Genomic DNA, 56446 nt, shown 5'->3' on the forward strand with positions numbered 1-56446 from the left:
GGGTATGGGCACCGACACGCGACCGCATCCGTCCCTACGCCGCGGGCTCGCCCTGCTCACCTCCGAGCGGGCCCGCCCCGAGGCGGTCCGCGCACGGCCGAACAGCTGGTGGCTGGCCGTGGCCGCGGTGTGCTTCGGCGCCTTCATGGGCCAGCTCGACGCCAGCATCGTCACGCTCACCTACGGCGGTCTGCGCACCGATTTCCACGCCTCGCTCGCGGCCGTCGAATGGGTTTCGCTGGCCTATCTGCTGGCCCTCGTGGCGCTGCTGGTGCCCGCGGGACGACTGGCCGACGCACACGGCCGAAAACTGCTCTACCTCTACGGCTTCGCCGTCTTCACCCTCGCCTCCGCGGCCTGCGGCTTCGCGCCCTCGCTGGCGGCCCTCGTGGCGTTCCGCGTGGTCCAGGCGGCCGGCGCGGCCATGATGCAGGCCAACAGCGTGGCGCTGGTGACCACCAGCGCGCCCCGCGAGCGGATGCGCGGCGCGCTCGGGGTGCAGGCCGCCGCGCAGGCCCTGGGGCTGGCCCTGGGACCGACGGTCGGGGGCGCCCTGGTGTCGACCCTGGGCTGGCGCTGGGTGTTCTGGGTGAACGTGCCCGTCGGCGTCGTCGCGCTCGTCGGCGGCCACTATCTGCTGCCCCGCACCCGCGCCCGCACCCAGGTCACCCGCTTCGACGGGCCGGGACTCCTGCTGCTCGCCACGGCCACCACCGGGACCCTGATGGGCGTCTCCGCCGCCTCCGGGCTGCCGGTGCCCGGCTGGGGAGTGGCCGCGCTGTTCGTGGTCGCGGCCGTCGCGGGATGGGCCTTCGTACGGCGCCAGCGGCAGGCCGCCGCGCCCCTGCTCGACCTCGCCCTGCTGCGGGTACGGGCGGTGGCGTACGGCCTGGTGGGCGCCCTGAGCGGCTACCTGGTGCTGTTCGGGCCGCTGGTGCTGGTGCCGGTCGTACTCACCGCGCGCGGCGCCTCCGAGCTGACCGCGGGGCTGGTGCTCACCGCGCTGCCGGCCGGGTTCGCGCTGGCCGCGACCGGGGGCGACCGGGTGCTGCCGCGCGGCCTTCCGGACCGGGGGCGGTGCCTGGCCGGGGCGGGAGTATTCACCGCCGCCATGGCCGCGCTGCTGGTCGTGCCGCCGGGGATCGGCGAGCTGGTGCCGCTGCTCGCGGTGACCGGGCTGGGGCTGGGGATGTTCACCCCGGCCAACAACGCGCTGATCATGGGCGCGATACCCGCGCGGTCCTCCGGGACGGGCGGCGGGCTGGTGAACATGACACGGGGGCTGGGCACGGCGCTCGGAGTCGCGCTGGTCACGCTCGCGGTGCAGGTGGGGGGCGGCGCGGCGGCGGCCGGGCGGGACGGGAGCCAGGAGGCCGCCGCGGTGGTCCTGGTGGCGGCGTCGGTGGTGGCGGTCGGGGCGGCTTGGTTCGGAGCGGGGGAGGGGGCGCGCCCCGAGAAGCCTCTCCCTGAATGACCCGGAGCGCCTTCACTCCAGGTGGCCCCGGAGACCTCCGATGAGAGGCCCCGTCTTACGCCCCCCGGTGAGCCCCCGCCCCCTGGTGAGCCCCCGTCCCCTGGTGAGCCCCGTCCCCTGGCGGCCGGCGTCGGGGGTGTCCGAGCCCCGGACGGACCGGCCGTCTCCGGATGCCGCCCGGCTAGGCTTTCCGCATGTCCGCGCAGCCACGCCCCGACGTCTCCGCGCCCGGTCCCGCCGCCCAGACGCGGACCGGCCCGGCCGGTGAGACGCGGCCCGGCCCGGCCACAGGGGCTCCCGAGGCCCGTCTGCTCACCGAGGCCGTCACCCGGCTGCGCCGCGCGCTGCGCTCCTCGATCCGCACCGACTACCCGTGGGAGACCCTCCCCATGGCGCAGGTCGAACTGCTCCAGGTGCTCGGGGAGCACTCCCCCGCACGGATCAGCGACCTCGCCGCGCGCCGACGGCTGGCGCCGAGCACGGTCAGCGGGCTGATCGGTCAGATGATCAGCGCGGGACTGGTGGCGCGGGACGTCGACGCCGCCGACCGCCGGGCCTCCGTCGTCACCCTCACCGACGCCGGCCGCGAAAAGCTCGCGGCCTGGACCACAGCGCACGAACGCCGCATCGACGCCGCACTCGGCGCCCTGGACGACGACGCCCGCGAAGCCATCGGGAACGCCCTGCCCGCGCTGTTCCAACTCGCGGAGAACCTGGGCGGGGAGACGGGAGAGGCACCGGCGGAACGGTGAACCGGCCGCCGGCGCACCGGACTTCTCGGACTTCTCGGACTTCTCCGTGACGGGCGGGCGCGGCCCGGCACGCGTGAGTTATCCACAGCCGCCGGGTTGTCCACAGGAGCTGACGCGGTTTCCCGCACCGGTTGTACGGTCGTGCCGAGTTGATGTTCGTCTCGATGCGTACGGGGGAGGCGGTCGCTGTGACCGGGAGCGGTGCGGGCGTGATGAGTGAGCCGCGGCAGGAGGAGCGCGGGGAGCTGGGGAAGCGGCCCGAGGACGGAGCGCGCAGGCTGCCACGGGTGCGCGGGTTCGCCGCGTGGCCCCGGCAGGGCTCGCCCAAGGAGGAGGGCAAGGCACTGCGGACAAGCGTCCCGCGCAGCGCCCATGCCACCTTCGAACCGGACGCCGCCCGCCCGGACGCGGTGCGTGCCGTCATCGAGTCCAACGCCGGCCGGATAGCGGAGCTGACCCCGATCCGCGTGGGCCGGATGGCGGCCACCCCCTTCGCCTTCCTGCGGGGTTCCGCCGGACTCATGGCGTACGACCTGGCCCGCACCCCCGTGACCGGGATAGGCGCACAGCTCTGCGGCGACGCGCACGCCGCCAACTTCGGGCTGTACGGCGACGCCCGCGGCGGCCTCGTCATCGACCTCAACGACTTCGACGAGACCGTGCACGGCCCCTGGGAGTGGGACCTGAAGCGGCTCGCCACCTCCCTGGTGCTGGCCGGCCGCGAGGCCGGTGCCGACGAGGACACCTGCCGTGCCGCGGCGCGCGACGCGGCCGGCGCCTACCGCCACACCATGCGGCTGCTGGCGAAGCTCCCGGCGCTGGACGCGTGGAACGCCATCGCGGACGAGGAGTTGGTCTCCCACGCCGACGCCCACGACCTGCTCGGCACCCTGCAACGGGTCTCGGAGAAGGCGCGGGCCAACACCAGTGGCCGGTTCGCGGCGAAGTCGACCGAACCGCACCCGGACGGCGGGCGGCGCTTCACCGACGCCCCGCCGGTGCTGCGCCGGATACCGGACGCCGAGGCCGCCGCGGTCGCCGCGTCCCTGGAGCAGTACCTGACGACCCTGCCCGAGGACCGCCATCCCCTGCTCGCCCGGTACACGGTGCACGACGTGGCCTTCCGCGTGGTCGGCACCGGCAGCGTCGGCACCCGCTCGTACGTGGTCCTGCTCCTCGACCACCGCGAGCATCCGCTGGTCCTCCAGGTGAAGGAGGCCCGCCCCTCCGCGCTGCTCCCGCACCTGGCCACCGCCGGCTTCGCGACCCCGCCGGTCGCGCACGAAGGACGCCGGGTCGTGCGCGGGCAGCAGCGGATGCAGGTGGTCAGCGACACCCTGCTCGGCTGGACCACGGTCAACGGACTGCCTTTCCAGGTACGGCAGTTCCGCAACCGCAAGGGCAGCGTCGACCCGGCCGCCCTCGCCGCCGACCAGCTCGACGACTACGCCCGCATGACCGGCGCCCTGCTGGCCCGCGCCCACTCCCACAGCGCGGACCCGCGCCTGATCGCCGGCTACTGCGGCAAGAACGAGGACCTGGACAACGCCATCGCCACCTTCGCCCTGACCTACGCGGACCTCACGGAGTCCGACCACGCGACCCTGCTCACGGCGATACGGGCGGGACGGATAGCGGCGGAGCTGGGCGTGTAGGGGGGGCGGGGGCAGGTGTGGGCAGGTGTGGGGAGGGGAGGGAGGGAGGGGGGAGGGGGAGGGGGGCGCCCCCGAGGTGTGGGGAAACGAGCGACTGGCCACCACGAACCCGCACCCGTCAACCGGCCCACCTCTCCCACGCCGTTCCGCCCCCGCACCCCGCCCACCCCACGAATCCGGCTCCGACCCGGCCGCCCCCCTCCGTCCCGGCTTCACGCCGAGCGCAGCGACTACGCTGGGCGGGTGAGCACCCCGGAAGCCGAACAACCCCACGCCCCCCGCCCCGAGGCGCGGCTCGAGAAGGCCGTGCGGGCCGCCGAGCAGGCGTTGATCGAGTACGAGATCGCCGTGGAGACCTTCCGCGTCGAGGTCGAGAACTTCTCCCGGCTGCACGAACAGCGTCTCGGCCCGCTCTACCTGCGCCTTGAGGAACTGGATGCCGAGATCGCCGAGGCGACGGCCGCCCGCACCGGTGACCCGGAGGATGTGCGCCGCGCCCAGGAGGCCCGCGCCAACGTTCTGCCGATCCCCGGCGTCGAGGAGCTGATGCACGGCTGGATGGACGGCCACGGCCTCTATCCCGAGGCCGCCGCCATGCTCACCGACCAGGCGGTACGCCCCCCGGAGCGGGTACGGCCCAGCGAGGAGGCCCGCAAGCTGTACCGCGACCTCGCCCGCAAGGCCCACCCCGACCTGGCGCAGGAGGAGGACGAGCGCACCCGGCGCGAGGAGTTCATCACCCGCGTCAATGCCGCCTACGCCCGCGGTGACGAGGCCCTGCTGAAGGAACTGGCCGAGGAATGGGCGGCGGGACCGGTACCGCCCGAGCGGCGCCCGAGCCCCGCCGAGGAGCTGTACGCCCGCCTCGAATGGCTCTCCCAGCGCAAGGAGCTGCTCAACCTGGTCGCCCGCGAACTGGAGGACGGCGCCATCGCCGGCATGCTCCGCCTCGCCCCGGACGACCCCGACGCGCTGCTGGACGAGATCGCCGACAAGCTCCGCGCCGACATCACCCGGCGTGAGGAGGAACTGACGGCCCTGCTGGCGCAGGACTGAACCGCGTCCGTCGTCGGGTAGCGTCGGAGGCATGAATTTCGGAGCTGGTGTGCCCACCGTCGGTGTCACGGACCTCAAGGACGACGACTTCCTGCTGGACGTCCGCGAGGACGACGAGTGGCAGGCGGGCCACGCCGAGGGAGCGCTGCACATCCCGACCAGTGAGTTCGTGGCCCGGTACGGAGAGCTGACCGAGGCCGCCCCGCAGGACGGCCGCGTTCACGTGATCTGCCGCTCCGGCGGCCGGTCCGCCCAGGTCACCATGTATCTGGTGCAGCAGGGCATCGACGCGGTGAACATCGACGGCGGCATGCAGTCCTGGGCCGCCGCGGGCCGCCCGGTGATCACCGACGACGGCCGTCCCGGCCACGTCCTCTAGCCCACTGGCTCCGCTCGTCCCCTTCGCCCGCGGACCGCTCGCGTGCGGCTGAGCGCCGGTTCCAGGCGCTTGGCCCTCGGCGTCGTAGCGATGCGGGGGTAGTCGGGTTGTCCGCGCCGAAGCCCCGGTGCGTTCCGTGGTGCGTCCTCAGCGGTCGAAGTCCAGCTCCACCTGTTCGGTCAGCGGATGGGACTGGCAGGCCAGTACGTACCCGGCGTCCGTCTCCTCCTCTTCCAGGGCGAAGTTGCGGTCCATGCGGACCTCGCCGGAGACGAGGAAGGCCCGGCAGGTGCCGCAGACGCCGCCCTTGCAGGCGTAGGGCGCGTCGGGTCGGTTGCGCAGGACGGTGTCGAGCAGGGACTCGCCCTCCTGCGCCGGCCAGGTGCCGCCGCGTCCGTCGAGCCGTGCGGTGACCGTGCTGTGCGCGGCCCCCGGCGCGGTGCCCGCCGCGGTAGGTCCCGAGTCCACGTGGAAGATCTCCTGGTGGATCCGGGCGCGGTCCACGCCCAGGCCGCGCAGCGCCCCCTCGGCGCCCTGTACCAGTCCGTAGGGTCCGCACAGGAACCATCCCGCCACCCGCTCCAACGGCAGCAGCGCGGGCAGGAGTTGGCTGAGACGCGGCTGGTCGAGCCGGCCGGAGGGCAGGCCCGCCTGCTGCTCCTCGCGGGAGAGCACGGTCACCAGCTGAAGCCGCTCGGGGTAGCGGTCCTTGAGGTCGGCGACCTCCTCCAGGAACATCGTGGACGCCGCCGTACGGTCACTCCTGATCAGACAGAACCGGGCCTCCGGCTCCCGCGCCAGCAGGGTGGAGACGATGGACAGCACCGGGGTGATGCCGCTGCCGCCGACGATCGCCGCGTACAGGCCCGGCGCGGGTTCCAGGGTGAAGCGGCCGGCGGGGGTCATCACCTCCAGTTCGTCCCCGAGGTTGATCTCCTTCAGCGCGTAGGTGGAGAAGGCGCCGCCCTCCACCAGCCGCACCCCTACGCGCAGGCTGCTCGGGCCCTCGCCGTCCGGGGCGGGCGCGGGGGAGCAGATCGAGTAGGTGCGCCGCACCTCCGTGCCGTCCACCCGGCGGCGCAGTGCGAGGTGCTGGCCGGGTGCGTGCCGGTACTCGGCGCGCAGCTCGGGGGGGACGGTGAGGGTGAGGGCGACGGAGTCGTCGGTGAGCCGGTCGACCGCGGCCACCTGGAGCGGGTGGAAGCGCGCCATCACAACTCCTTGAAGTGGTCGAACGGTTCGCGGCAGGACAGGCAGCGGCGCAGCGCCTTGCACGCGGTGGAGGAGAACCTGCTCAGCAGCTCGGTGTCGGCCGAGCCGCAGTGCGGGCAGTGGACGGGCTCGGCCTCGGTGGTGCCGACGGCCCCGGTGGTCGCGGTGTCGCCGGTGCGGGTCGGGCCCAGGGCCAGTGGTACAGGGCCAGAGGTCTTGCGGGTCCTCGGGGGAGCTATGCCGAACTCCCGCAGTTTGCGGCGGCCTTCGGGGGTGATGTCGTCGGTCGACCAGGCGGGCGTGAGTACCGTACGCACCGAGATTTCGCGCAGGCCGTGTTCCCGCAGGACCCGTTCGATGTCGAGGGACATCGCCTCGATGGCCGGGCAGCCGGTGTAGGTCGGGGTCAGGTCGACCTCGGCGGCCTCGGGGCCGTGCAGGCGCAGCGCGCGCACCACGCCCAGCTCATGGAGCGTCAGCACCGGAAGCTCGGGGTCGGGGACCGAACCGGCCAGCTCCAGGAGTTCCGCCTCCAGGGCGGTGGCGGTCACCATGACGCCCCCGGATGACTGCGGTGCAGATGCTGCATCTCGGCGAGCATCCGGCCGAAGGACTCGGTGTGGATGCCCTGGCGGCCGGCGCCCGCCGACCAGGCTCCGGTGCGGGGCCCCTCGGGGACGGTGAGGGTGGCCCGGCCGAGTACGCGCGTGACCGATTCCAGCCAGCGGGACTCCAGGTCCGCCCAGTCGACGTCCAGTCCCTCCACGGGCTGGAACATCTCCCCGGTGAACCGCCACAGCGCGTCACAGGCGCGGAGCATCCGCTCATGGCTGGTCCCGGTGCCGTCGCCGAGGCGCAGGGTCCACTGTTCGGCGTGGTCGCGGTGGTAGGCGACCTCCTTGACCGCCTTCGCGGCCAGCGGCGCGAACGGGCCGTCTCCGGTGGCGAGTTCGGCGTGCAGCAGGTGCTGGTAGGTGGAGAAGTACAGCTGGCGGGCGATGGTGTGGGCGAAGTCGCCGTTCGGCTGCTCGACCAGCTGGAGGTTGCGGAAGGACCGCTCCTCGCGCAGGAAGGCCAGTTCGTCCTCGTCGCCGGCCAGGGACAGCAGCACGCGGGCCTGGCCGAGCAGGTCGAGGGCGATGTTGGCGAGGGCGACCTCCTCCTCCAGGGCGGGGGCGTGCCCGGCCCACTCCCCCAGGCGGTGGGAGAGCACCAGGGCGTCGTCGCCGAGCGCGAGCGCGGCGGTCACCGGGACGGTGGCGGGGCCGGTGGCGGTCACAGGTGCTTCACCCCTTCCGGGATCTCGTAGAAGGTCGGGTGCCGGTACGGCTTGTCGGCGGCCGGCTCGAAGAAGGGGTCCTTCTCGTCCGGCGAGGACGCGGTGATCGCGGTGGCCGGGACGACCCAGATGGAGACGCCCTCGCCGCGGCGGGTGTACAGATCGCGGGCATTGCGCAGCGCCAGCTCGGCGTCGGGCGCGTGCAGGCTGCCGGCGTGGGTGTGGGAGAGGCCGCGCCGCGAGCGCACGAAGACCTCCCACAGGGGCCAGTCGGTGGTGCTCATGCTCGCTCCGCTCCCGTCGTCAGGTGTCCGGCGGCCTCGGTGCCGCCGCTGTGCTTGGCCGCGTGGGCGGCGGCCGCTTCGCGCACCCACGCGCCTTCGTCATGGGCGCGTTTGCGCTGGGTCAGGCGTTGTTCGTTGCACGGGCCGTTGCCCTTGAGGACTTCCCAGAACTCCGTCCAGTCGATCGGGCCGAAGTCGTAGTGCCCCCGCTTTTCGTTCCACTTCAGGTCGGGGTCGGGGAGGGTGAGGCCCAGGGATTCGGCCTGGGGGACGCAGATGTCGACGAAGCGCTGGCGCAGCTCGTCGTTCGAATGGCGCTTGATCTTCCAGGCCATCGATTGGGCGGAGTGCTGGGACTCGTCGTCGGGCGGGCCGAACATCATCAGCGAGGGCCACCACCAGCGGTCCACCGCGTCCTGGGCCATCGCGTGCTGCTCCGGGGTGCCCCGGCTCAGGGCGAGCAGCAGCTCGTACCCCTGGCGCTGGTGGAAGGACTCCTCCTTGCAGATCCGGACCATGGCGCGGGCGTACGGGCCATAGGAGCAGCGGCACAGCGGTACCTGGTTGGTGATCGCGGCGCCGTCCACCAGCCAGCCGATCGCGCCGACGTCGGCCCAGGTCAGCGTGGGGTAGTTGAAGATCGAGGAGTACTTCTGGCGGCCGCTGTGCAGCTTGTCGAGCAGTTCGTCCCGGCCGGTGCCGAGGGTTTCCGCCGCGCTGTACAGATACAGGCCGTGTCCCGCCTCGTCCTGGACCTTGGCCATCAGGATCGCCTTGCGGCGCAGGGAGGGCGCTCGGGTGATCCAGTTGGCCTCCGGCTGCATCCCGATGATTTCAGAGTGTGCGTGCTGGGCGATCTGGCGGACCAGGGTCGCGCGGTAGGCGTCGGGCATCCAGTCGCGTGGCTCGATGCGCTCGTCGGCGGCCACCGCCGCGTCGAAGACGCGCTGGTATTCCGCCTCGTCCCCGGCGGTGTTCCGGGCGCCGTCCGCCTCCGGGCGGGCCGTGCCCTGCGCGGCTGCTGTGGCCATGCGATCCCCCTGACCTCGGGCTCTGCGATGGGACTGTCCCGACCGATCGTTCGGTCCGTGCGAATCAATGGTGTGCCGGGCCGCCGGACAGTGTCAACCGCTGTGGAAAACTCCGCGCGGAACCTGTGGACAGCGGAACCTGTGGACAAGTGCGGCGACGCATGCGATGCGCGGACCGTCGGCGAAAGTGCGGACCGGTCCCGCGGAATGCGCGGACCGGTGGGATCCGCGGGCGAGGGGTTTCCGGGTGGGCGGTGTCTGTGGACGAAGCGTGCGGAGACGGGAGGGTCCGGCCCCCGGGGCTGCGCTCGGCGGCAGGGGCTGAGTACCGTTCCGTGCATGTGCCGCGATGGGCGCTCGTGCACCGTGCGGCGCCTGTGCCGGGCGGCCGTATCGGATGGGGCGGCTCCGCGGGGCCGTCCCGGTGGGCCGACCCACGACTGAGCCGGAATTGGGGAACGGGGCGGAATGGACGCGTACGACGAGGACTCGGGGGCCGCGCGCGGCCCGGACGGGCCGGCCGGGGCGCGTCCCCCGGAGAAACCAGAGGTACCGGACAACCCAGAGGTACCGGACAACCCAGAGGCCCCGGAAAATCCGGGAGGCCCTGAGAAACCGGAGCGCGAGGAGCACGCGGAGCGCCCGGAGCGCCCGGAGAACGAGAAGCGCGCGGAGCCCCCGGAGAACGAGGGGCACCCGGAGTGCCCGGAGCACGAGGAGCGTCCGCAGAGCGCGGTTCCGCGTCACGACCCGGTCCGCCGCGGTCTCGCCGCCCTCTCCCGCCGCTACCAGATCGTCGCCGCGCTGGCGGTCGCCGTCGTCGCCGTCGGCGTCGGGGTGCATCTGCTGATGGTGTTCCTGAGCCTCGCGCCGCAGAACACGGTGTCGAAGCAGCACGAGAAGGCCGTCGAGGCATGGGTGTTCCCGGAGTTCGAGCAGAACTGGAAGCTGTTCGCCCCCAATCCGCTGCAACAGAACATCGCCGTGCAGGTGCGCGCCGAGGTGCGGATGAAGGACGGCAGTGTGCGCACCACCGGCTGGACCGACCTGTCCGCCCAGGACGGCGCCGCCATCGAGCACAACCCGGCGCCCAGCCACACCCAGCAGAACGAACTGCGCCGCGCCTGGGACTTCCTCACCGCGACGCACACCGCGGACAACCGTCCCGTCGGCATGCGCGGTGCCCTGTCGGAGCAGTACCTGCGCCGGATCGCGGTGATGCGCCTGTACCGCACCGATCCGACCAGCCGGATCGGTGTCATACAGCGGGTGCAGATGCGCTCCTGCACCATCAATGTGCAGCCCCCCTCATGGAGCGGTGAACAGGTGTCCGACAAGCCCCTCTACCGCGTGCTGCCCTGGTGGACGGTGAGCGCCGCCGAGGCCGCCGGAGGTGTGCGGTGAACCAGTTCTCCAAGGCCCTGTCGCGCGGGCTCGCCCGTGTCACCGAGGCGGCGCTCGGGCCGTACCAGAGCGCCGTGATCCGGATCGGCTTCGCCGGTACCTGGCTGTTCTTCCTGCTGCGCGAGTTCCCCCACCGCCAGGAGCTGTACGGCCCGGACGGTCCCTGGGGCTGGAACATGGGCCGGCAGCTGATCATGGACAACCACGCCTTCACGGCCCTCATCTGGTCGAGCGGGCAGCTGTGGTTCGAGTGCTTCTACCTGCTCGCGATCCTTGCCAGCGCCGCGCTGCTGCTCGGCTGGCGCACCCGTACGGCCTCGGTGCTGTTCATGGTGGGCGTCCTGTCGCTCCAGAACCGCAGCGTCTTCGTCGGCGACGGCGGCGACAACGTGCTGCACCTGATGGCCATCTACCTCGTGTTCACGCGCTGCGGGCAGGTTTGGTCCCTCGACGCGCGGCGCAGGGCGAGCGCCGAGCGAATTCCCGCCGACCGGATTCCCGCCGACGGCCGGTCCACCCCCGATCCGGCCGCCGACGGCCGGTCCGCCCCCGATCCGGCCGTCACCGACCGATCCACCCCCGGCCTGGCCGTCCCCGACCGGACCCCCACCGACTGGACCGGCCTCATCCTGTGGACTCTCCTCGGGATCGCGCTGGTCACGGTGACCGCGGCCGGTCTGCTTTTCGACAACTCCTGGCTGATCCCCGTCCTGCTGTGGGCGGCGTGGGCGGGGCTCGGCCTGTGGTGGCTGGTCCAGCGTCTGGCGCGTACGGCCGAGCCGCGGATCCTGCTGGACGTGATCGCCAACGTCCTGCACAACGGCGCCCTCGTGGTGATCATGGCGGAGGCGTGCCTGATCTACGCCACGGCCGGCTGGTACAAGATCCAGGGCTCGCGCTGGCAGGACGGCACCGCCGTCTACTACCCGCTGCACCTCGACTACTTCTCGCCCTGGCCCGCCCTCGCCGATCTGCTGTCCGCCAGCGGCACCATGCTGATGATCGTGGCGTACGGCACCGTCATCGTGCAGGTCGCCTTCCCCTTCACCCTGCTCAACCGGCGGGCCAAGAACGTGCTGCTGGTGTTCCTGATGCTGGAGCACTTGGTGATCGCGGTCGTACTGGGCCTGCCGTTCTTCTCGCTGGCGATGATCACCGCGGACGCGGTCTTCCTGCCGACCTCCTTCCTGCGCCGGGTCGGGGCCCTCGCGGCTCGCGCGCGGGGACGGTTCGTCAAGGACGGCGGCGCGGACGGTACGGTGCCCGCGCCCCGCTCCCCGGAGGACAGCACGCCCGGACGCGTAGGGTTCACGGCATGACCGACCCGTTGATCCGCTGGCGTGAGCACGCCGGCGGTGCCGTACTGCTCGACGGTTTCCACGCCCTCAAGCACGCGCTGCGCTTCGGCGCCGAGGTGCCGGTGGCGGTCACCACCGACCGGAGGGCCGCGCTCGCCCTGGCCGGGGAACTGGCCGGGGACGTACGGGAGACCCTGGACGCGCTGCTCACCGAGGTGCCCGAACAGACGTACGCCGCGCTCGTGGCCCGCCCCCATCCGACGGGGGTCGCCGCGCTCGCCGTACGGCCCTCACGCGAGGCACAGCTGGCCGCGCTCGCCCGGATGCCGCGCACCGCCCCCGTGGTGGTCCTCGACAACCCGCGCAACCTCGGCAACGCGGGCGCCGTGATCCGGCTGGCCGCCGGTTTCGGGGCCACCGGCGTGGTCACCACCGGCACGCTCGACCCCTGGCATCCCACGGTGGTGCGCGGCGGCGCGGGCCTGCACTTCGCGACCGCCGTGGAGCGCCTCGGCGTCGGCGAGCTGCCGCCCGGCCCGCTGTTCGCCCTGGACCCGGAGGGCGAGGACATCCGGGGCACCGAGCTGCCCGACGACGCCGTCCTCGCGTTCGGTTCGGAGCGCACCGGTCTCTCGGCGGAGGTACGCGCGCGTGCCGACCATCTGCTGCGGCTGCCGATGCGCCCCCAGGTCTCCAGCTACAACCTCGCCACCAGCGTGGCGATGACGCTGTACCACTGGAGCGCCACCGCGGGCGCACCCGCCGACTAGCCTTCGCCGCCGTCGGGAAACGAAACCCGACGGGGAGAAACCCGAAAGGGAATCCCGCCGGGGAGAAGACGATGAGAGAGGCCGTCGGGGGACGCGCTCCCCCGACGGCCTCACCCCCTAGCCCTGCCGGCGCACCTCGACCACCCGGAACCGGTTGGCCACGAAGGCGCCGTCGCACAGGGCCGCGTTCGCCGCCGGGTTGCCGCCCGAGCCGTGGAAGTCGGAGAAGGCGGCCGTCTGGTTCACGAACACCCCGCCGGTGAGGTTGAAGGACAGCTGGGCGGCCTCCTCCAGGCACACCTCCTCGACGGCCCGCTCCACATCGCCGTCGGTGGTGTACGCGCCGACCGTCATCGCGCCCTTCTCGCGGACCGTGCGCCGCAGCAGCTCCACCGCGTCGGTCGCCGAGTCGACGGCGACCGCGAAGGAGACGGGGCCGAAGCACTCGCTCATGTACGCCGCCTCGGCGTCCGGCTTGGCGCCGTCCAGCTTGACGATCACGGGGGTGCGCACCACCGCGTCCGGGAACTCCGGGTTGGTGATCTCCCGCGAGGCGAGGGCGACCTCGCCGAGGCCCGCCGCGGCCTCCAGACGGGCCTTGACGTCCGGGTTGACGATGGCGCCCAGCAGCCCGTTGGCCCGCGCGTCGTCGCCGAGCAGGCCGTCGACCGCGCGGGCGAGGTCGGCGGTGACCTCGTCGAAGGTCTTCGGGCCCTGGTCGGTGTGGATGCCCTCCCGCGGGATCAGCAGGTTCTGCGGGGTGGTGCACATCTGGCCGCTGTACAGGGACAGCGAGAACGCCAGGTTGGAAAGCATGCCCTTGTAGTCGTCCGTGGAGTGCACGATCACCGTGTTGACGCCGGCCTTCTCGGTGTAGACCTGCGCCTGGCGGGCGTTGGCCTCCAGCCAGTCGCCGAAGGACGTCGAACCGGTGTAGTCGATGATCCGGATCTCCGGGCGGGTCGCGAGCGCCTTGGCGATGCCCTCACCGGGACGCTCGGCGGCCAGGGCGACCAGCTCGGCGTCGAAACCGGCCTCGGAGAGCACCTCGCGGGCGATCCGCACGGTCAGCGCGAGCGGCAGCACCGCGCGCGGGTGCGGCTTGACCAGGACCGCGTTGCCGGTCGCCAGGGAGGCGAACAGGCCCGGATAGCCGTTCCAGGTCGGGAAGGTGTTGCAGCCGATGACCAGGCCGATGCCGCGCGGCACCGGCGTGAAGTTCTTGGCCAGCACCAGCGGGTCGCGCTTGCCCTGCGGCTTGGTCCACTCGGCGGACTCGGGGGTGCGGACCTGCTCCGCGTATGCGTATGCCACCGCCTCCAGGCCGCGGTCCTGGGCGTGCGGGCCGCCCGCCTGGAACGCCATCATGAAGGCCTGGCCGCTGGTGTGCATGACCGCGTGCGCGAACTCGTGCGTCCGGTCGCTGATCCGCTTGAGGATCTCCAGGCAGACCACGGCGCGCACCTCGGGGCCCGCGTCCCGCCAGGCCGGCTGTCCGGCCTTCATCGCGGGCAGCAGTACGTCCAGGTCCGCGTGCGGGTAGCTCACGCCCAGCTCGATGCCGTACGGCGAGACCTCGCCGCCCACCCAGTCGTCCGTGCCCGCCTGGCCGAGGTCGAGGCGGGTGCCCAGCAGGGCGTCGAAGGCGGCCTTGCCCGCGGCCGCGTCCAGGCTGCCGTGTTCGCCGTACGCCTTGGGGTGCTCGGGGTGCGGGGACCAGTACGCGCGCGTGCGGATCGCTTCCAGGGCCTGGTCGAGAGTGGGCCGGTGCTTCGCGATCAGCTCGGGGACGGTCAGTTCGGCGGCCATGCGGGACCAACTCCTCGTCTGGAGAACTCGCCTTCGAGTTCAGGACCTGGCGGAAAGAGCAGCGGGATGGGACGGTCAGGGCTAGAGTAACCGAACGATCGGTCGGTTCAAGGGGGTCCGCCGCATCTGTGGAAAACCCCGTGCGGGAGGATCGCGCACATGACAGCACTCGACCTCAGCAGCCCCGTGGCAGTCGTCGGCACCGGCACCATGGGCCAGGGCATCGCCCAGGTCGCACTGGTCGCCGGCCACCCGGTGCGGCTCTACGACACCGCGCCCGGCCGGGCCGGTGAGGCGGCCGCGGCGATCGGCGCCCGCCTGGACCGGCTGGTGGAGAAGGGCCGGCTCGACGCCGCCGTCCGGGACGCGGCCCGTGCCCGGCTCGAACCCGCGGACGCGCTCGCGGAGCTGGCCGGCTGCGGCCTCGTCGTGGAGGCCGTGCTGGAGCGGCTGGACGTCAAGCAGCAGCTGTTCCGCGAGCTGGAGGACATCGTCGCCGAGGACTGCCTGCTCGCCACCAACACCTCCTCGCTGTCGGTGACGGCGATCGGCGGCGCCCTGCGCCATCCGGGCCGCTTCCTCGGCCTGCACTTCTTCAACCCGGCGCCGCTGCTGCCGCTGGTCGAGGTCGTCTCCGGGTTCGCCACCGACGTCACCTCGGCCACGCGCGCGTACGAGACCGCCCGCGCCTGGGGCAAGACCCCGGTGGCCTGCGCGGACACCCCCGGCTTCATCGTCAACCGCATCGCCAGGCCCTTCTACGCCGAGGCGTTCGCCGTCTACGAGGCCCAGGGCGCCGACCCGGCCACCATCGACGCGGTCCTGCGCGAGTCGGGCGGCTTCCGTATGGGCGCGTTCGAACTCACCGACCTGATCGGCCAGGACGTCAACGAGGCGGTGACGCACTCGGTGTGGCAGTCCTTCTTCCAGGACGTGCGGTTCACCCCCTCGCTGGCCCAGCGCCGCCTGGTGGAGTCCGGCCGCCTGGGCCGCAAGGCCGGCCACGGCTGGTACGACTACGGGGAGGGCGCCGAGAAGCCCGAACCGCAGACCGCCGACAAGGAGCAGCCGCCCGCCTATGTGCTCGCCGGGGGCGATCTCGGCCCCGCCGCCGAACTGCTCACGCTGATCCACGAGGCGGGCATCGAGATCCGCGAGGAGGACGGCGACGAGGACGGCCACCTGGAGCTGCCCGGCGGCGGCCAGCTGGTCCTCGCCGACGGCCAGACCTCGGTGGAGTTCCGCGACGTCGTCTACTTCGACCTCGCCCTCGACTACCGCAAGGCCACCCGTATCGCCCTGTCCGCCTCCCAGGACACCTCGCCGGCCACCCTCGCCGAGGCCGTCGGCCTGTTCCAGGCGCTCGGCAAGGACGTCAGCGTCATCGGCGACGTCCCCGGCATGATCGTGGCGCGCACGGTCGCCCGGATCATCGACCTCGCCCATGACGCGGTCGCCAAGGGCGTCGCCACCGAGGAGGACGTCGACACCGCGATGCGCCTGGGCGTCAACTACCCGCTCGGCCCCTTCGAATGGGACCGCAGGCTGGGCGACGAGTTCGCCTACGACGTCCTGGACGCGATGCACGAGCGCGACCCCTCCGGACGCTACGCGCCCTCCCTCGCGCTCTACCGCCACGCCTATGCCGACGACAAGCGGGAGGGCACCTCATGACCACGCCCAGGCGCGACACGTACACCCCCGAGACACTGCTCACCGTCGCCGTCCAGGTCTTCAACCAGCGCGGTTACGACGGTACCTCCATGGAGCACCTGTCCAGGGCGGCCGGCATCTCCAAGTCGTCGATCTACCACCATGTCAGCGGCAAGGAGGAGCTCCTGAAGCGGGCCGTCAGCCGCGCCCTGGACGGCCTTTTCGCCATCCTGGAGGAGCCGGCGGCGCGCGAGGGGCGGCCCGTGGAGCGCCTGGAGCACGTCGTGCGGCGCATGGTCGAGGTGCTCATAGCCGAACTGCCCTATGTGACGCTGCTGCTGCGGGTGCGCGGCAACACCGCCACCGAGCGCTGGGCGCTGGAGCGCCGCCGCGACTTCGACCACCGGGTCGCCGAGCTGCTCAAGGCGGCCGCCGCCGACGGGGACGTACGCCCCGACGTGGAGGTGCGGCTGGCCACCCGGCTGGTCTTCGGCATGATCAACTCCATTGTGGAGTGGTACCGGCCGGAGGCCCGCGGCGCCTCGGGCCGCGAGGTGGCCGACGCGGTCGTCCAGCTGGTCTTCTCCGGCCTGCGCAAGGCCTGACCGGGCTCCGGCCGCGCGGGGCGGCGCGATCTTGCGATGATCAGGGAAAACGGCCCGGCCAAGTCGGATGAACGGCCTGGCCGAGCCGGAATATCGGCCTGAAGAGTCGGAAAATCGGCCCGGCCGGTTCCGGAAAAGGGCGCCTATGCGTCCGGTTCCAGGTCCTCCTCCTCGAACACCAGCAGCGTGCGGGTGCTCAGCACCTCCGGGATCGCCTGGAGCCGGGTGAGCACCAGCTCGCGCAGCGCCCGGTTGTCGGGCGTGTGCACTAGCAGCAGGACGTCGAAGTCGCCGCCCACCAGCGCGATGTGCGAGGCACCGGGCAGCTGGCGCAGCTGCTCGCGGACCGTGCGCCAGGTGTTCTGGACGATCTTCAGCGTGATGTACGCCGAGGTGCTGTGCCCGGCCCGCTCATGGTCCACGCGGGCGCCGAAGCCCCGGATCACCCCGTCCTCGACCAGCCGGTTGATGCGCGCGTAGGCGTTGGCCCGCGAGACGTGGACGCGTTCGGCGACCGACCGTATCGAGGCGCGGCCGTCCGCCTGGAGGATGCGCAGGATGTCCTGATCGATGGCGTCCAGCGGCCGGGCCGGCGGCGGCAGCGCGTCCTGCGCCGTCTCGGCCATTTGTTCAGGTGCCATGTCCCCCCGCTTCATCGCCGTGGACGTCCTGCGTTCATTGCAGGCTGTGGAGAACCGTTTGTCCACAGCCTGGAGGCGCCTGTAGCCAAAATGTGCCGACGACCGAACAATCGGTAGGTGAGGCGGGTCACAGCCGACACGCCTCCCGTAGCCGCTCCCACGAGGAGGTGCCGTCATGACGGTTCTGGAGCAGCGGGGCGCGTACCGGCCATCGCCGCCGCCCGCCTGGCAGCCCCGTATGGACCCCGCGCCGCTGCTGCCCGACGCCGAGCCGTACCGCGTCCTCGGCACCGAGGCGGCCGCCAAGGCCGATCCCGATCTGCTCCGCAGGCTCCATGCCCAGCTGGTGCGCGGCCGCCGTTACAACACGCAGGCCACTGCGCTCACCAAGCAGGGCCGCCTCGCCGTCTACCCGTCCAGCACCGGCCAGGAGGCCTGCGAGGTCGCCGCCGCCCTGGCCCTCGAAGACCGCGACTGGCTCTTTCCGAGCTACCGCGACACCCTGGCCGTCGTCGCCCGCGGCGTGGACCCGGTCGAGGCCCTCACCCTGCTGCGCGGCGACTGGCACACCGGCTACGACCCGTACGCGCACCGGGTCGCCCCCCTCTCCACTCCGCTGGCCACCCAGCTGCCGCACGCCGTCGGCCTCGCCCACGCCGCCCGTCTCAAGGGCGACGACGTGGTCGCGCTCGCCATGGTCGGCGACGGCGGCACCAGCGAGGGCGACTTCCACGAGGCGCTGAACTTCGCCGCCGTCTGGCAGGCACCCGTCGTCTTCCTGGTGCAGAACAACGGCTTCGCCATCTCCGTCCCGCTCGCCAAGCAGACCGCCGCGCCCTCCCTGGCCCACAAGGCCGTCGGCTACGGCATGCCCGGCCGCCTGGTCGACGGAAACGACGCGGCCGCGGTGCACGAGGTGCTCACCGACGCCGTCCGGCACGCCCGCGCGGGCGGCGGACCCACGCTGATCGAGGCGGTCACCTACCGCATCGACGCGCACACCAACGCCGACGACGCCACCCGCTACCGGGGCGACGCCGAGGTCGAGGCCTGGCGCGCGCACGACCCGGTGCGCCTGCTGGAGACGGAGCTGACCGAACGCGGCCTGATCGACGAGGCCGGCCTGGAGGCCGTCCGAGAGGACGCCGAGGCGATGGCCGCCGACCTGCGCGAGCGGATGAACCAGGACCCCCAGCTCGACCCGATGGACCTCTTCGACCACGTCTACGCCGAGACCACCGCCCAACTGCGCGCACAGCGGGACCTGTTGCGGGCCGAGCTGGCGGCCGAGCAGGACGGGCCCGACCAGCAGGAAGGCGACCGCCGATGACCACCGTGGCCGTCAAGCCCGCCACCATGGCCCAGGCCCTCACCCGCGCGATGCGCGACGCGATGGCCGCCGACCCGTCCGTGCACGTGCTCGGCGAGGACGTCGGCACCCTCGGCGGCGTCTTCCGCGTCACCGACGGGCTCGCCAAGGAGTTCGGCGAGGACCGCTGCACCGACACCCCGCTCGCCGAGGCCGGCATCCTCGGCGCCGCCGTCGGCATGGCCATGTACGGCCTGCGTCCGGTCGTGGAGATGCAGTTCGACGCGTTCGCCTACCCGGCGTTCGAGCAACTGGTCAGCCATGTCTCCCGGATGCGCAACCGCACCCGCGGCCGGATGCCCCTGCCGATCACCGTCCGCATCCCCTACGGCGGCGGCATCGGCGGCGTCGAGCACCACAGCGACTCCTCCGAGGCGTACTACATGGCCACCCCCGGCCTGCGCGTGGTCACGCCTGCGACCGTCGCCGACGCCTACGGCCTGCTGCGCCAGGCCATCGCCTGCGACGACCCGGTCGTCTTCCTGGAGCCCAAGCGGCTCTACTGGTCCAAGGACACCTGGAACCCCGAGGAGCCGGCCGAGGTCGAGCCGATCGGGCGCGCGGTGGTCCGGCGCACCGGCCGCAGCGCCACGCTGATCACCTACGGCCCCTCCGTGCCCGTCTGCCTGGAGGCCGCCGAGGCCGCGCGGGCCGAGGGCTGGGACCTGGAGGTGGTCGACCTGCGCTCCCTGGTGCCGTTCGACGACGAGACGGTCTGCGCCTCCGTGCGGCGCACCGGCCGCGCGGTCGTGGTGCACGAGTCCACCGGATTCGGCGGGCCGGGCGGCGAGATCGCGGCCCGCGTCACCGAGCGCTGCTTCCACCACCTGGAGGCCCCCGTGCTGCGTGTGGCCGGGTTCGACATCCCCTACCCGCCGCCCATGCTGGAGCGGCACCATCTGCCCGGCGTGGACCGCGTCCTGGACGCCGTGGCCCGGCTCCAGTGGGAGGCCGAGGGCTGATGGCACAGGTGCTGGAGTTCAAGCTGCCCGACCTCGGCGAGGGACTGACCGAGGCGGAGATCGTGCGCTGGCTGGTCCAGGTCGGTGACGTGGTCGCCGTCGACCAGCCGGTGGTCGAGGTCGAGACGGCCAAGGCGTCGGTGGAGGTCCCCTGCCCCTACGGCGGCGTGGTCACCGCCCGCTACGGCGACGAGGGCACCGAACTCCCGGTCGGCGCCCCGCTCCTGACGGTCGCGGTCGGCGCGCCGGACGCGGAGCCCACGGCCGGATCGGGCAACGTCCTGGTCGGGTACGGCACCTCCGAGGCCCCCGGCCGGCGCCGCAGGGTGCGGCCCGCGGCCCTGACCGGCGGCGGCGCGCGCGGAAACGGAGCCACGGGCGCGAAGGCCGCGGCGAACGGCACCAGGGGCGCGAGCGCGGGCGTGAACGGCAGCGCCGCCGCGCCGGTGTCGAGCCTGCCTGTCGCAGCGGTGCCGCCCGGCGGGCCCGTGCCCGTGATCTCCCCGCTGGTCCGCAGGCTGGCCCGCGAGGGCGGACTGGATCTGCGGCAACTGGCGGGCTCGGGCCCGGACGGACTGATCCTGCGCGCCGACGTGGAGCGCGCCCTGCGGGCCGGCGCGGGCCAGGATGCCGGTCGTCAGGACGGCGGTCGTCACGGCGGCGGTCGTCAGGACGCCGGTCGTACGGCCGGGGTCCCCGCCGCGGCCGCGCCCGGCCGGGAGGAGACGACGGTCTCGGTGACGGTCCGCAGCGAGGAGCGCATCCCCCTCAGGGGCATCCGCGGTGCCGTCGCCGACAAGCTGTCCCGCAGCCGCCGGGAGATCCCGGACGCGACCTGCTGGGTGGACGCCGACGCCACGGAACTGATGCGCACGCGGGCCGCGATGAACGCGGCGGGAGGCCCGAAGATCTCGCTCGTCGCGCTGCTCGCCCGTATCTGCACCGCGGCCCTCGCGCGGTTCCCGGAGCTGAACTCCTCGGTCGACACCGAAGCCCGCGAGATCGTCCGGTACCCGTATGTCCACCTCGGCTTCGCGGCGCAGACCGAGCGCGGCCTGGTCGTGCCGGTCGTCCGGGACGCCCATGCCCGCGACGCGGAGTCGCTGACCGGCGAGTTCGCCCGGCTCACCGAGGCGGCCCGCGCCGGGACGCTGACCCCGGCGGAACTCACCGGCGGCACCTTCACGCTGAACAACTACGGCGTCTTCGGCGTCGACGGCTCCACGCCGATCGTCAACCACCCCGAGGCGGCCATGCTCGGCGTCGGCCGGATCGTCCCCAAGCCGTGGGTGCACGAGGGCGAGCTGGCGGTGCGCCAGGTCGTCCAGCTCTCGCTCACCTTCGACCACCGGGTGTGCGACGGCGGCACGGCGGGCGGCTTCCTGCGGTACGTGGCGGACTGCGTGGAACAGCCGGCGGTGCTGCTGCGCACCCTGTGACCCGCCGGGCTCCCGTGAGCCCTTGGTTCCCTGCGACCGGCCCGGCCCGCATACTCGGGAAGTGACCGACAACGCCGCCGCCGGGCCGACGGCCACCAGCACGGCCGGGCCGCCTGCCGCCGCCCAGGCCGCGGCCGTCTCCGGGAGCCGCGCGGCGCCCCCGCCGTACGACGCCGTCGTGCTGGCCGGCGGTGCCGCGCGGCGGCTCGGCGGGGCCGACAAACCCGGAGTGCGGGTCGGCGGCCGGGCCCTGCTCGACCGGGTGCTCACGGCGTGTGCGGGCGCTCGGACGACCGTCGTCGTGGCCGCGCCCCGGACCACCGCCCGCCCAGTGTGCTGGGCACGCGAGGAGCCGCCCGGCGCCGGACCGGTCGCCGCGCTGGCCGCCGGGCTGCGGGACACCACGGCCGAGCGCGCCGTCGTCCTCTCCGCCGACCTGCCCTTCCTGCGGGCCGACACGCTGCACCGCCTGCTGACCGCCCTGGACGACAGCGGGGCCGACGGCGCGCTGCTCACCGACGCGGACGGCCGCGACCAGCCCCTCGTCGCCGCGTACCGCACCACCGCGCTGCGCCGCGAACTGGCCTCCCTCACCGCCGCGCACGACGGCCTCGCCGGGCTGCCGCTGCGCCGGCTCACCGGCGCCCTCAACCTCACCCGCGTCCCGGACCCGCACGCGTCCTTCGACTGCGACACCTGGGACGACATCGTCAACGCCAGGGCACGCATCAGGGAGCATGGGCACGTGTTGGATGAATGGATCTCCGCAGTCAAGGACGAGCTGGGCATCGACCTGGACGTCGACACGAACGTCCTGCTCGACCTGGCCCGTGACGCCGCGCACGGCGTCGCCCGGCCCGCCGCCCCGCTGACCACCTTCCTCGTCGGCTACGCCGCGGCTCGGGGCGAGGGCGGCCCCGAGGCCGTTGCCGAGGCCGCCCGCAAGGCCGCCGCACTGGCCCTGCGCTGGGAGGAAGAGGCGGCGGAGGCCGGGAAAGGCGGGGGCCCGAGCGCCCCGGACGCCGGATGACCGCGCCCGGAATCCGGAACGGGGCACCCGTGGAGGACAGCGACGACCTCGACGTCGAGGAGGCCCTGGCCCTCGTGAGGGAGCCCAAGGACGACGGCACCGGCCCCGCACGGGACCCGCGGCACGCCGAGCCGCACCCGCACGCCGCGGCGGAACGGCACCGCGCCACCCCCTGGCCCCAGGCCCGCGAGACCGCCGCCCGAGCCGCCCGGACCGCCCGGTCCAGCCGCGCGGCCCGGCCCGCCGGAACGACCTCCGCGACCGGCCCCGCCCCCCGCCACACCCCCGTCTCCGTCCCCCTCGGCGACGCCCTCGGCCTCGTCCTCGCCGCGCCCCTCGACGCGCTCACCGACCTGCCCTCCTTCGACACCTCCGCGATGGACGGCTGGGCGGTCGCCGGACCCGGACCCTGGACGGTGCGCGAGGAGGGCGTGCTCGCCGGGCACTCCCAGCCCGCGCCGCTCACCGACGGCGAGGCCGTCCGCATCGCGACCGGCGCCCGCGTCCCCGCCGACACCACCGCCGTGCTGCGCACCGAGCACGGCCGCACGGACGCCCAGGGCCGACTGCACGCCACCCGCGAGATGGTCCACGGCCAGGACATCCGCCCGCGCGGCCAGGAGTGCCGCAGTGGCGACCAGTTGCTGCCCGTCGGCACCCAGATCACCCCGGCCGTCCTCGGCCTGGCCGCAGCCGCGGGCTACGACACCGTCACCGTCGTCCCGCGCCCCCGCGCCGAAGTCCTCGTCCTCGGGGACGAATTGCTGACCGAGGGGCTGCCGAGCGAGGGGCTGATCCGGGACGCGCTCGGCCCCATGCTGCCGCCCTGGCTGCGGGCACTCGGCGCCGAGGTCGTCGCGGTGCGCCGGGTCCGTGACGACGCCAGGGCCCTGCACAAGGCGATCACCGCCTCCACCGCCGACCTGGTCGTCACCACCGGAGGCACCGCCGCCGGGCCGCACGACCACGTCCACCCCACCCTGGAACGCATCGGCGCCGAACTCCTCGTCGACGGCGTGAAGGTGCGCCCCGGTCACCCCATGCTGCTGGCCCGCACCAGGGACGACCAGCACCTCGTCGGCCTCCCCGGCAACCCCCTCGCGGCCGTCTCCGGCCTCATCACGCTCGCCGAGCCGCTGCTGCGCACCCTCGCCGCGCGCCCCGCCCCGGAGCCGTACACGCTGCCGCTGACGGAGGCGGTACACGGGCACCCGTACGACACCCGGCTCGTCCCCGTGGTGCTGCGCGGCGACCGCGCCGTACCGCTGCACTACAACGGCCCGGCCATGCTGCGCGGCATCGCCGCCGCCGACGCGCTGGCCGTCGTACCGCCGGGCGGGGCCCGGCAGGGCGAGGAAACGGAGCTGCTGGACCTGCCCTGGGCGACCGGGGGAATCGGGGTATGTTTCACGTGAAACGTGCGGACGGGGACACACCCGACCACGCCGGGATTCCGCAGGATGCCACCCGAACGGCGGACGAACGCCCGGTCATCCACCGGGTGAAACTGCCGGTGGGCTATTTCGTCAACCAGGCGGACCGTTGAGCGCAGTCGACTGCATGGGGGACTGAATGGTGATCAAGCGGTCCCCGGCCTGGAGGATTTCGGTTCGGGGATCCGTGTAGTCCAGCAGCTCCTTGCGCCGCATGACGGCTACGACGAGATCAGAACTCTGGCGCGGAGAGCGTCCTACCTCGTCCGTGGACACCGGGCGCTCCACAAGATCCAGTCCACTCCCGTACGTCATCAGGTCTTCCAGGACATCCGCGCTGCGCGTACTGGACGTGGCCACGCCTAGCAGTCGGCCCGCCGAACTGGAACTGGTGATCACGGCGTTGGCGCCACTCTGCTTCAGTAGCGGAATGTTCTCGTCTTCCCGTACGGCAACGACGATCGAGGCTCTCGTATTGAGCTGCCGAGCGGTGAGAGTGACCAAGGTTGCTGTGTCGTCGCGCTGGGCAGCCACGATGATGTGCGCCGCCCGGTGCAGTTCTGCGCTGCTCAAAGTCTCTGTGCGAGTGGCGTCGCCGTGGACTGCGACAAGCCCATCACTGGTGGCAAGGTCCACCGCCTTCTTCTGTGGATCCACCACGACGATTTGGTCTCGCGATTTCCCCTGCCCCAGAAGAGTCTCGACGGCGTGACGGCCCTTTGTGCCATAGCCGACCACAACGACGTGATCACGGATACGTACGCGCCAACGCTCGATCCGGACCTGATTCCGCGTGCGTTCGGTGAGGACCTCCAGCGTGGTGCCGACGAGGATGATCAGGAAGAGGACGCGCAGGGGCGTGATGACCAAGATGTTGGTGAGCCGGGCGCCGTGGCTGACCGGGGTGATGTCACCGTATCCGGTGGTGGAGAGCGTGACGGTCGCGTAGTACGCCGAGTCGAGCAAGTCCACAGTGCTGTCTGCGCTGTCTCGATAGCCGGTACGGTCCACCCAGACGAGCAGCGTCGTGAGGACGAGCAGAAGCAGAGCCAGAGCCAGACGCCGCAGTACCTGTTGCAGGGGTGGCAGCGTCGCTCCGACCGGCAAACGGACTGATTGACCGTCCTCGGTTCTCGACCAGTACCGGAGGGAGCGTAGGAGCGGGAGACGAGTCTTGCCCGACCCTGGTCGATGCGGGGCGCTCATCGTGCGTTTCCTCTGCTGTCGGTGTCGTGATGCTGGATTCTGCTCCGGCATCGCCCGGTGTTGAACGACGCGGCAGCCGGCCTTAGGCTCCAGCGCCTAAGGCCCGAGCGACTTGCTCGGGCCTTGTCTATGCCCGAACCCGTGAATCATCCCTGTCTGCGAGGCATGAGAGGAACCAGGCTTCGTCCCCACATCTTCGTTCGATTGGCGCGACCAGCTCAGTCGGCGCGGCGGCGAGTCCGGCCCATGGTGGCTCATCGCCGTGCTCGCGGAAGTGGGGCTGCTGCCCTTTATGCCCAGCGGTCCCTGGCTCTGTCATGGTGTGGGACGAATCTGAGGCGGTTCATGATTTCCTCGAACCAGGCGGCAGCGATCCGGGCGCAATGGTCCGGGAGCCGGCACCCGACTGCTGTCCACGCAGCGCACCAGCCGACAGAGCAGCGGTGAAGCGGGGCCAAGCCAGCAGGACGATCGGGTAGATGGCGTAGCCGACGCGGGTGGCGGGAGACAGCACGATCGCGAGGATCAGCCCGAGTGCCAGCCTGTCGGCGCCGGCCACGGCGGTCCGTGGTGGGCGGATCAGGAGCGAGAGACCCACAGCCATCGCGCTCAGCGCGATGAGGCCCATCGTGAGGGTTTTGCCGTGGGGGACCAGTACGGCGATCAGATGTCCCAGCAAGGGGCTCTGTGCGGACGATGCCGTGGGGCTGAGTCCCAACGGGTAGAGGACGACATTGCGGTAGAAGGCGCCACTGTCCACCAAGGCCACCGGCAGGACGGTGAACAGGGCGATTCCCATTGCACCCGCCGCACTCTTGACCGCAGCACGCCACCCTCCGCGCACCGCCTCCACGGTGACGAGCACCGGGATGGCCGGCCAGGCGGTCCACTTCAGCGCGGCCGCCGCGCCCAGAGCCAGCCCGGCACGTCCAGCATCGCCCCGCTGCGTGAACGCCAGGGCCAGGCATATCAATCCGATGACCGGTGGGTCCACACCACCGAAGGTGAGCGGCAGCGCGACAACAGGACAGGCGATCAGCCACAACACGCCTGTCCTGGCCGTGACTCCCTGCGGAGTGCTGATCCGGGTGGCGCCCGCGCCCAGGCCGCTGGTGAGCACCCGTAGCGCGCCCGCCACGGCTGCGAGGAAGCCGACGAGGAACCACAACCGGGCGCTGGAGAACGGAAGGCCGCCGCACAGCATGTGCGGTATGCCGAAGACCGCCATGCCGGGAAGGTAGGGATTGAAGTCCCGCACCGCGTGCGGTGTGGGGTGGTACGGGCTACCGGAGGCGAACAGTAAGTCGGCCGCCCGCTCCACGACGCCGACCTCCATCTGTTCCCTGCCGATCACGGTCAGGTACAGCAGGGGTACGACGACCCCACCGACGACCGCGACCACGGCGGGAGCCGGTGCCCACGGCGCGGACGACCTCGCTGCGACCAGTGCGGAGCAGCCGTACCCCAACGCGGCGGCCAGGCCCCATGCCTCCTGCGTGGTGCCGGCGGGTGACAGCAGGCCCACCGCGAGGGCGGACACGGCGCAGACCACCAACAGCGGCCAGTCCCACTCCTGTGCGCGAACCGCAGTTGTCATCAGGCACCGCGCTTTCGCGGTATCCAGACACCGGTGCCGACCATGCAACTATCCATTCAGTGTATACACGGTGCGTATACATCGGCGCACGACTGGAGACCGATCGGAAAGAGTTCACCGGCTTTTATGTACCGCGGTGAACCGCATGGTGACCATGAAAGACGCTCAGCGGTGCCCCAGTTGACATATCAAACTGAGGCACCAGGAGACCGATAACGGCCGATCTCAGACCGGACGACGCCCCAACTTGGCGATCTTGAAACACTCGACGTCGCTGCGTCCCGCCGGGCTGGTGTCCGTGACCTTCTGTATGACAGTGAGCGCAATGGTCACAGAGGAAACAAGGCCAGCGGAAATGGCCGTACGTATACGCATAAGGAAAATCCCCCGCGGTCGTTGGCGCCGAACGGCATTCATCGCCCTGCAGTGGCGTTTACCGTCGTGCAGTCGGGCCCAACGGTGCCCGGTACCGGGTCCCCCTCCCGCCTTGGGGTACTTTCGAGGAAACGCTGGAGGTCCGCCTTGCGCGAGCACACCGTCGTCGTCGGCTTCGGCACGAAGGGGCGCTCGGCCGTGCAGACGGTCTGTGCGACCGGGCTGAGGAAGGAACAGGTGGTCGTGGTCGACCCCAGCGCCAAGGTGATCGACGCGGCGACCGCCGACGGCTACGCCGGGGTCATGGGCGACGCCACCCGCAGCGACGTCCTCAAGCGGGCCGAGGTGCACAAGGCCCGGCAGATCATCGTGGCCCCGCAGCGCGACGACACCGCCGTGCTGGTCACCCTGACCGCCCGTCAGCTCAACCGCGGCGCGAAGATCGTGGCCGCGGTGCGCGAGGAGGAGAACGCCCCGCTGCTGCGGCAGTCCGGCGCCGACGCCGTCATCACCAGCGCCAGCGCCGCCGGACGGCTGCTCGGCCTGTCCGTCCTCAGCCCCGCCGCCGGCATGGTCATGGAGGACCTCATCCAGCAGGGCAGCGGCCTGGACCTCGTGGAGCGGCCGGTGGTGCGCGCCGAGGCGGGCAAGGGTCCGCGCGAGATCGACGACCTCGTGGTGAGCGTCGTACGCGGGCACCGGGTGCTCGGTTACGACGACCGGTCCATCGGCACCCTCCAGCTGACCGACCGGCTCATCACCATCGTGCGGGTCAGCCCCGGCAGCCAGATCACCCCGCGTCCCCGCCGACTGCCCGGAGACTGAGGGGAACCGTCGAGCGCCGCGAATGGCCCGGCCTGTCAGGGGGAGTAGCGTCGCGCACATGCATGCGATCACGATTCCCGAACCTGGTGGTCCCGAGGCGCTGGTGTGGGACGAGGTCCCCGATCCGGTGCCCGGCGAGGGCGAGGTGCTGGTCGAGGTGGTGGCCAGCGCCGTCAACCGTGCCGACATCCTGCAGCGGCAGGGTTTCTACAACCCGCCGCCCGGCGCCTCCCCCTACCCCGGCCTGGAGTGCTCCGGCCGGATCGCCGCGATCGGCACCGGAGTGTCCGGCTGGGCCGTCGGCGACGAGGTGTGCGCGCTGCTCGCGGGCGGTGGCTACGCCCAGAAGGTCGTCGTACCGGCCGGACAGTTGCTGCCCGTGCCGGAGGGCGTCGACCTCGTACAGGCCGCCGCGCTGCCCGAGGTGGCCTGCACGGTCTGGTCCAACGTGTTCATGATCTCCCATCTGCGGCCGGGCGAGACCCTGCTGGTGCACGGCGGGTCCAGCGGCATCGGCACCATGGCGATCCAGCTGGCCAAGGCCGTCGGTGCCAGGGTCGCGGTGACCGCCGGGAGCAAGGAGAAGCTGGAGCGGTGCGCCGAACTCGGCGCGGACATCCTGATCAACTACCGGGAGCAGGACTTCGTCGCCGAGGTCAAGGAGGCCACCGGCGGCGCGGGCGCCGACGTCATCCTCGACAACATGGGCGCCAAGTACCTCGACCGCAATGTGCAGACCCTGGCGGTCAACGGGCGCCTGGCGATCATCGGGCTCCAGGGCGGCGCCAAGGGCGAGCTGAACATCGGCGCCCTGCTGACCAAGCGGGCCGCCGTCACCGCCACCTCGCTGCGGGCACGGCCCGTGGAGGAGAAGACGGCCATCGTCGCCGCGGTGCGCGAACACGTCTGGCCGCTGCTCTCCGGAGGGCAGGTGCGCCCGGTGGTGGACCGTGAGCTGCCCATGTCGCGGGCCGCCGACGCGCACCGGGTGCTGGAGGAGAGCGGCCACATCGGCAAGGTGCTGCTGGTGGCCCCGTAGGACCGCGCCGGGGGTTCAGTTCCTGCGCAGCCGCAGCGCCAGGAAGGCCAGGCCCAGGCCCAGGCCGATGAGGACGAGCCCGCTGCCGAGCGGCAGGATCCGCAGCGTCGGTTCGCTCGCGTCCTCGCTCGGCCGGGCTGCGTTCTGCCCGGCCGAGTCGCCCGGCGTCCCCGTGGGATCGAGTCCCGCATCCCGCGGCGGCGGTGAGGCCGTCGGGGTCTCCGCGGTCTCCGGCTCCGCAGGCTGTGCGGCCGCGGAGCCGGGGACGGCGTCCTCGTCGCCCTCCACCTGCGCCCAGGGCCCGTCGTGCCGCCCCGGACGCAGCTTCCCCTCCCCGGCTCCGCTCCCCGCGCGGGACGGCTCGCCGGACGGGGCCTCGTACGGGGCGGAGGCGGAGCCCGAGGGCCGGGGGACCGGTGCCGGGTGCTGGGGGTCGGCGCCGTCGTGGCCGCCCGCCGGGCGGTCCTGGTGATCGTGTCCGAAGTGGCCGGAACCGGAGGTGTTCCCGGCCGCCGGAGCACCTCCGGCGCCGCCCGAGCCGCCCGTGTGACCGGAGGACGAGGGGGAGGCCGAGGGCGTGGCGACGGCGGGGCGGCCCGCGGCGGGGGAGCGCGGGGGGCCGGCCTCGGCGGTGTACGCGGCGGCGGTGCCGTAGGCGGGCAGGGCCGCCGTCAGCACGAACAGCAGCCGCAGACAGCGGTGGGTGAGTCGCAGCCTTGGAGTCACGTCGGTGACCTCCCGGAGCCCAGCTGGCGTGAGGGCGTGATCGATGATGGACCGACGCGAACAGCCTCACATCGCCGGACTCTCGGGGCATTCCGGATTGGGCCGACGGGTCTAAACGACGGTTCCGCCCCAGCGGGGGGTGCCACGGTGGTGAGGTGGGCGGATGCGAGAGAATGACGGCATGGAGATGCCGAGGAACGAACGATCGCCGGAGAATCCCCAGATCCTCGTCGTGGGCCAGGACGGGCTGGCGCTCGGCGGCAAAGGCGGCGGGGACGACGAATCCCGCGAGATCCCGGTCACCGAGCAGGTCGAGCAGCCCGCCAAGGTCATGCGGATCGGCAGCATGATCAAGCAGCTCCTGGAGGAGGTGCGCGCCGCTCCCCTCGACGAGGCCAGCCGGGTCCGGCTGAGGGAGATCCACGCCAGCTCGGTGAAGGAGCTGGAGGACGGCCTGGCGCCGGAACTGGTCGAGGAACTGGAGCGGCTGTCCCTGCCGTTCACCGACGACGTCACCCCGAGCGACGCCGAACTGCGGATCGCGCAGGCACAGCTGGTGGGCTGGCTGGAGGGCCTCTTCCACGGGATCCAGACCACGCTGTTCGCCCAGCAGATGGCCGCGCGCGCCCAGCTGGAGCAGATGCGCCGGGCGCTCCCGCCGGGCGTGTCGGGCCCCGAGGGCGACGACCAGCACGCGGGCGGCCACTCTGGCGGCCCGTACCTGTAAGCCCGCGTACCTGTAGGCGCGTGCACCTGGAGGTCCGCGCACCTGGAGGACCGTGCACCTGAAGGCCCGCGTACCTGTAGATCGCGGACACGCGGAAGGGGCCCGGCGGTCGGTCACCGCCGGGCCCCTTCTCATGCGCGCGTCACTGCTGCGGCGGATTGCCCGTCGACACGCTCAGCTCGATGGTGCCCGGATCCTTCGCGTTCACATCCGTGCCCTCGGACGGGAACTGGTCCAGGACGGTCCCGTCGCCCCAGGTGTTGTCGTCCACCTTCTTGACCTGGAGGGTCCAGCCGGCGGCCTGGAAGCAGGCCTTCACGGAGTTGATGTCCTTGTAGCGGAAATCGGGGAGCTGGATCTTGTGGGGGTCGTCGTAGGACTCTTCCGGCTCCGTGCACTTGGTCTTGTCGATCACCCTGCTGGTGTCCGGACCCCGGTAACCCGCCTGGTGGGTGGGGGACGCCGAGGTGCTGGCGCCGCCGCCCCCGCCCGCGTCGTCGTCCCCGCCGCCGCTGTTCATGGTCAGCGCGACGACCAGGCCGACGACGGCGACGAGCGACACCCCGATCGCCCCGATGATCACGGCCCTGCCGCCCTTGCCGCCGCCCGAGCCGGACCCCTGCACGGCTGTCTGCTGCGGCTGCGCGTACGGCGGCGGGGTTCCGGGCCCGTAGCCCACCGGGGGCGTCTGGTAGCCCGCCTGCTGCGGATAGCCGTAGGACGGCGCGGGCGTGGCCGACGCCGGTGCCTGGGGGCCGTACGGTCCCGGCTGGTACGGCGTCTGCACCGGTCCGGGGGGCGTCTGCCGGGCCTGGTCGACCGGCGGGAACACCGCGGAGCCGACGCCCGCGCCGCTCTGCCGCGGACCGGCGTCCGGCACGATGCTCGGCGCGGCCGCCTGGAGGGAGGCGGCGACTCGCAGGCACTCCTCGCGCATGGAATCGGCGGTCGGGAAGCGCTCGTTCGGGTTCTTCCGCAGCGCGCGGGCGACCAGCGCGTCCACCGCCGGGGGCAGCGAGCGGTTGATGGAGGACGGAGCCACCGGCTCCTCCTGCACATGCGCGTACGCGATCGCCAGCGGGGAGTCCGCGTCGAACGGCAGCCGCCCGGTCACCAGCTGGAACAGCATGATGCCGACCGAGTACAGGTCGGAGCGGGCGTCCACCCCGCGGCCGAGGGCCTGCTCGGGCGAGAGGTACTGCGGGGTGCCGACGACCATGCCGGTCTGCGTCATCGACGTCACACCGGACTGCATGGCGCGCGCGATGCCGAAGTCCATGACCTTGACCACACCGCGCTTGGTCACCATCACGTTGCCGGGCTTGATGTCGCGGTGGACCAGACCCATCTCGTGGCTGATGTCCAGCGCCGCCAGCACGTCCGCGGTGACCTTCAGCGCCTTGTCGGCGGGCATGGCGCCGTACTGCCGTATGTCCTCTTCCAGGACCGAGCCAAGCGGGCGGCCCTCGACGTACTCCATGACGATGTACGGCGTCGCCAGGCCGCCCAGGTCGTCCTCGCCGGTGTCGAAGACGGAGACGATGTTGGTGTGCGTGAGCTTCGCCACGGCCTGGGCCTCGCGGCGGAAGCGCTCGCGGAAGGCCTGCTCCCGGCCCAGCTCGGTGTGGAGTGTCTTGATCGCGACCTGGCGGTCCAGCACGGCGTCGTACGCGAGGTGCACCGAGGCCATGCCGCCCTCGCCGAGCAAGTCGCGCAGCTGGTAGCGGCCACCGGCCAGCCCCTGCCCCGCATACCGGCCGTGTGTGCCGTCCTGGCTCATCTCTCCGCGTCCCCCATCGGCCGTCCGGCACCCTGACGCGTCGCACAGGCCTTGATCGAATGTGTCATTCCCGGCCAAGTCTGCCCGAGGGCACTGACACGTCAAGCTCGGTGCCCGTTCCGTGACCGTACGGACAGGAAGCGTCGCGCAAGCGTTACAGGGGGCGCGCGACCAGCACACAGAATTTGCACGACGGCCCGTGCTGAGGGTTTCATGGCCGGTCCGGCGCAGAGTCGGTCCCGGTTCCGGTTCCGAACCGGTGGCCCCCACGGAGGCTGTAGCGTGGCCGACGGAGACCGTGACAACACCGCGCGCACCGCGGGCAGAAACGACGGCGAGGACTGATGGCACAGACGCAGCGCGCCCAGGGCCCGTCCGACCCGGAGGCGTCTGGCGGCGGCGGCATGTCGGACGGACCGGAGAACTGGGGCAACGCAGGGCTGGTCGGCGACGGTCGCTACCGGCTCACGCACCGCCTCGGCCGGGGCGGCATGGCCGAGGTCTTCGCGGCCGAGGACGTCCGTCTGGGCCGTACGGTCGCGGTCAAGCTGCTCCGCGCCGACCTGGCCGAGGACCCCGTCTCCAAGGCGCGTTTCACGCGTGAGGCACAGTCGGTCGCCGGGCTCAACCACCACGCGATCGTCGCCGTGTACGACTCCGGCGAGGACGTCGTGGGCGGCCAGTCGGTGCCGTACATCGTGATGGAGCTGGTCGAGGGCCGCACCATCCGCGATCTGCTGATGAACGCGGAGGCGCCCGGCCCCGAGCAGGCGCTGATCATCGTCTCCGGCGTCCTGGAGGCGCTCGCCTACTCGCACCAGCACGGCATCGTGCACCGCGACATCAAGCCGGCGAACGTGATCATCACCGACAGCGGCGCCGTCAAGGTGATGGACTTCGGCATCGCCCGCGCCCTGCACGGCGCGCAGTCCACGATGACCCAGACCGGCATGGTCATGGGCACGCCCCAGTACCTCTCCCCGGAGCAGGCGCTCGGCAAGGCCGTCGACCACCGCTCCGACCTGTACGCGACCGGCTGCCTGCTGTACGAACTGCTCGCGCTGCGGCCCCCCTTCACCGGCGAGACCCCGCTGTCCGTGGTCTACCAGCACGTCCAGGACACGCCGATCGCGCCGTCCCAGGTCCTCGAGTCCTGCCCGCCGGAGCTGGACGGCCTGGTCATGCGCTCGCTCGCCAAGGAGCCGGACGACCGGTTCCAGACGGCGGAGGAGATGCGCGGCCTGGTCCAGTACGGCCTCCAGATGCTGTACGACCAGGGCGGCCACACCGGCACCTGGAACACCGGCCCGGTGGCGGCGCCCGACGGCCGGCACACCCCGGCGGGCGGCTTCGCGAGTACGACCGCCATGGCGCATCCGATGGCCGGCTCCGGCACCACGCAGATTCCGCAGCCGCTGCTGCCGCAGGGCTACGGCCACGGCGACGACGGCGGCTTCGAGGGGCACGGCAACAAGGGCAGCGGCCGCGGCAAGCTGTGGATCCTCGCCGTGCTCGCGGTCATCGCCATCGCGGCGGGCGTGGCGCTGGCGCTCAAGGGCGCGGCGGGTGGCGGCGGCGCCGGTACCGACACCAAGCCGCCGGCCACGCACACCAAGAGCACCGACGACGACTCCGCCAGTTCGAGCCCGAGCGACGAAAGCAGCGGGTCGTCCACGGACACCTCGACCGGCGACGGATCGAGCACCGGTTCCGGGTCCCAGTGGCCGCCGTCGTACTCGCCTCCGCCGTCCACCGGTGCCACCGACCGGTCGACGGGGCCGCAGCCCTCCTCGTCGCAGTCCACGGATACGACGACCGGCGGCGACACGACCGGTGACGACACGGACGGCGGCACCGGCACCACGGGTGGCGGGGGCACGAACGGCGGTACCGGAACCGGTACCACGGGCGGCGGTGGCACGAACGGCGGCACCGGCACCACGGGCGACGGCGGCACGGACGCGGGCAACACCGGCGGCTCTACCACCGACGGCAACGCGGCGTCCGGCGGGACGGCGGGGCTGCCCGCCGGAACGACGGGGTGACCAGCGGCGGGGCTGCCCGCCGGTAGGACGACGAAGGGGCCCGGTAAGCCGGGCCCCTGTCGTTTTCCCGGCCGAGGGGTTCTGGCCGCCCTGTGCCGGCGTTCACCCGGTAAACCCGCTCACCGGGTGAACGCGTCGCACACCGCGTCGTACTCCCGTGTCCACCACACCACGAGCGCCGAGGCGGCCGGGAACTGGCAGTCCGCGCGGGTGTCGCCGCGCTCGTAGTGCCAGCGCAGCATCCAGAAGTCGTTCAGGCGCTCCCACCACACCCGGCGCACGGCCGCCGCCAGCTCGGCGGGCGTGACATCGGCCGCGCGCCGGTACGCGCGGGCGTACGCCCGCACCTTCGGTAAGTCCAGGGCGCCCGCGGGGCGCACGAAGAAGATCGCGGCGGCGCGTACGGCCTCCTCGGCGCGGGGCTGCACGCCGAGCCGGTCCCAGTCCACGATGGCCGCCGGAGCGCCGTCCTTGTAGAGCAGGTTGAACGGGTGGAAGTCGCCGTGCACCCAGCCGACCGGGCCGCCGGGCGGCGGGCGCCGGTCCGCGTGCCGCTCCAGCAGCAGCCTCCGTTCCCGCAGCCGGTGCCGGGCCAGCGCGTCGAAGGCGTCGGCCGGGCGGTGCCGGCGTACCCGGAGGAGCAGCTGGTCGATGAGCGTGAACGTGTCGGCCGGGTCGGCGCTCTCCACGGGATGCGGGCCGGTGGCCGGGCGGGTGCGTCCCTTGGGCGGCATCACGCGCTCCAGACAGGCGTGCACGGCGCCCAGCAGCGCTCCGAGGCGCGCGCTCTCCGAGCGGGTGAGCTGGCCGCCGTGGCGGTGTCCGCCGTCGATCCAGGGGTGCAGGGCGTAGGCATGGCCGCCGACGACGGCGACGGTACGGCCCTCACGGTGCGCGAGCGGCACGGCGACCGGCACGCCGAGGGCGGCCAGACGCAGGGTGGCCCGGTGCCGGCGCTCGATGGCGGCCGGGTCGGCGGTGTCGGGGTCGAAGTGGTGCTTGAGGAAATACCGGCCGCGCGTGGTGCACAGCCGGTAGCCGCGGTTGAGGAGCCCCTGGTCCACCGGTTCGCAGGCAAGGGGCGCTCCGGCGGCGTCGTACAGGCGGAGCAGGGCGCTCACAGGGGGCGCGTGGGGGGTGGGGGGTGGTACACAAGGGCGCGGCACGCCGCAGATGCTAAGGCACGAAAAATGCCCCGTGAGCTGGGCCTTTCACAGTCAGTCGTCGGCGGTCGCAATTGGTCACAGGGTGAACCGGGTCGAACCGTGGACATTCGCCTTGTCCGCGTCGGCCGTGCGGCCCTTTCCGAGGTTTCGGAGTTTCCCTCCCGCAAAAGAACGCGAAGGCCGGTCTTCCCCCGGAGAACCCTTCCCGTCGCCTGGGTGACCGGGATAACGTTCGGGTGCTCCGGCCTTGCCACAAGGCTGTGACCAGCGCGCTTCCGCATCACCTCGATTTACTTGGAAATCCAAGCAAAATCGCAGGTCAAGTGGGGTTTCACAGAAATGTGGAGCACTGGGTAACGTAATGGTCGCAGGGCGCTCGCCGGGGCACCTGTCACGCCTGTTCCCGGCCGAGTGGCACCCACCCCGTGCCCCGTGGTCGAAACAGGTGAGCCGCACTGGCCTACCGGCAACCCCGGGGGCCGGAACGACGGAGGAGCACACGTGACCGTGGACAGCAGTGCCGCGCGCAAGCGCAGCGCCGCAGGCAAGGCCGGCACGACCGGCAGCAAGACCGGCGCGGCCGGGACCAAGTCCGGAGCCACCGGCACCCAGCGCACCACCAGCACGACCCGAGCCCCGCGCGCCGCGCGCGCCGGCGCGAAGAAGGGCACCGAGCCCGCGCTCGTGCAGCTTCTGACGCCGGAGGGCAAGCGGGTCAAGAACGCCGAGTACGACTCCTACGTCGCCGGCATCACCCCCGAAGACCTGCGCGGCCTCTACCGCGACATGGTGCTCACCCGTCGCTTCGACGCCGAGGCCACCGCCCTCCAGCGCCAGGGCGAGCTGGGCCTGTGGGCGTCCCTGCTGGGCCAGGAGGCCGCCCAGATCGGCTCCGGCCGGGCCACCCGCGAGGACGACTACGTCTTCCCGACCTACCGCGAGCACGGCGTCGCCTGGTGCCGCGGCGTGGACCCGACCAACCTGCTCGGCATGTTCCGCGGCGTGAACAACGGCGGCTGGGACCCCAACGGCAACAACTTCCACCTGTACACGATCGTCATCGGCTCCCAGACGCTGCACGCCACCGGATACGCGATGGGCGTGGCCAAGGACGGCGCGGACTCGGCGGTCATCGCCTACTTCGGCGACGGCGCCTCCAGCCAGGGCGACGTGGCCGAGTCGTTCACCTTCTCCGCGGTCTACAACGCGCCCGTGGTGTTCTTCTGCCAGAACAACCAGTGGGCGATCTCCGAGCCGACCGAGAAGCAGACGCGGGTGCCGCTCTACCAGCGCGCCCAGGGTTACGGCTTCCCAGGCGTGCGCGTGGACGGCAACGACGTGCTGGCCTGCCTCGCGGTCACCCGGTGGGCCCTGGAGCGCGCCCGCAACGGCGAGGGCCCGACCCTGGTCGAGGCGTTCACCTACCGCATGGGCGCCCACACCACCTCCGACGACCCCAGCCGCTACCGGGGCGACGAGGAGCGCCAGGCCTGGGAGGCCAAGGACCCGATCCTGCGCCTTCGCCGCCACCTGGAGGCGTCAAACCACGCGGACGAGGGATTCTTCGAGGAACTCGAGGCCGAGTCCGAGGCGTTGGGCAAGCGAGTGCGCGAAGCGGTCCGCGCCATGCCCGACCCGGACCACTTCGCCATCTTCGAGAACGTGTACGCGGACGGGCACGCGCTCGTCGACGAGGAGCGGGCCCAGTTCGCCGCCTACCAGGCGTCGTTCGCGGACGCAGAAGGGGGTCACTGAGATGGCCGAGAAGATGGCGATGGCCAAGGCCATCAACGAGTCGCTGCGCCGCGCTCTGGAGGCCGACCCCAAGGTCCTGGTCATGGGCGAGGACGTCGGCAAGCTCGGTGGCGTCTTCCGCGTCACGGACGGCCTCCAGAAGGACTTCGGCGACAGCCGGGTCATCGACACCCCGCTCGCCGAGTCCGGCATCGTCGGCACCGCGATCGGCCTGGCCCTGCGCGGCTACCGGCCGGTGGTGGAGATCCAGTTCGACGGCTTCGTCTTCCCGGCCTACGACCAGATCGTCACCCAGCTCGCCAAGATGCACGCGCGCTCGCTCGGCAAGGTCAAGATGCCGGTCGTCGTGCGCATCCCCTACGGCGGCGGCATCGGCGCGGTCGAGCACCACTCCGAGTCCCCCGAGGCCCTGTTCGCGCACGTCGCCGGCCTGAAGGTGGTCAGCCCGTCGAACGCGTCGGACGCCTACTGGATGATGCAGCAGGCCATCCAGAGCGACGACCCGGTGATCTACTTCGAGCCCAAGCGCCGCTACTGGGACAAGGCCGAGGTGGACGTCGAGGCGATCCCCGCCCCGCTGCACAAGGCCCGGGTGGTCCGCGAGGGCACCGACCTGACCCTCGCGGCCTACGGTCCGATGGTGAAGCTGTGCCAGGAGGTCGCCGCCGCGGCCGCCGAGGAGGGCAAGAACCTGGAGGTCCTGGACCTGCGCTCGGTCTCCCCCCTCGACTTCGACGCCATCCAGGCCTCGGTCGAGAAGACCCGCCGCCTGGTGGTGGTCCACGAGGCGCCGGTGTTCTTCGGCTCCGGCGCGGAGATCGCCGCCCGGATCACCGAGCGCTGCTTCTACCACCTGGAGGCCCCGGTGCTCCGGGTCGGCGGCTACCACGCCCCGTACCCGCCGGCCCGCCTGGAGGAGGAGTACCTGCCGGACCTGGACCGCGTGCTCGACGCAGTCGACCGCTCGCTGGCGTACTGAGGGAGAGGGTCGTGACGACGATGACGGACGCGTCCGTACGCGAGTTCAAGATGCCCGACGTGGGCGAGGGCCTGACCGAGGCCGAGATCCTCAAGTGGTATGTCCAGCCGGGCGACACGGTCACCGACGGCCAGGTGGTGTGCGAGGTCGAGACCGCCAAGGCGGCCGTCGAACTGCCCATCCCCTACGACGGCGTGGTCCGCGAGCTGCGGTTCCCCGAGGGGACCACGGTCGACGTGGGTACGGCGATCATCGCGGTGCAGGTGGCGGGCGGGGCTCCGGCTCCGGCCCCCGCGCAGCCCGAGGCAACGGCACCGGAGGTGCCGGCTTCGGCTCCGGAGGCCCCGGCCGGGGAAGCGAAGCCCGCGGCCCGGCAGCCGGTCCTGGTGGGCTACGGCGTGGCGACCTCCGCCACCAGGCGCCGCCCCCGCAAGGGCCCCGAGGCCACCGTCCCGGCCCCGGCCGCCGAGCCCGAGCTGAACGGCCACGCCCCGGCGGCGGACAGCCCCCGCCCGCTGGCCAAGCCCCCGGTGCGCAAGCTGGCCAAGGACCTCGGGGTCGACCTGGCCGCGATCACCCCGTCCGGCCCGGACGGGATCATCACGCGCGAGGACGTCCACGCGGCGGCCGCGCCCCCGGCCACCCCCGCCGCCGCGCCCGCGCAAGCGGCGGCCCCGGCGGCTCCCGCTCCCGTGGCCACGTACGACGGCGCTCGGGAGACCCGCATTCCCGTCAAGGGGGTGCGCAAGGCGACCGCGGCGGCGATGGTCGGCTCGGCGTTCACGGCCCCGCATGTCACGGAGTTCGTGACGGTGGACGTGACCCGCACCATGAAGCTGGTCGAGGAGCTGAAGCAGGACAAGGAGATGCAGGGCCGGCGGGTCAACCCGCTGCTGCTGATCGCCAAGGCCCTGCTGGTCGCCATCAAGCGCAACCCGGACATCAACGCGGCCTGGGACGAGGCCAACCAGGAGATCGTGGTCAAGCACTACGTCAACCTGGGTATCGCGGCGGCCACCCCGCGCGGCCTGATCGTCCCGAACATCAAGGACGCGCAGGCCAAGACGCTGCCGCAACTGGCCGACGCGCTCGGCGAGCTGGTGTCCACCGCGCGCGAGGGCAAGACCTCCCCGTCCGCCATGCAGGGCGGCACGGTGACGATCACCAATGTCGGCGTCTTCGGCGTCGACACCGGCACGCCGATCCTCAATCCGGGCGAGTCGGCGATCCTCGCCGTCGGCGCGATCAAGCTCCAGCCGTGGGTCCACAAGGGCAAGGTCAAGCCGCGCCAGGTGACCACCCTCGCCCTGAGCTTCGACCACCGCCTGGTCGACGGCGAGCTCGGCTCCAAGGTTCTGGCCGACGTGGCCGCGATCCTGGAGCAGCCGAAGCGGCTGATCACCTGGGCGTGACCGACTCTCGCGCCTGAACCCGGAGGCCCTGTGGAGCGATCCACAGGGCCTCGGTCATGCCGCCGTCTCCGGCGGAGGGTCAGCGCACGTCGACGTAGTCGTAGGCGTCCGCGACGGAGGAGGTGCTGTTACCGGCGTAGTGGAAGCGCCAGGTGCCGTCCACCGAAGCGGTGACGGTGGTCTTCAGGTAGCCGGTGGACGAGCTCTTGATCGTCTTCACCGTGCTGTAGGTGCTGCTGTTCGCCGGCTTGAACTGGAGCTGGACGGACTGGCTGCCGTAGCCGTAGTACTTCAGGTACGACCAGCTGGCGCGGTTCAGGGTGCCGGTGACCGTGATGGTCTTGCCCTTGGTGACGGGCTCCGGAGCGGCGTTGAAACCGCTGAAGCTGGCGGCGCGCTTGACCCAGCGGTTCTTGTAGAAGTCCTTCTCGACGTAGTCGCCGTTGTTGGCCTCAGCGTAGACGGCCACGTTCCACCGTCCGTTCAGGGCGCTGTCGTAGAGGTCGGTGCCCGCCGTGGCCGTGATGGTGATCTTGCAGGTGGCGGACGTGGCGCTCCAGTGGTCGCACGTGGCGGCGTTGTCTGTGTAGAGCAGGCCGTCGAAGCCGCCCTGGTCCAGGCTGTCGCCGTGCCACAGGATGGCGTCCGCGGTGAAAATCCCGGACGGGTCGGTGGCCGTGACGTAGATGTTGAAGGTCTTCTTGCCGACGCCGACGACGACGTCCTTGTTGGCATTGTCGGTGACCTTGGTGATGGTGATGTCGCCATCGGTCTCGTCGGCCGGCGCGTTGCGCCCGACGGACGGCTTCGAGGTGAAACCCTGCGGAATCTTCGGGCTGTCCGCCGCCTGCGCGGCGGGAGCGAGAAGCGCGGTGAGCGCCACGGCGCCGGACACCGTCGCGGCGGCCAGGCTGGCACGAATACGCATCTGTCTTCCCCACTGGAGAGAGCCGCGCGCAGGACGCATGGGGGGTATGCGGGCTCTGAACGATGTAGTGAGCCTGTTGGCTCGCAAGAAAGACATGTGACGCCTACGAACGGTTGTACGCCTCACCGACTTTTTCTGAACCGGATGTGGCCAGCACGTCAACACCGCTTCGGGACGTGGCCGGAGTTCGCCGGTGGACCGGGCGGGGAAAATACGCCTGCCGTAGTTTGAGGCCGTGATCACGGGGGAGCGGAGCCGGGCTCGGCATGCGAGGAAAAGGGCGGCGGCGGGCCAGGGAGGCCTCGCGCGATCGTCGCTCATGATGGCCGTGGGGACCGTGGTCTCCCGCGCCACGGGGCTGGTACGGAACGTGTTGCAGGCCGCCGCGCTCGGCACCGCGCTGCTGGCGAGCACGTACAACACGGCCAACACCGTGCCGACCAGCCTGTACACGCTGATCGTCGGAGGGGCGCTCAACGCGGTGCTGGTCCCGCAGTTGGTGCGGGCGCGGGCCACGCACGCCGACGGCGGACGGGCCTACGAGCAGCGGCTCGTGACGCTGGTCGTCAGCGTGCTGGCCGTCGGGACGGCGCTCGCGGTGTGGGCGGCGCCGGAGATCGTCGGCCTGTACATGCGGGACAGTCCGGGGCGGCACCAGGCATATCGACTGACTGTCACCTTCGCCCGGTTCCTCCTCCCCCAGATCTTCTTCTACGGTCTCGCCGCCATCTACGGCCAAGTTCTCAACGCGCGTGAGAAGTTCGGCGCGATGATGTGGACGCCGGTGCTCAACAACATCGTGCTGATCGGCATGTTCGCAGGCTATCTCGGCCTCATGACCGTGCCCCGGACCGTCGCCGAGGTCACCGACGTCCAGGTGCGCTGGCTCGGCATCGGCACCACCGCCGGGCTCGCCGTACAGGCCCTCGCGCTGATCCCCTTCGCGCGCGCCGCGGGTTTCCGGTTCCGGCCGCGTTTCGACTGGCGCGGTACCGGCCTCGGCTCCGGGGTGCACGCGGCCAAGTGGACGCTGCTGTTCGTGCTCGCCAACCTGGTGGCGCTCGCCGTGGTCACCAACTATGCCAACGCCGCCGACCAGGCGCTGCCGAAGTCGGGCGTGGGGTACACGGCGTACAGCTACGCCCAGACCATCTGGATGCTGCCCCAGTCCATCGCCACCGTCTCCCTGGTCACGGCGCTGTTGCCGCGCATGAGCAAGGCGGCGGCGGAGGGCCGGATCGCCGACCTGCGCGCGGACCTGTCACGCGCCCTGCGGATCAGCGGGGTCGTCATCGTGCCGGCCGCCTTCCTGTTCACCGCGCTCGGCCCGGACATCGCCCGGCTGCTTTTCGCCCACGGCGCCGCCGACGCGGCCTCCGCCCTGCCGCTCGGGCACATGCTCCAGGCGTTCGGACCGGGACTGATCCCGTTCTCCGCGCAGTACTTGCTGCTCCGCGGCTTCTACGCCTTCGGGGACACCCGTACGCCCTTCTTCATGGCCGTGTGGATCGGCCTGGTGAACATCGCGCTGGCCACCGCCTGCCATCTGCTGCTGCCCGCGCGCTGGGCGGTGACGGGCATGGCCGGCGCCTACGCGCTCTCCTACCTCGTGGGATGCGCCCTCACCGCCCGTCTGCTGGCCCACCGCACCGGCGGCAGGCTCGACGACGGGGCCCTGCGCTCGACGTACACGCGCTTGCTGGGTGCGGGGGCGGGCGCGGCGGTGGCGGGCTGGGCGGCCGCGCGCGGGTGCGCCCGCGTGGCGGGCGACGGCGGTACGGCCGCCACGACCCTCACCGCGGTCGCGGGCACCCTCACCATGGCCTTGGTCTTCCTGGTCCTGGCCCGCGCCCTGCGCATCCCCGAACTCCGCCGGCTGCCGGGGCTGCGCTGATCCCTGAGCCCTTCTGCGCATGGACCCTGACGGCGTGTCAGGGATGGTTCAGGGTCTCGCCAGGGATGTCACGGATGGTGAGCGCGTGGTGGCGGGCGGCACGCTGATGGCATGACGAAATCCACTGCCACCGGGCCCGGTCCGGGTCCTGTCCGCCGCTTCCCCTTCCTGCGGCGCGTGTCCGACGCGCGTCGCGCCGCGGCCCTCGCGGGTGCGGCTGTCCTCGCCGGTACGGCGGCGGTGTGCGCGCCGGGCGTCGCCTACTCCGCGCCGAGGGCCGCCGCGTCTCCCGTTCCCGCGGCCGACTTCCGCGACTGCCCGCCGCTGCCCGGCGGAGTGGACCCCGCCCGCTGGAGATGCGAAGTGCACACGGCCGCAACGGCGTTGACCATGGGCAAGGTGACGGTGCGATTCGCCCCCATCACCATGACCCACGCAGAGGGGCCCCTGCCGGACGGCGGCAACGGGCAGGTGTGGGGCGCGATGCACAGCACGCCGGCGACCGTCCCCGGCGTCCGGGGCCTCGCGATACTGCCCGAGTACGGCGGCCGGTCCGACTTCTACACCGGCGCGTTCAGCCTCCGCTTCCGGCTCCTCGACCCCCTGCTCGGGCCCGGCTGCACCATCGGCGCCACCGCGCCCGTCGACTTCCAAATGAAGCGCTCGGGCCCCTCCACGTGGGTCTCCCAGGACCCGCCGCTGATCGAGTTCTCGGCCTACGACGACACCTTCGCCGCCCCCGCCGCCGAGCACTGCGGACCGCTCACCCCGCTCGTCGACCACCGCCTGGGCCTGCCGGCGGCCGCGGGGAATCTGATGACGTACGACGCGTCGTACACCTTCAAGACCTACGACCAACTGTCCCGAATACCGGCGCGATAGCAGGACCAGCGCACCGGAACGCGACTCACCGGCCCGACTCGGTCCGGCGCGCGCGGAGGGCGTTCAGCAGGGCCGCACCCCGTTCCGCGTCGTCCACGCTCACCGCGAAGTCGGAACGCCGGCCCCGAGGGCGTACGACCAGACAGTCGCCGGCGCGGAGCATGACCGTGGTGCCGAGGCCGCTGAGGCGGTAGCCCCAGCCGCCGACCTGGGAGGGCAGGCGCCGCTCGGCACGGGCGGATTCGAGGGCGTCCGGGGGCCAGCGGCGGACGGGCCAGCCGAGGGGCCCGAAGGAGACCTCCAGGCCCGCTTCGGAGACCTTCGCCCGGACCGAGGAGGAGACGCCGCCCGCGAGAGCGACGGCGGCACCGCCCGCACACACCGGCCAGAGTGTCGCGGCGGGCGCCAGGCCCAGCAGGAGCCCCAGCGCCGCGCCGGCGGCGACGAGTCCGGCCACCGCCGACAGTGCCTGAAGCCAGGGGTTGGCCGTGCGGGAGAACCAGACCAGGCGCTCGTCCCGCGCCAGGTCCAGCTGCGGGGTCCCGGCCTCGGGCGTGGCGGCGGTGGCGGTGACCCGGACGGCCAGCCGCCAGGCGAGCACCCCGGCCGCCGCGGCGAGGGCCAGGGTGACGGCGATCCACCAGGCCGGCTGGCGGGCCTGGTGCCAGTCGGCGCGGTCGAGGTTCGCCCGGACGACCGACAACTGGGTGCCGAGGAGGACGACACCCGTGGGCACGAGGGCGATCGGCAGCCAGGAGCGGGGCCCGGTCCAGGAGCGGCGCCGGCACACGCTCAGGGCGAGGGCGAGTACCAGCCAGATCCCGGCCGGCAGCAGACAGGCCGCCCACAGCGGCAGCGAGCCGTCGGGTGCCGTGCCACCGCTCCAATGGGTGGCGAGCCGGTCGGGGAGCCGGTCCCGCTGGAGCCAGGGCAGCCCGGCGATCAGCGCCGCGACGGCCGCCGTGGCGATCACGCCTGCGCAGCGCGCGGCACGGCGCCGGCCGCGTCCGCCGTCGTGCCCGTCCGTCATGACGACTCCCGGATCATGTCGATGAGATCGGTCCGGCTGTATCCCAGCCGGGATGCCTCGGCCACCAGCTCCCGCACCTTGATCCGGAGGCCCGAGCGGGGGGCCGCGGCGCCCTCGGCGACGGTGATGCCCCGGCCCCGGCGGAACTCCAGCAGGCCCTCGTCGCGCAGTTCGCGCAGGCCGCGCAGGACGGTGTTGACGTTGAGGTCCAGGGCGGCGGAGATATCGCGGGCCGAGGGCAGGCGCTCGCCCGCACGGCATTCGCCCTCGGCGATGGCCCGCCGGACCGCCGCCGCGACCTGCTCGTGCAGGGGGCGGGTGTCGGTGGTGTCCAGACGCAGCAACATGATGCTAATGAAGCTAGCACCATTAACTTCATCGCGGCACCCCGCCCGGCCCACCGGCTGCGGAGGCTTCCCCGGCTCCGCAGGCCTTCCGGTCCCGGACAGCGGAGCGGGCCCGCCGCTGGGTGCGACGGGCCCGGTTCGCGCAGTGGGGGTGCCGGTGAGCCGGCGACAGTCGTCAGCCGAGCTTGGCGAAGCCGTAGTTGAGGAGCTTCGTGGCGTCCGACTCGCGATTGGGGATGGAGGTGGAGGACAGGACGGTGCCGATGACGGTCTTGCCGTGCCGGGTGGCGGCGAAGACCAGGCAGTAGCCGGCCTCGGGACCGGAGCCGGTCTTCACGCCGATGGTGCCGCTGTAGCTCTTGAGGAGCCCGTTGGTGTTGGTCCAGGGGGCCATCGTGCGGGTGCCGCCGGACTTGGTCTTCGTCTTGGCCGTGTACGACTTGGTCTTGACGATGGTGCGGAACGTGGCGTTCTTCATCGCACTGCTGGCGATCTTCGTCAGGTCGCGCGGCGTCGAGTAGTTCTTGCCGTTGCCGATGCCGTCGAAGGAATCGAAGTGCGTGTTCTTCAGGCCGAGGCTCTTGGCGGCGCTGTTCATCTTGCCGATGAAGTTCGACACGCGGGCGGCGCGGGTGGAGCCGGAGCCGTACTTGTCCGCGAGGGCGTAGGCGGCGTCGCAGCCGGACGGCAGCATCAGGCCGTACAGCAGCTGACGGACGGTCACCTTGTCGCCCACGATCAGGTGAGCCTGGGAGGCGTTGTTCTTGACGACGTAGTCGCTGTACGCCTTCTGGATCGTCACCGTGGAGTTGAGGTTCAGGTTCTTCTGCGCCAGCACGACCTTGGCCGTCATGATCTTGGTCGTGGAACCGGTGGACCGCTTGGTGTCCGCGGCCTTGGTGTAGAGCGTCGAGCCGGTCGCGTTGTTCATCACGTAGCCGCCCTTGGCCACGATCGAGGGCGCGGTGACGGCCTGTGCGGGCGCCGCGGTGAGGGCGCCGGTGGCGATCAGCGCACCGGAGGTGATCGCGACGGCGGTGGCTCGGCGGAGGCGGATGCCCATGATGCCGGTAATCAAAGTGAATACCCCGATTGTCTGGAATGCCCCTGGATGCGGCCGAGTTGAGGTGGTCAAGAGAGAAGGGCCGCATCTGTCAGACACGTAGGTAGCACAGAAGGTTGTGCGGCCATTCGGGGGAGGGGGTGTCATGTCCGCATGATGGACGCCGGAGCGCGTTGCGTACCTGTTGTATCTATCCTGTAGGCATGAAGACGGCCGTCCCGCATTCCGCCCCGCCCGCCAAGCAGCCGCCCGCCGCCGACCGCGTGTACGCCCACGTCAAACAGAGCGTTCTCGACCGGAGCTACGAGGGCGGCACCCTCCTCACCGAAGGCGAGCTGGCCGAGGCCGTGGGGGTGTCGCGCACGCCCGTGCGGGAGGCACTGCTGCGGCTGGAGGTCGAGGGCCTGATCCGGCTCTATCCCAAGAAGGGCGCCCTGGTCCTGCCCGTCTCCGCGCAGGAGATCTCCGACGTGGTGGAGACCCGGCTGCTGGTGGAGGAGCACGCCGCGCGCAAGGCCGTACCCGCCCCGCCGGGCCTGGTGGAGCGGCTGGCCGAGCTGCTGGAGCGGCAGAAGGCGCAGGTCGCCGCCGGGGAGCTGGCCGAGGCCGCGGTGACCGACCGCTGCTTCCACGCCGAGATCGTCCGCAGCGGGGGCAACGAGATCCTGGCGCGCCTTTACGACCAGCTGCGCGACCGCCAGCTGCGGATGGGCGTCGCCGTCATGTACTCCCACCCCGACCGGGTGGCCACGACGCTCGCCGAGCACGAGGAGATCCTCCATGCGCTGCGGGCCGGGGACGCGGAGGCGGCCGTCGGGGTCGTGCACCGCCATGTGAGCCGGGTCTCGCTTCTCGCGCGAGGTGAGGTCCGATGAGCAAGCTCACCCTTCCGGGTGACCCGCCGGGCGGCGTCCGGGCCGTCGGCGTGTGGTCCATAGGCGTCGCGGTCTACTTCGTCGCCGTCATCTTCCGTACCTCGCTGGGCGTGGCGGGCCTCGACGCGGCCGACCGCTTCCATGTGAACGCCTCGGCGCTGTCCGCCTTCTCCATACTCCAGCTGCTGGTCTACGCCGGCATGCAGATACCCGTCGGCCTGATGGTCGACCGCCTCGGCACCAAGAAGGTGCTGACCCTGGGCGCCGTCCTGTTCACGATCGGGCAGCTGGGCTTCGCCTTCTCGCCGTCGTACGGCACCGCGCTCGTCTCGCGGGCGCTGCTGGGCTGCGGTGACGCGATGACGTTCATCAGCGTGCTGCGGCTGGGCACCCGCTGGTTCCCGGCCCGGCGCGGACCGCTGGTCGCGCAGCTCGCGGCCCTGGTCGGCATGGCGGGCAACCTCGTCTCCACCCTCGTCCTGGCCCGGCTGCTGCACAGCATCGGCTGGACGCAGGCGTTCGCCGGCAGCGCGCTGGCCGGCGTGGTCGTCCTCGTACTGACCCTGCTGTTCCTGAAGGACCACCCCGAGGGCCACGAGCCCGCGCCGTCCCGGCACCAGGGTTCCGCCTCCGTCCGCCGGCAGATCGCCGAGGCATGGCGGGAGCCCGGCACCCGGCTCGGCATGTGGGTGCACTTCACCACCCAGTTCCCGGCGATGGTCTTCCTGCTGCTGTGGGGCCTGCCGTTCCTGGTCGAGGCGGAGGGGCTCAGCCGGGCCGCGGCCGGTGAGCTGCTGACCCTCGTGGTGCTGTCCAACATGGTGGTGGGACTGGTCTACGGCCAGGTCATCGCCCGGCACCACGCCGCGCGGCTGCCGCTCGCGCTGTGCACGGTGGCGGCGACCGCGCTGCTGTGGGCGGTGACGCTGGCCTACCCCGCCCCGCACGCGCCGATGTGGTTGCTGATCGTCCTGTGCACGGTACTCGGCGCCTGCGGGCCCGCCTCGATGATCGGGTTCGACTTCGCCCGCCCGGCCAACCCGCCCGAGCGTCAGGGCACCGCCTCCGGGATCACCAACATGGGTGGTTTCATCGCCTCGATGACGACACTGCTCGCGATCGGCGTGCTGCTGGACGCGACGGGCGACGACTACCAGGTGGCGTTCAGCGCGGTGTTCGTCCTCCAGGCGCTCGGCCTCAGCCAGATCCTGCGCCTGCGCGCCCGCGCCGCCCGCCGCGAACGCGAACGGCTGGTGGCCAGCCGGGTGGAGACGGTGCACGTACCGGCGTGAGCCCGACCGCCTGTTCTAGCGCAGGTCCGGTACGAGGGTGAGGTACGCGATGCCGAGGACACCCCGGTAGCTCATCCACTGGGCGCGGTGCCGGTCCAGACGCGCGCGGGTCTCGCGTGCCAGCGGATGGTCCGGGTTGCCGGCGAGCCAGACCTCCAGGTCCGCCTGGTAGCCCGACTCGAACTCCTCCCACTCCTGGGGGCTCGCCGTCTCGGTCCACTCCGGGCGGAAGCCGGCCGCGACCGCGAGGTCGAGCAGCGTACCGAGGTCGTCGTGGTCGTCGGGGGCGGCGCCCGGCCACATGCCGGACAGCTCGGCCTCCGTGGGCGGCCGCTGCCAGAAACCCTCGCCGACCAGCACCCGGCCCCGGTCGGTCACCAGGCGCCGCAGCGCGCGCAGGGCCTCGGCGGTCGGCGGCTCGGCCTCGCTGAGGGCCTGGGTCGCGCCGAGACAGAGCACCAGGTCGGCCGGGCCCCGCTCGGTGCCCACGGCGGACTCCTCGGCGAACTCCACCCGGTGGCCGAGCCCGCGTTCCCCGGCGTTCCTCCGGGCGCGGGCGAGATCCCGGCCGTTCAGGTCGACGCCGGTTCCCATGGCGTCCGGTACGGCGTCCAGCACCCGGAGCAGCAACTCGGCCCAGCCGCAGCCGATGTCCAGCACGGTGCGGGGGCGGTTCGCCGCGAGCCGCCGGACCATGGCGGTCGCGCGGGCCTCGGAGAGGGGGCCGTGGAAGGTGAGCCGGGTGAGCCGGGGCAGGTCGGCGGTCATGTCGGGCAACGCTAGAAGGTCGCCCCGGCCGCGACCACCGAATTGCCGGTGCCCTGAATTCCCCTCCGGGGAAAGGGCGGTACGGCATCACAGGTTCGACGGCATCATCAGGGCATCACGGCGCCACAGGGCCGTGACGTCATGGCGTCACGACGTCACGGCGTCACCGCGAAGTTGCGCAGGATGGCCTCCGCCAGATCCTGGTCGCCGTCCGTCTTGACGCGGTCGGCCACCGCCTCGGGGGTCACCCGGCCGCAGGCCAGCCGGACGTAGGTCTCCCAGTCGAGGGCGAGGGAGGCCACCGGGCCGAGCGCCGGGGCGGTCTCCAGGGTGCCGCGGCCCTGGATGTCGACGCGGATGGTGCGCAGGAACTCCACGGGGCCGTGCACATCGAAGACGACGGCCGAACTGCGCGGTGCGTCCGCGTTCTTCGCGACGATCCTCGGCAGCGCCTCCAGCAGGAGGTCCCGCGTGACGTACGCGCCGGGCGAATCGAGGTTGCCGGGGCGGCCGAGGGCCGTGCGCAGATCCTGCTCGTGCACCCAGACGTCGAAGGCCCGCATCCGGTAGGCGTGTTCGAGGGTGATCTCGGTGCCCAGCGGCCCGCGCACCATGTGCTCCGGCCCGCGGTTCTCGTTGCGCATCTGGCGGTTGCGGCGGATGACGGTGTACTCCAGTTCGGCCGTCATCTCCGGCGCGGTGTGGTGGCGGCGGACGTCGACCTGCATCTCCATGTAGCGCTGGTGCTCGTTGGTGACGTGGAAGAGGTCGCGCGGCAGGGAGTGGATGGGGCGCGGGTCGCCCAGCAGCTCGCAGTCCAGGCCGATGACGTGCGAGACGACGTCGCGTACCGACCATCCAGGGCACGGTGTCCGCCGGTTCCACTCGGACTCGGCCAGTGGCTGCACCATCTCGGATATCGCGTCGACGGAGTGCGTCCAGGCGTCGGCGTAGGGCTGGAGGGTGGGATGCAGACTCACGGAACGGGACCCCTCGGCGGTCGGTACACGGGCAGGTTGCGGCGGCGGTGCCAGCGGGCGGCGGCTGCACGTCGGCGGGTGTCTGGGAAGCTAAGTTACGCTGCTGGCAGGCACCCCGGCAGTGCTTTCGCGTGACGATCGTAGGCCCGTATGGACGACTCGAATGCCAGGACGGTGGTAGTGTGCGCGCCTCTCTGATCCAGATCGCCGTCGACGAGGGCGAATCGCCCGCCTCGCGCAGACAGCGCGCGGCCGCGCTGGTCCGGGCCCGGGCCGGGGCCGATCTGGTGGTGCTGCCCGAGCTGTGGACCACCGGCGCATTCGCCTACGAGGACTTCGGCCGCGAGGCCGAGCCGCTCGACGGGCCGACCTGCGAGACGATGGCCAAGGCGGCGGCCGACGCGGGCGTGTGGCTGCACGCCGGGTCGATCCCCGAGCGCGCGGCGTCCGCCGACGGCAGCGGGCCGGACGACGGGACCCTCTACAACACCTCCCTCGTCTTCTCCCCCTCCGGTGAACTCGCCGCCGCCTACCGCAAGATCCACCGCTTCGGCTTCGATCAGGGCGAGGCCGTGCTGATGGGCGCGGGACGGGAGCCGGTGACGGTCCCGCTGCCCGGCACCACGCTCGGCCTCGGCACCTGCTACGACCTGCGCTTCCCCGAACTCTTCCGCGCCCTGGTCGACGCCGGCGCCGAGGTGCTGGTGCTCCCGGCCGGCTGGCCCGAACGGCGGCGCACGCACTGGACACTGCTGGCACAGGCGCGGGCGGTGGAGAACCAGGCGTTCGTGCTCGCCTGCGGAACGGCCGGGACGCACGCGGGAGTTCCCCAGGCGGGTCACTCGATCGTGGTGGACCCCTGGGGCGAGGTGCTGGCCGAGGCCGGCGCCGGCGAGGAGGTCCTCACGGTCGACTTCGACCCGGCGAAGGTGGCGGCGACGCGCGAGCAGTTCCCCGCGCTGAAGGACCGCGTCCTGGGACTGGCCCCACCCCGTCGCTAGCGGAATCCGCGCACGCCCCTCCCCCGTCAGCCGTCCGCTCCCCACGTCAGCCGTCCCTCCGGTACCTCGGCTCGGTACGCAGGCTGCCCTGCCCCTCAGTCGGTCCCCGCCCCTCAGTCCCCTTCCCGCTCCTTCTCCGCGAGATGGATCACGCACACCGCGACCGCGATGAGCAGCGCCGGGTCCGCGTCCTCGCGGACGACGTCCACGCCGTAGGTCTCCCGCAGGTGCATCCAGCGCCGGGAGATCACGGCCAGCACCTCGCCGTCGTACTCGACCACGAACTCGCGGTCGAGGATCTTGCCGCTGACGTCCAGTTCGGAGCCGTCGGCGAGCGCCACGCGGTAGTGGTTGCGCAGCAGGGACAGCCGCTTGCGCCGGATGGTGGCCAGGCCCTCGCCGTCCCGTTCGATCACCATCGTGTCGCGCAGGGCGAACATCTTCTGGTGGATGTCGATCAGGACCCGGCCCTGGGCGTCCTTGAGCTCGAAGGTGTCCCGCAGCCGCATGGCCTTGCCGTCGACGAGGAACACCTTGCGGCCGTGTTCGTCCTCGATCCAGTAATCTTCGCCGATGCCGAGGAGCCGGTCGCGTACCAGGAATCTCATGCCCTGAGCCCTTCCCAGTTCCGGGGATTTCATCACGGCGGGCGCGGGGGGATCCGCCGTGCGCGGACCGCTTTTCCACAGGCGGTACGGGCGGGTCGTCCAGGGTTATCCACAGGCCGAGCGGGATGCCGGGGGCCGGTGGCACTCTTGGGCCATGACCGATTTCGCACCACCCCGACGCCCCCGCGTCCGTGCCCCCGAGCTGATCGGCAAGGGCGGCTGGCTGAACACGGGCGACCGCCAGTACACCCTGGCCGACCTGCGCGGCCGCATCGTCGTCCTGGACTTCTGGACCTTCTGCTGCATCAACTGCCTGCACGTCCTGGACGAGCTGCGGGAGCTGGAGCACCGGCACCCGGACACGGTGGTGGTGATCGGCGTGCACTCCCCCAAGTTCGCGCACGAGGCGGACCACACCGCGGTCGTGGACGCGGTGGAGCGGTACGGCGTCGAACACCCGGTGCTGGACGACCCCGAGCTGGCCACCTGGAAGCAGTACGCGGTGCGCGCCTGGCCCACGCTCGTGGTGATCGACCCGGAGGGATATGTCGTCGCCCAGCACGCGGGCGAGGGCCATGTGCACGCGATCGAGCGGCTGGTGACGGATCTGGAGGCCGAGCACGCGGCGAAGGGCACCCTGCGCCGCGGTGACGGCCCGTACGTCCCGCCGGAGCCGGAGCCGACGACGCTGCGCTTCCCGGGCAAGGCAGTGGCGCTGCCCTCCGGGAATCTGCTGGTCAGCGACACCACCCGGCACCAGCTGGTGGAGCTCGCGCCGGACGGGGAAACGGTCGTACGGCGCATTGGCCAGGGCAGCCGCGGAGCGACCGACGGACCGGAGGGCCGCGCCCGGTTCCAGGAGCCGCAGGGGCTCGCCCTGCTGCCCGACGGCACCGTGGTGGTGGCGGACACCGTCAATCACGCCCTGCGCCGCTTCGACCCGGTCACGGGCCGCACCACGACCCTCGCGGGCACCGGGCACCAGTGGATGCAGGGCGCCGCCACCTCCGGCCCGGCCCGCGAGGTGGACCTCTCCTCCCCGTGGGACGTCGCCTGGTGGCGGGGCAGGGTGTGGATCGCCATGGCGGGCGTCCACCAGCTGTGGACGTACGACCCCGAGGACGGCACCGTCGCCGTCGCGGCCGGCACCACCAACGAGGGTTTGGTCGACGGCCCCGCCGCCGAGGCGTGGTTCGCCCAGCCCTCCGGGCTCGCGGCCACCGACGACCGGCTGTGGCTCGCCGACTCCGAGACCAGCGCCCTGCGCTGGGTGGACCCCGACGGGGCGGTGCACACCGCGGTCGGCACCGGTCTGTTCGACTTCGGGCACCGGGACGGCGCGGCGGAACAGGCCCTGTTCCAGCACCCGTTGGGTGTCACCGCGCTGCCGGACGGCTCGGTCGCGGTCGCCGACACCTACAACCACGCGCTGCGCAGGTACGATCCCGCGACCGGCGAGGTCACCACGCTCGCCACCGATCTGCGCGAGCCCAGCGACGCGGTGCTGGTCGGCGAGGACATCGTGGTGGTGGAGTCGGCCCGGCACCGGCTGACCCGGCTGCGGCTGCCGGAGGAGGCGGTGCGCGTGGCGGCGGTGGCCCACCGCACCCAGCGCGCGGCCACCGAGGTCGCCCCCGGCCGGCTGCGGCTGGACGTCATCTTCCAGGCCCCGCCCGGCCAGAAGCTGGACACCCGGTACGGCCCCTCCACCCGTCTGCTGGTCTCCTCGACCCCGCCCGAGCTGCTGCTCAAGGGCGAGGGTGCGGGTACCGACCTGAGCCGCGAGCTGGAGCTCGACGCGGCCGTCCGGGAAGGGGTGTTGCACATATCCGCGATGGCCGCGTCCTGCGACGACGACCCGGCCAACCAGTACCCCGCGTGCCACGTCCACCAGCAGGACTGGGGTGTCCCGGTCCGCCTTGCCGAGGGGGCGGCGGACCGTCTGCCGCTCGTCCTGGCGGGCATGGACGAGCAGGAGAGCGGGTCTCAGACGCCGTAGCCGTCGGTGTAGCCGTCAGTGGTGTGGTGGTGATGGTGGTGGGGTTCCTCCTCCACGATCGGCGTCGCCGGCGGTACGACGACCCGCCTGCGCCGGGCGATACCGCTGAACGTGGCGACGCCGATCAGTCCGACGGCCATCAGGATCAGGCCGACGACCGTGAGATTGACGCCGTGCATGTGCCAGTCGGTCGCGAACGTGAGTATGGCCCCCACGGCGATGAGGATGATGCATCCGCCGAGCCCCATGAGGCTTCGCCTCCCCTTTCGGTTCCGGAATCTCCGGTCACGTCCGGGTACCCGGCGCCGCCCCGCATAGCCCTGCGCGGGGCGGCCGTCCGAAAGACGCCCCCGCGAGAGGCCGTTCGCGACCGGCCCCTCGCGGGATCGGGACCGGGATCGGGGGGACTAACCCTCCAGGAAGGCCGTCAGGGCGTTGGCGAGGAGGAACGGGTCGTCGGCGCCGCACAGTTCGCGGGCGCTGTGCATGGAGAGGATCGCCACGCCGATGTCGACCGTGCGGATGCCGTGCCGGGCCGCGGTGATCGGGCCGATGGTGGTGCCGCAGGGCATGGAGTTGTGGGAGACGAACGACTGGAAGGGGACACCGGCCTTCTCGCAGGCGGCGGTGAACACCGCGCGGCCCGAACCGTCCGTGGCGTAGCGGTTGTTGACGTTCACCTTGAGGATCGGGCCGCCGTTGACCCGCGGGTGGTGCGTCGGGTCGTGCCGTTCCGCGTAGTTGGGGTGCACGGCGTGACCGGTGTCGGAGGAGAGGCACACACTGCCGGCGAGGGCGCGGGCGCGGTCCTCGTAGGTGCCGCCGCGGGCGAACACCGAGCGCTCCAGGACGGAGCCGAGCAGCGGGCCGTCCGCGCCGGTGTCGGACTGCGAGCCGTTCTCCTCGTGGTCGAAGGCGGCCAGCACCGGGATGCGGGTGAGCGGGGCGCCGGACGTCACGGCGGCGGCCAGCGCGGCGGCGCCCGCGTGCACGGACAGCAGGTTGTCCATGCGCGGCCCGGCGACCAGTTCGCGGTCCCGGCCGAGGTAGGCCGGCGGCTCCACCGGGTGGGTCATCAGGTCCCAGCCGGCCACCGAGTGCGGCTCCAGGCCGGCCTCCTGCTCCAGGAAGGAGATCAGATCGCCGTCGAGCACCTCGTCGCCGAGGCCCCACACGGGCTGGAGGTGGCGCTGCTTGTCCAGCTTGAGGCCCTCGCTGCTGACCGAGCGGTCCAGGTGGATGGCGAGCTGCGGCACCCGCAGCAGCGGCCGGTCCACGTCGACCAGGACGCTGGAGCCGTCGCGCAGGGTCAGCCGGCCGGCCAGGCCCAGGTCGCGGTCGAGCCAGGAGTTCATCAGCGGGCCGCCGTAGACCTCCACGGCGACCTGCCGCCAGCCGTGCGCGCCGCTGTCCGGGCGCGGCTTGATCCGCAGGTTCGGGGAGTCGGTGTGCGCGCCGATGATGTGGAACGGCGTGTGCGGCGCGGCGCCCTCGGGGACGTACCAGGCGATGATCGCGCCGCCGCGCAGTACGTACCGGCCCCCGCTGGTGCCGTCCCAGGCGTCCGTCTCGGCGACCTGCCTGAATCCGGCCTTCTCCAGCCGCTCGGCGACGTTCGCCACGGCGTGGTACGGCGACGGGCCGGCCGCCAGGAAGGTCATCAGGTCGTCGGTGTGGCCGCGGTCGAAGCGGACAGGTGCGCTCATGGGATTCACCTTAACGACGGGCACGGGCCCACTCCCGGTAAGGGGAGCGGGCCCGTGCACGGAAACGGCGGGGACGTCCGGAACGTCCGGGAGCGGCGTCGCGCGACGGCGCCGGTCCGGGTCCTAGAACGCGGCCTCGTCCAGCTCCATCAGGTCCAGCTCGACGCCCGAGGCGACCTTGCGGGCGAGGGTGACGCCCGGCAGGACGTTCGCCGCGAAGAACTTCGCCGCGGCGATCTTGCCGGTGTAGAACGCCTTGTCCTTCGCGGAGGCCGTGGCGAGCTTCTCGGCGGCGACGGCGGCACCCTTGAGCAGCAGGTAGCCGACGATGACGTCGCCGGAGGCGAGCAGCAGGCGGGTGGTGTTCAGGCCGACCTTGTAGATGTTCTTGGCGTCGTCCTGGGTGGCGGCCAGGTCGGTCAGCATCAGGCCGACGATCGCCTCCAGCTCCACGGCGGCCTTGGCCAGGTGCTCGCGGGCGCCGGCCAGTTCCTCGCCGCCGGTGCCGAGCGCCAGGAACTTCTTGATGTCCTCGGCGAGCGAGTTCAGCGCGGCGCCCTGGTTGCGGACGATCTTGCGGAAGAAGAAGTCCTGGCCCTGGATCGCGGTGGTGCCCTCGTAGAGGGTGTCGATCTTGGAGTCCCGGATGTACTGCTCGATCGGGTACTCCTGGAGGAAGCCGGAGCCGCCGAAGGTCTGGAGCGACTGGGCCAGCTGCTCGTAGGCCTTCTCGGAGCCGTAGCCCTTGACGACGGGCAGCAGCAGGTCGTTGAGGGCGTGCTCGGTGGAGGCGTCCTCGCCGTTCGCCTCCTTGATCTGGATCGCGTCCTGGATCGAGGCGGTGTACATCACCAGGGCGCGCATGCCCTCCGCGTACGCCTTCTGCGTCATCAGCGAGCGGCGCACGTCGGGGTGGTGGGTGATGGTGACCTTGGGCGCGGCCTTGTCCATGAAGTTGGCCAGGTCCGGGCCCTGGACGCGCTCCTTGGCGTACTCCAGGGCGTTCAGGTAGCCGGTGGACAGCGTGGAGATCGCCTTCGTGCCGACCATCATGCGGGCGAACTCGATGATGCGGAACATCTGGCGGATGCCGTCGTGCTTGTCGCCGATCAGCCAGCCCTTGGCGGGGTGCCGGTCGCCGAAGGTCATCTCGCAGGTGTTGGAGGCCTTCAGGCCCATCTTGTGCTCGACGTTGGTGGCGTAGACGCCGTTGCGCTCGCCCAGCTCGCCGGTCTCGAAGTCGAACAGGTACTTCGGCACCAGGAAGAGGGACAGGCCCTTGGTGCCGGGTCCGGCGCCCTCGGGACGCGCGAGCACGTAGTGGAGGATGTTCTCCGACATGTCGTGCTCACCGGAGGTGATGAAGCGCTTCACGCCCTCGATGTGCCAGGAGCCGTCCTCCTGCTGGACCGCCTTGGTGCGGCCGGCGCCCACGTCGGAGCCCGCGTCGGGCTCGGTGAGCACCATCGTGGAGCCCCACTGCTTCTCCACGGCGATCGAGGCGATGTGCTTCTGGACCTCGTTGCCCTCCTCGAAGAGGATGCCGGCGAACGCCGGGCCGGAGGAGTACATCCACACGGCCGGGTTGGCGCCCAGGATCAGCTCGGCGTAGGCCCAGATCAGGGAGCGCGGCGAGGTGGTGCCGCCGATCTCCTCGGGCAGCCCGAGGCGCCAGTACTCGGACTCCATGAAGGCCTGGTAGCTCTTCTTGAAGGAGGCCGGGACCGGCGCGGTGTTGGTCTCCGGGTCGAAGACCGGCGGGTTGCGGTCGGCGTCGGCGAAGGACTCGGCCAGCTCGTTCTCCGAGAGGCGGGTCATCTCCTCCAGGATGCTCTTGGCGGTCTCGACGTCCATCTCCTCGAACGGGCCGGTGCCGTACACCTTGTCGCGCCCGAGTACTTCGAAG

The 56446-nt window shown here is 72.0% G+C and carries 49 protein-coding genes and 1 pseudogene (1 of these 50 running past the window's edge); 28 read left to right on the forward strand and 22 right to left on the reverse strand.

Annotated elements, in window-relative coordinates; genetic code table 11:
• Positions 1 to 4: 4 nt before the first annotated feature.
• The 5 genes from AC069R_RS09540 (at position 5) to AC069R_RS09560 (ending at position 5316) form a co-directional block, all read left to right on the forward strand.
• Positions 5 to 1474: an MFS transporter gene (locus AC069R_RS09540; protein WP_478765958.1), complete on the forward strand. Its 1470-nt coding sequence runs from the start codon at positions 5 to 7 to the stop codon at positions 1472 to 1474.
• A gap of 194 nt (positions 1475 to 1668) precedes the next feature.
• Entirely contained in the window at positions 1669 to 2226 is a 558-nt protein-coding gene (locus tag AC069R_RS09545; protein WP_478765960.1) for a MarR family winged helix-turn-helix transcriptional regulator, read from the forward strand.
• A 212-nt stretch (positions 2227 to 2438) separates the two neighbouring features.
• On the forward strand, positions 2439 to 3881 hold the full coding sequence (locus AC069R_RS09550) for a DUF2252 domain-containing protein (RefSeq protein ID WP_478765961.1): 1443 nt from the start codon (positions 2439 to 2441) through the stop codon (positions 3879 to 3881).
• 243 nt (positions 3882 to 4124) lie between these two features.
• A complete protein-coding gene (locus AC069R_RS09555) occupies positions 4125 to 4937 on the forward strand; it encodes a hypothetical protein (RefSeq protein ID WP_478765962.1) in 813 nt (270 codons plus the stop codon).
• A gap of 49 nt (positions 4938 to 4986) precedes the next feature.
• A complete protein-coding gene (locus AC069R_RS09560) occupies positions 4987 to 5316 on the forward strand; it encodes a rhodanese-like domain-containing protein (protein ID WP_397987240.1) in 330 nt (109 codons plus the stop codon).
• A 147-nt stretch (positions 5317 to 5463) separates the two neighbouring features.
• Here AC069R_RS09560 and AC069R_RS09565 read toward each other — a convergent pair whose 3' ends face one another.
• From AC069R_RS09565 to paaA, 5 genes are read right to left on the reverse strand one after another with little or no spacing between them, the layout of a single operon-like run.
• Entirely contained in the window at positions 5464 to 6528 is a 1065-nt protein-coding gene (locus tag AC069R_RS09565) for a 2Fe-2S iron-sulfur cluster-binding protein (protein WP_478765964.1), read from the reverse strand.
• Positions 6528 to 7082 carry a 1,2-phenylacetyl-CoA epoxidase subunit PaaD gene (gene paaD / locus AC069R_RS09570; protein ID WP_478765965.1) on the reverse strand — a complete coding sequence of 185 codons (555 nt, stop codon included), beginning with the start codon at positions 7080 to 7082 and terminating at the stop codon, positions 6528 to 6530. The genes AC069R_RS09565 and paaD overlap by 1 nt, the downstream gene beginning before the upstream one ends.
• A complete protein-coding gene (paaC, locus tag AC069R_RS09575; protein ID WP_478765966.1) occupies positions 7076 to 7807 on the reverse strand; it encodes a 1,2-phenylacetyl-CoA epoxidase subunit PaaC in 732 nt (243 codons plus the stop codon). The genes paaD and paaC overlap by 7 nt, the downstream gene beginning before the upstream one ends.
• Positions 7804 to 8091: a 1,2-phenylacetyl-CoA epoxidase subunit PaaB gene (paaB, locus tag AC069R_RS09580; protein ID WP_190016117.1), complete on the reverse strand. Its 288-nt coding sequence runs from the start codon at positions 8089 to 8091 to the stop codon at positions 7804 to 7806. The genes paaC and paaB overlap by 4 nt, the downstream gene beginning before the upstream one ends.
• The gene (gene paaA, locus AC069R_RS09585) at positions 8088 to 9122 is read right to left on the reverse strand and encodes a 1,2-phenylacetyl-CoA epoxidase subunit PaaA (RefSeq protein WP_478765967.1); all 1035 of its coding nucleotides are present in this window, start codon (positions 9120 to 9122) and stop codon (positions 8088 to 8090) included. The genes paaB and paaA overlap by 4 nt, the downstream gene beginning before the upstream one ends.
• Before the next feature lie 468 nt (positions 9123 to 9590).
• Between paaA and AC069R_RS09590 the strand changes: the two genes are divergently transcribed.
• Genes AC069R_RS09590 through AC069R_RS09600 form a run of 3 tightly spaced genes read left to right on the forward strand, consistent with a single transcriptional unit; the run spans position 9591 to position 12594 of the window.
• Positions 9591 to 10526 (forward strand): DUF5819 family protein, encoded by a 936-nt coding sequence (locus AC069R_RS09590; RefSeq protein WP_478765969.1) that lies wholly within the window; start codon positions 9591 to 9593, stop codon positions 10524 to 10526.
• On the forward strand, positions 10523 to 11845 hold the full coding sequence (locus AC069R_RS09595) for an HTTM domain-containing protein (RefSeq protein WP_478765971.1): 1323 nt from the start codon (positions 10523 to 10525) through the stop codon (positions 11843 to 11845). Before AC069R_RS09590 ends, AC069R_RS09595 begins: the two co-directional genes overlap by 4 nt.
• Positions 11842 to 12594 carry a TrmH family RNA methyltransferase gene (locus AC069R_RS09600; RefSeq protein WP_478765973.1) on the forward strand — a complete coding sequence of 251 codons (753 nt, stop codon included), beginning with the start codon at positions 11842 to 11844 and terminating at the stop codon, positions 12592 to 12594. The genes AC069R_RS09595 and AC069R_RS09600 overlap by 4 nt, the downstream gene beginning before the upstream one ends.
• 117 nt (positions 12595 to 12711) lie before the next feature.
• On the opposite strand, the gene paaN is transcribed toward AC069R_RS09600, so the two are convergent.
• On the reverse strand, positions 12712 to 14403 hold the full coding sequence (gene paaN, locus AC069R_RS09605; protein ID WP_478765975.1) for a phenylacetic acid degradation protein PaaN: 1692 nt from the start codon (positions 14401 to 14403) through the stop codon (positions 12712 to 12714).
• Positions 14404 to 14562: 159 nt separating this feature from the next.
• Between paaN and AC069R_RS09610 the strand changes: the two genes are divergently transcribed.
• Positions 14563 to 16077, forward strand: a complete 1515-nt coding sequence (locus AC069R_RS09610) for a 3-hydroxyacyl-CoA dehydrogenase (protein ID WP_478765977.1) — start codon at positions 14563 to 14565, stop codon at positions 16075 to 16077.
• Complete coding sequence (locus tag AC069R_RS09615) at positions 16074 to 16661, forward strand: TetR/AcrR family transcriptional regulator (RefSeq protein WP_478765979.1); 588 nt, start codon at positions 16074 to 16076, stop codon at positions 16659 to 16661. Before AC069R_RS09610 ends, AC069R_RS09615 begins: the two co-directional genes overlap by 4 nt.
• 143 nt (positions 16662 to 16804) lie before the next feature.
• Here the strand turns inward: AC069R_RS09615 and AC069R_RS09620 are convergent, their stop codons facing one another.
• Positions 16805 to 17302 carry an Lrp/AsnC family transcriptional regulator gene (locus AC069R_RS09620; protein WP_372504421.1) on the reverse strand — a complete coding sequence of 166 codons (498 nt, stop codon included), beginning with the start codon at positions 17300 to 17302 and terminating at the stop codon, positions 16805 to 16807.
• 175 nt (positions 17303 to 17477) lie between these two features.
• Between AC069R_RS09620 and pdhA (AC069R_RS09625) the strand changes: the two genes are divergently transcribed.
• From pdhA (AC069R_RS09625) to AC069R_RS09645, 5 genes are all read left to right on the forward strand, one after another.
• A complete protein-coding gene (gene pdhA / locus AC069R_RS09625) occupies positions 17478 to 18632 on the forward strand; it encodes a pyruvate dehydrogenase (acetyl-transferring) E1 component subunit alpha (RefSeq protein ID WP_478765981.1) in 1155 nt (384 codons plus the stop codon).
• Positions 18629 to 19633: an alpha-ketoacid dehydrogenase subunit beta gene (locus tag AC069R_RS09630; RefSeq protein ID WP_397984974.1), complete on the forward strand. Its 1005-nt coding sequence runs from the start codon at positions 18629 to 18631 to the stop codon at positions 19631 to 19633. The genes pdhA (AC069R_RS09625) and AC069R_RS09630 overlap by 4 nt, the downstream gene beginning before the upstream one ends.
• Positions 19633 to 21072 carry a dihydrolipoamide acetyltransferase family protein gene (locus AC069R_RS09635; protein WP_478765983.1) on the forward strand — a complete coding sequence of 480 codons (1440 nt, stop codon included), beginning with the start codon at positions 19633 to 19635 and terminating at the stop codon, positions 21070 to 21072. Before AC069R_RS09630 ends, AC069R_RS09635 begins: the two co-directional genes overlap by 1 nt.
• Before the next feature lie 178 nt (positions 21073 to 21250).
• Positions 21251 to 22102 (forward strand): NTP transferase domain-containing protein, encoded by an 852-nt coding sequence (locus AC069R_RS09640; protein WP_478766144.1) that lies wholly within the window; start codon positions 21251 to 21253, stop codon positions 22100 to 22102.
• Positions 22099 to 23517, forward strand: a complete 1419-nt coding sequence (locus AC069R_RS09645; protein ID WP_478765985.1) for a molybdopterin molybdotransferase MoeA — start codon at positions 22099 to 22101, stop codon at positions 23515 to 23517. Before AC069R_RS09640 ends, AC069R_RS09645 begins: the two co-directional genes overlap by 4 nt.
• Before the next feature lie 111 nt (positions 23518 to 23628).
• Here AC069R_RS09645 and AC069R_RS09650 read toward each other — a convergent pair whose 3' ends face one another.
• On the reverse strand, positions 23629 to 24741 hold the full coding sequence (locus tag AC069R_RS09650; RefSeq protein ID WP_478765987.1) for a potassium channel family protein: 1113 nt from the start codon (positions 24739 to 24741) through the stop codon (positions 23629 to 23631).
• 343 nt (positions 24742 to 25084) lie between these two features.
• Entirely contained in the window at positions 25085 to 26281 is a 1197-nt protein-coding gene (locus AC069R_RS09655) for a glycosyltransferase 87 family protein (protein WP_478765989.1), read from the reverse strand.
• 564 nt (positions 26282 to 26845) lie between these two features.
• Between AC069R_RS09655 and AC069R_RS09660 the strand changes: the two are divergent.
• Positions 26846 to 27538 (forward strand): annotated as a pseudogene (locus AC069R_RS09660) (potassium channel family protein); the annotation flags it as partial.
• Positions 27539 to 27596: 58 nt separating this feature from the next.
• Entirely contained in the window at positions 27597 to 28577 is a 981-nt protein-coding gene (locus tag AC069R_RS09665; RefSeq protein ID WP_478765991.1) for an NAD(P)H-quinone oxidoreductase, read from the forward strand.
• Positions 28578 to 28592: 15 nt separating this feature from the next.
• Here AC069R_RS09665 and AC069R_RS09670 read toward each other — a convergent pair whose 3' ends face one another.
• Positions 28593 to 29303 carry a hypothetical protein gene (locus tag AC069R_RS09670; RefSeq protein ID WP_478765993.1) on the reverse strand — a complete coding sequence of 237 codons (711 nt, stop codon included), beginning with the start codon at positions 29301 to 29303 and terminating at the stop codon, positions 28593 to 28595.
• 181 nt (positions 29304 to 29484) lie between these two features.
• Between AC069R_RS09670 and AC069R_RS09675 the strand changes: the two genes are divergently transcribed.
• Positions 29485 to 30030, forward strand: a complete 546-nt coding sequence (locus AC069R_RS09675) for a bacterial proteasome activator family protein (RefSeq protein ID WP_397987238.1) — start codon at positions 29485 to 29487, stop codon at positions 30028 to 30030.
• Between the two features lie 142 nt (positions 30031 to 30172).
• Here the strand turns inward: AC069R_RS09675 and AC069R_RS09680 are convergent, their stop codons facing one another.
• On the reverse strand, positions 30173 to 31810 hold the full coding sequence (locus AC069R_RS09680; RefSeq protein WP_478765995.1) for a Stk1 family PASTA domain-containing Ser/Thr kinase: 1638 nt from the start codon (positions 31808 to 31810) through the stop codon (positions 30173 to 30175).
• A gap of 344 nt (positions 31811 to 32154) precedes the next feature.
• On the opposite strand from AC069R_RS09680, the gene AC069R_RS09685 reads away from it, so the two are divergent.
• Positions 32155 to 33855, forward strand: coding sequence for a protein kinase domain-containing protein (locus tag AC069R_RS09685; protein ID WP_478765997.1), 1701 nt, complete (start codon positions 32155 to 32157; stop codon positions 33853 to 33855).
• Positions 33856 to 33974: 119 nt separating this feature from the next.
• Here the strand turns inward: AC069R_RS09685 and AC069R_RS09690 are convergent, their stop codons facing one another.
• Complete coding sequence (locus AC069R_RS09690; protein WP_478765999.1) at positions 33975 to 34976, reverse strand: phosphotransferase; 1002 nt, start codon at positions 34974 to 34976, stop codon at positions 33975 to 33977.
• Between the two features lie 546 nt (positions 34977 to 35522).
• Here AC069R_RS09690 and pdhA (AC069R_RS09695) point away from each other — a divergent pair.
• Genes pdhA (AC069R_RS09695) through AC069R_RS09705 form a run of 3 tightly spaced genes read left to right on the forward strand, consistent with a single transcriptional unit; the run spans position 35523 to position 39167 of the window.
• Entirely contained in the window at positions 35523 to 36776 is a 1254-nt protein-coding gene (pdhA, locus tag AC069R_RS09695; protein ID WP_478766001.1) for a pyruvate dehydrogenase (acetyl-transferring) E1 component subunit alpha, read from the forward strand.
• 1 nt (position 36777) lies between these two features.
• Positions 36778 to 37755: an alpha-ketoacid dehydrogenase subunit beta gene (locus tag AC069R_RS09700; RefSeq protein WP_478766003.1), complete on the forward strand. Its 978-nt coding sequence runs from the start codon at positions 36778 to 36780 to the stop codon at positions 37753 to 37755.
• Between the two features lie 11 nt (positions 37756 to 37766).
• On the forward strand, positions 37767 to 39167 hold the full coding sequence (locus tag AC069R_RS09705; protein WP_478766005.1) for a dihydrolipoamide acetyltransferase family protein: 1401 nt from the start codon (positions 37767 to 37769) through the stop codon (positions 39165 to 39167).
• Between the two features lie 79 nt (positions 39168 to 39246).
• Here the strand turns inward: AC069R_RS09705 and AC069R_RS09710 are convergent, their stop codons facing one another.
• Positions 39247 to 40095: a calcium-binding protein gene (locus tag AC069R_RS09710; RefSeq protein WP_478766007.1), complete on the reverse strand. Its 849-nt coding sequence runs from the start codon at positions 40093 to 40095 to the stop codon at positions 39247 to 39249.
• Positions 40096 to 40330: 235 nt separating this feature from the next.
• Between AC069R_RS09710 and murJ the strand changes: the two genes are divergently transcribed.
• Positions 40331 to 41989 (forward strand): murein biosynthesis integral membrane protein MurJ, encoded by a 1659-nt coding sequence (murJ, locus tag AC069R_RS09715; RefSeq protein ID WP_478766009.1) that lies wholly within the window; start codon positions 40331 to 40333, stop codon positions 41987 to 41989.
• A gap of 111 nt (positions 41990 to 42100) precedes the next feature.
• The gene (locus AC069R_RS09720) at positions 42101 to 42871 is read left to right on the forward strand and encodes a hypothetical protein (protein ID WP_478766011.1); all 771 of its coding nucleotides are present in this window, start codon (positions 42101 to 42103) and stop codon (positions 42869 to 42871) included.
• A 25-nt stretch (positions 42872 to 42896) separates the two neighbouring features.
• Here the strand turns inward: AC069R_RS09720 and AC069R_RS09725 are convergent, their stop codons facing one another.
• The 3 genes from AC069R_RS09725 to AC069R_RS09735 all read right to left on the reverse strand — a co-directional run bounded on the left by AC069R_RS09725 (position 42897) and on the right by AC069R_RS09735 (position 45326).
• Positions 42897 to 43901: a DUF1648 domain-containing protein gene (locus AC069R_RS09725; RefSeq protein WP_478766013.1), complete on the reverse strand. Its 1005-nt coding sequence runs from the start codon at positions 43899 to 43901 to the stop codon at positions 42897 to 42899.
• Positions 43898 to 44248 (reverse strand): GntR family transcriptional regulator, encoded by a 351-nt coding sequence (locus tag AC069R_RS09730; protein WP_397984957.1) that lies wholly within the window; start codon positions 44246 to 44248, stop codon positions 43898 to 43900. The genes AC069R_RS09725 and AC069R_RS09730 overlap by 4 nt, the downstream gene beginning before the upstream one ends.
• 175 nt (positions 44249 to 44423) lie before the next feature.
• Positions 44424 to 45326, reverse strand: coding sequence for a D-alanyl-D-alanine carboxypeptidase family protein (locus tag AC069R_RS09735; RefSeq protein WP_478766015.1), 903 nt, complete (start codon positions 45324 to 45326; stop codon positions 44424 to 44426).
• Positions 45327 to 45514: 188 nt separating this feature from the next.
• Between AC069R_RS09735 and AC069R_RS09740 the strand changes: the two genes are divergently transcribed.
• Both AC069R_RS09740 and AC069R_RS09745 read left to right on the forward strand, forming a co-directional pair.
• Positions 45515 to 46186: a GntR family transcriptional regulator gene (locus AC069R_RS09740; RefSeq protein ID WP_478766017.1), complete on the forward strand. Its 672-nt coding sequence runs from the start codon at positions 45515 to 45517 to the stop codon at positions 46184 to 46186.
• Positions 46183 to 47478 carry an MFS transporter gene (locus AC069R_RS09745; RefSeq protein WP_478766019.1) on the forward strand — a complete coding sequence of 432 codons (1296 nt, stop codon included), beginning with the start codon at positions 46183 to 46185 and terminating at the stop codon, positions 47476 to 47478. Before AC069R_RS09740 ends, AC069R_RS09745 begins: the two co-directional genes overlap by 4 nt.
• 15 nt (positions 47479 to 47493) lie before the next feature.
• Here the strand turns inward: AC069R_RS09745 and AC069R_RS09750 are convergent, their stop codons facing one another.
• Positions 47494 to 48246 carry an SAM-dependent methyltransferase gene (locus tag AC069R_RS09750; protein ID WP_478766021.1) on the reverse strand — a complete coding sequence of 251 codons (753 nt, stop codon included), beginning with the start codon at positions 48244 to 48246 and terminating at the stop codon, positions 47494 to 47496.
• A 155-nt stretch (positions 48247 to 48401) separates the two neighbouring features.
• On the reverse strand, positions 48402 to 49226 hold the full coding sequence (locus AC069R_RS09755; RefSeq protein ID WP_478766023.1) for a maleylpyruvate isomerase family mycothiol-dependent enzyme: 825 nt from the start codon (positions 49224 to 49226) through the stop codon (positions 48402 to 48404).
• Between the two features lie 182 nt (positions 49227 to 49408).
• On the opposite strand from AC069R_RS09755, the gene AC069R_RS09760 reads away from it, so the two are divergent.
• Positions 49409 to 50227, forward strand: coding sequence for a carbon-nitrogen family hydrolase (locus tag AC069R_RS09760; protein WP_478766025.1), 819 nt, complete (start codon positions 49409 to 49411; stop codon positions 50225 to 50227).
• A 113-nt stretch (positions 50228 to 50340) separates the two neighbouring features.
• On the opposite strand, the gene AC069R_RS09765 is transcribed toward AC069R_RS09760, so the two are convergent.
• Complete coding sequence (locus AC069R_RS09765; protein ID WP_478766027.1) at positions 50341 to 50835, reverse strand: LURP-one-related/scramblase family protein; 495 nt, start codon at positions 50833 to 50835, stop codon at positions 50341 to 50343.
• Between the two features lie 154 nt (positions 50836 to 50989).
• Here AC069R_RS09765 and AC069R_RS09770 point away from each other — a divergent pair, with 154 nt between their 5' ends.
• Positions 50990 to 52834 (forward strand): NHL domain-containing thioredoxin family protein, encoded by a 1845-nt coding sequence (locus AC069R_RS09770; RefSeq protein ID WP_478766029.1) that lies wholly within the window; start codon positions 50990 to 50992, stop codon positions 52832 to 52834.
• Here the strand turns inward: AC069R_RS09770 and AC069R_RS09775 are convergent.
• From AC069R_RS09775 to AC069R_RS09785, 3 genes are all read right to left on the reverse strand, one after another.
• A complete protein-coding gene (locus AC069R_RS09775; protein ID WP_397984949.1) occupies positions 52822 to 53082 on the reverse strand; it encodes a DUF6458 family protein in 261 nt (86 codons plus the stop codon). The two genes, AC069R_RS09770 and AC069R_RS09775, sit on opposite strands and share 13 nt — an antisense overlap.
• Before the next feature lie 159 nt (positions 53083 to 53241).
• The gene (locus tag AC069R_RS09780; protein ID WP_478766031.1) at positions 53242 to 54540 is read right to left on the reverse strand and encodes a M18 family aminopeptidase; all 1299 of its coding nucleotides are present in this window, start codon (positions 54538 to 54540) and stop codon (positions 53242 to 53244) included.
• A 123-nt stretch (positions 54541 to 54663) separates the two neighbouring features.
• A protein-coding gene (locus AC069R_RS09785; RefSeq protein ID WP_478766033.1) for an acyl-CoA dehydrogenase crosses the window boundary here: on the reverse strand, positions 54664 to 56446 show its 3' portion. The gene runs 44 nt beyond the window's last position; the window shows 1783 of its 1827 coding nt (coding positions 45-1827); its start codon lies off the right edge, out of view — the gene reads right to left on this strand; it ends in the stop codon at positions 54664 to 54666.

This window comes from Streptomyces sp. NPDC043952 (assembly GCF_056435325.1).

What these genes read in the sequence shown, in the direction of transcription:
- AC069R_RS09545 (WP_478765960.1), top strand. Translation starts at nt 1,669, where the DNA reads ATGTCCGCGCAGCCACGCCCCGACGTCTCCGCGCCCGGTCCCGCCGCC.
- AC069R_RS09630 (WP_397984974.1), top strand. Translation starts at nt 18,629, where the DNA reads ATGACCACCGTGGCCGTCAAGCCCGCCACCATGGCCCAGGCCCTCACC.
- AC069R_RS09610 (WP_478765977.1), top strand. Translation starts at nt 14,563, where the DNA reads ATGACAGCACTCGACCTCAGCAGCCCCGTGGCAGTCGTCGGCACCGGC.
- paaA (WP_478765967.1), bottom strand. Translation starts at nt 9,122, where the DNA reads ATGGCCACAGCAGCCGCGCAGGGCACGGCCCGCCCGGAGGCGGACGGC.
- AC069R_RS09685 (WP_478765997.1), top strand. Translation starts at nt 32,155, where the DNA reads ATGGCACAGACGCAGCGCGCCCAGGGCCCGTCCGACCCGGAGGCGTCT.
- AC069R_RS09600 (WP_478765973.1), top strand. Translation starts at nt 11,842, where the DNA reads ATGACCGACCCGTTGATCCGCTGGCGTGAGCACGCCGGCGGTGCCGTA.
- AC069R_RS09740 (WP_478766017.1), top strand. Translation starts at nt 45,515, where the DNA reads ATGAAGACGGCCGTCCCGCATTCCGCCCCGCCCGCCAAGCAGCCGCCC.
- AC069R_RS09645 (WP_478765985.1), top strand. Translation starts at nt 22,099, where the DNA reads ATGACCGCGCCCGGAATCCGGAACGGGGCACCCGTGGAGGACAGCGAC.
- AC069R_RS09725 (WP_478766013.1), bottom strand. Translation starts at nt 43,901, where the DNA reads ATGACGGACGGGCACGACGGCGGACGCGGCCGGCGCCGTGCCGCGCGC.
- paaN (WP_478765975.1), bottom strand. Translation starts at nt 14,403, where the DNA reads ATGGCCGCCGAACTGACCGTCCCCGAGCTGATCGCGAAGCACCGGCCC.
- AC069R_RS09550 (WP_478765961.1), top strand. Translation starts at nt 2,439, where the DNA reads ATGAGTGAGCCGCGGCAGGAGGAGCGCGGGGAGCTGGGGAAGCGGCCC.
- AC069R_RS09775 (WP_397984949.1), bottom strand. Translation starts at nt 53,082, where the DNA reads ATGGGGCTCGGCGGATGCATCATCCTCATCGCCGTGGGGGCCATACTC.
- AC069R_RS09650 (WP_478765987.1), bottom strand. Translation starts at nt 24,741, where the DNA reads ATGAGCGCCCCGCATCGACCAGGGTCGGGCAAGACTCGTCTCCCGCTC.
- AC069R_RS09665 (WP_478765991.1), top strand. Translation starts at nt 27,597, where the DNA reads ATGCATGCGATCACGATTCCCGAACCTGGTGGTCCCGAGGCGCTGGTG.
- AC069R_RS09615 (WP_478765979.1), top strand. Translation starts at nt 16,074, where the DNA reads ATGACCACGCCCAGGCGCGACACGTACACCCCCGAGACACTGCTCACC.
- AC069R_RS09680 (WP_478765995.1), bottom strand. Translation starts at nt 31,810, where the DNA reads ATGAGCCAGGACGGCACACACGGCCGGTATGCGGGGCAGGGGCTGGCC.
- AC069R_RS09750 (WP_478766021.1), bottom strand. Translation starts at nt 48,246, where the DNA reads ATGACCGCCGACCTGCCCCGGCTCACCCGGCTCACCTTCCACGGCCCC.
- AC069R_RS09675 (WP_397987238.1), top strand. Translation starts at nt 29,485, where the DNA reads ATGGAGATGCCGAGGAACGAACGATCGCCGGAGAATCCCCAGATCCTC.
- AC069R_RS09780 (WP_478766031.1), bottom strand. Translation starts at nt 54,540, where the DNA reads ATGAGCGCACCTGTCCGCTTCGACCGCGGCCACACCGACGACCTGATG.
- paaB (WP_190016117.1), bottom strand. Translation starts at nt 8,091, where the DNA reads ATGAGCACCACCGACTGGCCCCTGTGGGAGGTCTTCGTGCGCTCGCGG.
- AC069R_RS09635 (WP_478765983.1), top strand. Translation starts at nt 19,633, where the DNA reads ATGGCACAGGTGCTGGAGTTCAAGCTGCCCGACCTCGGCGAGGGACTG.
- paaD (WP_478765965.1), bottom strand. Translation starts at nt 7,082, where the DNA reads ATGGTGACCGCCACCGCCCTGGAGGCGGAACTCCTGGAGCTGGCCGGT.
- AC069R_RS09710 (WP_478766007.1), bottom strand. Translation starts at nt 40,095, where the DNA reads ATGCGTATTCGTGCCAGCCTGGCCGCCGCGACGGTGTCCGGCGCCGTG.
- AC069R_RS09565 (WP_478765964.1), bottom strand. Translation starts at nt 6,528, where the DNA reads ATGGCGCGCTTCCACCCGCTCCAGGTGGCCGCGGTCGACCGGCTCACC.
- pdhA (WP_478765981.1), top strand. Translation starts at nt 17,478, where the DNA reads ATGACGGTTCTGGAGCAGCGGGGCGCGTACCGGCCATCGCCGCCGCCC.
- AC069R_RS09620 (WP_372504421.1), bottom strand. Translation starts at nt 17,302, where the DNA reads ATGGCACCTGAACAAATGGCCGAGACGGCGCAGGACGCGCTGCCGCCG.
- AC069R_RS09700 (WP_478766003.1), top strand. Translation starts at nt 36,778, where the DNA reads ATGGCCGAGAAGATGGCGATGGCCAAGGCCATCAACGAGTCGCTGCGC.
- AC069R_RS09590 (WP_478765969.1), top strand. Translation starts at nt 9,591, where the DNA reads ATGGACGCGTACGACGAGGACTCGGGGGCCGCGCGCGGCCCGGACGGG.
- AC069R_RS09745 (WP_478766019.1), top strand. Translation starts at nt 46,183, where the DNA reads ATGAGCAAGCTCACCCTTCCGGGTGACCCGCCGGGCGGCGTCCGGGCC.
- AC069R_RS09540 (WP_478765958.1), top strand. Translation starts at nt 5, where the DNA reads ATGGGCACCGACACGCGACCGCATCCGTCCCTACGCCGCGGGCTCGCC.
- AC069R_RS09720 (WP_478766011.1), top strand. Translation starts at nt 42,101, where the DNA reads ATGACGAAATCCACTGCCACCGGGCCCGGTCCGGGTCCTGTCCGCCGC.
- AC069R_RS09770 (WP_478766029.1), top strand. Translation starts at nt 50,990, where the DNA reads ATGACCGATTTCGCACCACCCCGACGCCCCCGCGTCCGTGCCCCCGAG.
- AC069R_RS09730 (WP_397984957.1), bottom strand. Translation starts at nt 44,248, where the DNA reads ATGTTGCTGCGTCTGGACACCACCGACACCCGCCCCCTGCACGAGCAG.
- AC069R_RS09765 (WP_478766027.1), bottom strand. Translation starts at nt 50,835, where the DNA reads ATGAGATTCCTGGTACGCGACCGGCTCCTCGGCATCGGCGAAGATTAC.